Below are 57,671 nucleotides of genomic sequence, written 5' to 3' on the forward strand. Positions count from 1 at the left end.
GGTGGAGGAGGTCCATGGCTGAGCAGGCGGCCGGGGTCTGGGGCGCCTGGCTCGCCGAGCGGGCGCGGGTGCGCCACCGTCGCGGCCTGGAGCGCGCCGCCCGGGGGCTGCCGGAGGGCGCCCTGGACCTCGCCTCGAACGACTACCTGGGGCTCTCCCGTCACCCCGCGGTCGTGTCCGCGGCCGCCGAGGCGGCCCGGCTGCACGGCGCGGGCGCCGGCGCGAGCCGCGTCGTGACCGGGACCCACCCGGTCCACGAGCAGCTCGAGGCGCGCCTGTGCGCCTACACCGGTCGGCGCTCCGCGCTCGTGCTCTCCAGCGGGTATGCCGCGAACCTGGGCCTCCTCGGCGCGCTCGCCGCCCCGGGGACGCACCTGGTCATGGACGCCCACTGCCACGCCAGCCTTGTCGACGGGGCGCGGCTGGGCCGGGCCGAGGTCACGGTCGTCGACCACGGCAGCGTCCAGGCGGTCGCTGCCGCCCTGCAGTCACGCGTCGCCCCGCGCACCGCCGTGGTCGTGGAGTCCGTCTACTCGGTCCTCGGCGACGCGGCCCCGCTCGCGGAGCTGGCCACCCTCTGCGCCGGCCGGGGCGCGCTCCTCGTCGTCGACGAGGCCCACACGCTGGCCGCGACGCCAGGAGGCTGCGCGGTGGCGGCCGCCGGGCTCGCCGACGCCGGCCACGTCGTCGTGACCGCGACCCTGTCGAAGGCGCTCGGCTCCCAGGGCGGTGCCGTCCTGCTCGGCGGGGCCGGGGCCGACGCGCTGCGCGAGCACCTGGTCAACACCTCGCGCACCTTCCTCTTCGACACCGGGCTCGGACCGCCCGCGGCCGGGGCAGCCCTGGCCGCCCTGGGCCTGGCGGACGAGGACCGCATCGCGCGCCTGGTGGCCCGCTCCGCCCAGGTCCACGACACGCTCGCGGCCCACCCCTTCACCTCCGCACGGGTGGAGCGTGGCAGGGGCGCCGTCCACTCGGTGCGGATGGACTCCCCGGAGCGCGCGGCCGAGGCCGCGGGACGTCTGGGCGAGGCGGGGGTCGCTGTCGGCTGCTTCCGCCCGCCGAGCGTGCCGGACGGCGTCTCCCGGCTGCGGGTCACGGCGCACGCCGACCACGACGCCGACGTGCTCGACCACGCCCTGCACCAGATCGCCACGACCGTCGCGGAGGTGCACGCGTGAGCGGCTGCCCGGTCACCCGCGGCGCGCCCCTCGCGCACGAGCTGCGCACGCCAGGCGTCTACCCCGACGCGGTGCGGCGGCGCTACCGCGCCGTCGAGGACCCCGCCGAGGTCCGCGAGGTCCTCCGTCGCGCGGACGACTTCGCGCCCACCAACGCGCTCTCGTATGCCGTCCCGCTCACCCCGGACTCCCTCCGCGCGCTCGCCCGGGTCGGCTTCGCCCTGCCGCCGGTGCTCGCGAGCGCGACAGGTCCGGCGCACCTGGCGGTGCGACGCGTCGTGGCCGGGTGCTTCAGCCCCGCGCGCGTGAGGGCCCAGGAGCCGACCGTGCGCACCCTGACCCGGGCGGCCTGCGACCGCGTGCGTGGCCCCCTCGCGGCAGGCGCGACGGTCGACCTGGCGACCGAGGTCGCGGCGCACGTGCCGCCCACGATCATGGAACGGCTGACCGGGGTCGGGGCGCCGCCGCGGGACCGACTGACCGCTTGGGGGCGCCGCTCGCTCGAGCTCTTCTGGGGCTGGCCGGACGCGGAGCGGCAGCTGGTGCTCGCGCGCAGCGCCGCCGACTTCTACGTGTGGCTGAGGGAGGCCGTGTCCGATGCCGCTGCGGCCGAGGACGGCAACCTTGTCGCCGCTCTCGCCGAGGCTGGGGTGGAGCAGCGACAGATCCGCTCGCTCGCCTACTTCCTCACCATCGCCGGCCAGGAGACGACGACGATGCTCCTGCAGACCGTGCTCGCCACGGCGCTCCACCAGGGCGCGTGGGAGGCGGCCGGTCGCAGCGAGAGAGCCGCCGGCGAGGTGGTCCGCGACGTGCTCGCGACGGCGTCCTCGGTCCCGACCTGGCGGCGTGAGGTCGTCGCCGACACCGAGGTCGGCGGTCGGGCCTACGCCGCCGGCGAGGAGCTCGTCCTGCATCTCTCGGGGGTCGGGCTGGCGGGCGATCCTGGCCTGGCGTTCGGGCACGGGGTGCACCGCTGCCTCGGCGCGGGGCTCGCCGAGCGGGAGGCACAGCTGGTCCTGCACGAGACTGCCCGCGCGCTCCCCGACCTGCAGCCGGCGGAGGCCGAGCTCTCCTGGTCCCACCTGCTGTCCTTCCAGCACGTCGACCGGGTGCTGGCCCGGAGCCCGCGAGGTATGCCGTGACCCTCGTCCTCTGCGTGACGGGCACCGACACCGATGTCGGCAAGACCGTCGTCACCGCTGCCCTCGTCGCCGCCCTGCGGGCGCACGGACGCTCGGTCGCGGTCTACAAGCCGACCCAGACCGGGGTCAGTGCGGCCGGCGAGGGTGACGTCGACACGGTGGCGCGACTGCTCGGGCTGCGTGTCCTGCGGCACCGCCCCTCTGGCGTGGCCGGCCCCCCGGGGGAGGACGAGCTGCTGGTCGCCGAGGGCGTGCGACTGGGCCCGCCCATGGCGCCGGTGGACGCGGCGCTGCTCGAGGGTGGCCAGTCGGCGGCCAGCGCCCTGCCCACCCTGGCTCAGCACGTCGCGCGGGTCGGGCAGCTGAGCGCTCTCGTCGACGTGGTCGTCGTGGAGGGGGCGGGCGGGCTGCTCGTTGACCTGACGGTCGCCGGGGAGACGGTCGCCGACCTGGCCGTTGCGCTGGGCGCCCGGCTGGTGGTGGTGACGCGGCCGGCGCTCGGCACGCTCAACCACACGGCCCTCACGCTCGAGGCCGCGCTGCGGCGAGGACTCACCGACGGGGCGCTCGTGCTCGGCTCCTGGCCCCCCGATCCGGGTCCGCTGCACCATGCCAACCTCACCAGGCTCGCGGAGCTGGCCACCCGGAGCGGCTACGCCTGGGCCTACGGCCTCCAGGAGGGGCTGGGTGGGCGGGGCCCCGCCGCTCTCCAGGCGGCTGCCGTGCAGCTGGCCCACGTGGTCGCGGGCCAGCGTGCCTAGGCCGTCAGCGGCCGCCTGAGCGGCGCGAGCGACCACCGTCCGAGGAGGTGGAGAAGGCCACGACCGAGCCGCCGCGGGACGACGTGCGGCTGCCGCCCTGGCGCTGGCCGCCGGATCCGGAGCGTCGCTGGCCCTGACCGGTGCCCTGGCCCTGACCACGACCACCCTGGCCCTGACCCTGGCCCTGACCCTGGCGACGACCGCCCTGGCCCTGCCCACGGCCACCCTGGCCCTGGCCCTGGCCCTGGCCCTGGCCCTGGCCCTGGCCCTGGCCCTGGCCCTGGCGACGACCGCCCTGGCCCTGGCCGCGACCCCGCCCGGAGCCCTGGCCCTGCTGCTGCACCGGCTCGGCCGGCGCGAAGCCGCCCGGCACGAGGGTGCGCTCGCCGGGGGCGAGCTCGGTCAGCACGGGGTGCGAGCGGTGCGCCTTGGTCACGGTGGGCGAGACGCCGGCGGCCTTGGTCAGCGCCCGCACCTCGCGCACCTGGTCGTCGGTCATGAGCGTCACGACCGTGCCGCTGGCACCGGCGCGGGCCGTGCGGCCCGAGCGGTGCAGGTAGGCCTTGTGCTCGACCGGCGGGTCGGCGTGGACGACGAGCGCGACGTCGTCGACGTGGATGCCGCGTGCGGCGATGTCCGTCGCCACGAGCGTGGTCGCGGCGCCGTTCTGGAAGGCGTCGAGGTTGCGCACGCGCGCGTTCTGACCCAGGTTGCCGTGCAGCTCGACCGCGGTCACGCCGGCGGCATTCAGCTGCTTGGTGAGCTTCTTGGCGCCGTACTTCGTCCGCGTGAACACCACGGTCCGCCCGGGCGCCGAGCCCAGGTCTGCCAGCACCGGCAGCCGGTCGGCGGCGTCGATGTGCAGCACGTGGTGGGCCATCGCGGCGACCGGCGACTGCGCCGAGTCGGCGTGGTGGGTCACCGGGTTGCTGAGGTAGCGCTTGGCGACGACGTCCACGCCCGAGTCCAGCGTCGCCGAGAACAGCATGCGCTGACCGTCGCGGGGCGTGCGGTCGAGCAGGCGCTTGACGACCGGCAGGAAGCCGAGGTCGGACATGTGGTCGGCCTCGTCGAGCACGGTCACCTCGACGGCGCCGAGATCGGCATACCCCTGCCCGATCAGGTCCTCGAGGCGGCCCGGGGTGGCGACGAGGACGTCGATGCCCTCCTGGAGGGCGCGCACCTGCGGGTTCTGCCCGACCCCGCCGAAGATCGTCAGCGAGCGCAGGCCTGCCGCGGTGGCGAGCGGCGCGAGCGACTCCTCGATCTGGCGGGCGAGCTCGCGCGTGGGCGCCAGGATGAGCGCGCGGGGCTTGCGACCACGGCGGCGCGCGGCGCCGGCGTCGGCCATCAGGCGGGCCACGACGGGCAGGAGGAAGGCGTAGGTCTTGCCCGAGCCGGTGCGGCCGCGGCCGAGCACGTCGCGCCCGGCGAGCGAGTCGGGCAGCGTGGCCGCCTGGATCGGGGTGGGGGTGGTGATGCCGCGCCCGGAGAGGGCGTCGGTCAGCACTGAGGGCACGCCGAGGCCGGCGAAGCTGGAGGTCACGAGAGTCCTTCGGACGGTGGAGGTCCCGCCCGGTGCGCCGGCCCACGGGCCGAGCGACCTGTCGAGCCCGCGGCACAGGTATGCCGTGCACAGGCTGTCGTGATCAAGCGCCCCGAGGCGAGACGGGAGCGGGGCGCCGTCGTCCAGTCTACCGTGGATCGCCCCGTCGCCCGTCCGCGCGGGCTCGGCCGCGGTCACAGGTAGCCTCCTCGCATGATGGAGGCGCAGGGCCAGAGGCTGAGCAGGGACGGCAGCGTGCACGTCACGGACGAGCGGATCAACACGATCTCCCACCTCGTCGGCGCGTGCCTGGCGCTGCTCGGCTCGGCGGTCCTCATCACCCGCGCGAGCGTGACCGCCGACCCGTGGGCGATCGTCGGCCTGGCCGTCTACTCGCTCGCGCTGGTGACGCTCTTCGTGGCCAGCACGCTGCACCACGGCATCGACAGCAGCCCCAGGGTCAACGAGGTGCTCCGCACGCTCGACTACACCTCGGTGTTCGGCCTGATCGCCGGCACGGTCACGCCCCTGGTGCTCGTGCTCTTCCGCAGCCCGTTCGGGTGGGCCGTCTTCGGTGCGGTCTGGGGCATCGCGATCCTCGGCATGGTGCTGCGCTCGGTCTGGCGAGAGCTGCCGAAGTACGTCACCAACACCCTCTACATCGCGCTGGGCTGGATGCCGGTCGTGCTGGTCGCGGGCGGACCCGAGCTGCCGCCGGGCGCGCTCGCGCTCCTGGCCGCCGGAGGACTGGTCTACAGCCTCGGTTTCGTCGTCTACATCGTGGAGCGCCCCAACCCGCTCCCGGGGACCTTCGGCTTCCACGAGCTGTGGCACGTGCTCGTGCTCGTGGCCGCGGCGCTGCACCACCTGATGATGCAGCTGTATGTCGTCGGCGCCGGCTAGGGAGGGTGCCCCACCCCGGTGCCCGGACGCCGAACGGCCCGGCACCGGATGACCGGTGCCGGGCCGCCCACGTCGGTGAGCCTCAGCCCCGGCGGGCGAACGCCGCCTCGTGCAGGGCATCCTGCTCGACCGCGTGCACCTTGGTCGAGCCGGTGGACGGGGAGGCCGAGGCGGGCCGGCAGACGACGCGCAGCGGACGCTCCTCGCCCTGCTCGGCCAGCGCTTCTGGCATGTTCAGCGCCATGAACGGCCACGGGCCCTGGTTCTTGGGCTCGTTCTGCGCCCACACCAGCTCGGCGTTCGGGTACTCCTTGGTGATCGCGGCGAGCTGGGCGGCCGGCAGCGGGTAGAGCTGCTCGACGCGCACGATGGCCGTCCGCTCGTCGCCGCGCTTGGCGCGCTCCTCCTCGAGGTCCCAGACCAGCTTGCTCGAGGCGATGAGCACGCGGTCGACCGCCTGCTTGTCGAGGCTGGCCGTGTCCGGCATGACCGGCTCGAAGGTGCCGGTCGTGAAGTCCTCCGGCGCGCTGGCCGCCGCCTTCAGCCGGAGCATCGCCTTCGGGGTGAAGACGACCAGCGGCTTGCGGGGCCGGGCCGTCGCGTGCTTGCGCAGCAGGTGGAAGTACGACGCCGGGGTGGAGGGGTAGGCGACGACCATGTTCTCCTCGGCGCACAGCTGCAGGTAGCGCTCGATCCGGGCGGAGGAATGGTCGGGGCCCTGGCCCTCGTAGCCGTGCGGGAGCAGGAGCACGACGCTGGAGCGCTGGTCCCACTTCTGCTCGGAGGAGGAGATGAACTCGTCCACCACGGTCTGGGCGCCGTTGGCGAAGTCGCCGAACTGGGCCTCCCAGAGGACGAGGGCGTCCGTGCGCTCGACCGAGTAGCCGTACTCGAAGCCCATCGCGGCGTACTCCGACAGCAGCGAGTCGTAGACCTCGAAGCCGGCCTGGTCCTCGGACAGGTGGTGCAGCGGCGTCCAGGTCCGCCCGGTCTCGTGGTCGGTGAGGACCGCGTGACGCTGGACGAACGTGCCGCGGCGCGAGTCCTGCCCGGCGAGGCGCACCGGCGTGCCGTCGACCAGCAGCGAACCGAGGGCGAGAAGCTCGCCCATGCCCCAGTCGATCCCGCCCTTGCGCGTCATCTCCTGGCGGCTGGTCATGAGCTTGGCCAGCTTCGGGTGGACGGTGAAGCCCTCGGGGTGCGAGGCGTAGGCGTCGCCGATGCGGTGGACCAGCTCCTCGCTGATCGCCGTCGGACGCTGGCGGGTGGCCATGTCGCCCTCGTCCTGCGCGACCGGCCGCTCCAGGCCGCCGGTCCCGTCGCCCTCGCCCTTCAGCGCCGCCTTGGTCTCGACGAACACCTGCTCCAGCTGGTGCTGGTAGTCGCGCAGCGCCTCCTCGGCCTCGTCCGTGGTGATGTCACCGCGGCCGACCAGGGACTCGGTGTAGAGCTTGCGCACCGAGCGCTTGGCCTCGATGAGGTCGTACATCAGCGGCTGGGTCATCGACGGGTCGTCGCCCTCGTTGTGACCGCGGCGGCGGTAGCAGACCATGTCGATGACGACGTCCTTGTTGAACGCCTGGCGGTACTCGTACGCCAGCTCCGCCACCCGGACGACGGCCTCGGGGTCGTCGCCGTTGACGTGGAAGATCGGCGCCTGCACGGTGCGCGCGACGTCGGTGCAGTAGACGGCCGAGCGCGAGTCGTGCGGGGCCGTGGTGAAGCCGACCTGGTTGTTGATGACGACGTGGATCGTGCCACCCGTGCGGTAGCCGGACAGCTGCGACATCTGCAGGGTCTCCAGCACCACGCCCTGGCCGGCGAACGCCGCGTCACCGTGGAGCAGGACGGGCATGACGGGGTATGCCGCGGGGTCGCCGCCCTCGAGCACGAGGCGGTCCTGCTTGGCTCGCGTGATGCCCTCGAGGACCGGGTTGACGGCCTCCAGGTGGCTGGGGTTGGCCGCGAGGTAGACGCGGGTCGACCGGCCGGACTCGCCGACGAACTCGCCCTCGGTGCCGAGGTGGTACTTCACGTCGCCGGAGCCCTGGACCGAGCCGGGGGTCTGCTTGCCCTCGAACTCGCGGAAGATCTGCCCGTAGGACTTCCCGGCGAGGTTGGCGAGCACGTTGAGGCGGCCACGGTGCGGCATACCGATGGTGACCTCGGCCAGCCCGTCCTCGGCGGCGCGGTTGAGGACCTTGTCCAGCAGCGCGATGACGGACTCGCCACCCTCGAGGCTGAACCGCTTCTGGCCGACGAACTTGGTCTGCAGGAAGGTCTCGAAGGCCTCCGCCGCGTTGAGGCGACGCAGGATCCGCAGCTGCTCGGCCGGGGCCGGCTTCTCGAAGGGCACCTCGAGCTTGGACTGGAACCACTTCCGCTCGGCCGGCTCCTGGATGTGCATGTACTCCACGCCCACGGTGCGGCAGTAGCTGTCCCGCAGGATGCCGAGGACGTTGCGCAGGGTCAGCCGCGCCTTGCCGCCGAACCCGCCGGTCGCCACCGAGCGGTCGAGGTCCCACAGGGTGAGGCCGTGGTTCTCGATGACGAGGTCGGGGTGGGAGCGCTGGCGGTACTGCAGCGGGTCGATGTCGGCCATGAGGTGCCCGCGCACGCGGTAGGCGTGGATGAGCTCCTGGACGCGGCTCGCCTTGGAGATGTCGTCGTCGTGGGTGGCCGTGATGTCCGGCGCCCAGCGGATCGGCTCGTAGGGGATCCGCAGCGAAGTGAAGATGTCGTTGTAGAAGCCGTCCTTGCCGAGCAGCAGCTCGTGCAGGACCTTGAGGAACTCACCGGACTGGGCACCCTGGATGATGCGGTGGTCGTAGGTGGAGGTCAGGGTCAGGATCTTGCTGACGCCGTTGGCGGCGATGCGCTCCGGCGCTGCGCCCTGCCACTCGGCCGGGTAGTCGAGCGACCCGACGCCGATGATCGCGCCCTGCCCGACCATGAGGCGCGGCACGGAGTGCAGGGTGCCGATGCCGCCGGGGTTGGTCAGGCTGATCGTCGTGCCCTGGAAGTCCTCGATCGTCAGCGCGCCCTCGCGGGCCTTGCGCACGATCCCCTCGTAGGCGCTCCAGAACTCGTAGAATGTCATCTCCTCGGCGCTCTTGATGCTGGGCACGAGGAGCTGGCGGGAACCGTCGGGCTTGGGGACGTCGATCGCCAGGCCGAGGTTGATGTGCGCCGGCTGCACGAGGTTGGGCTTGCCGTCGACCAGGGCGAAGGAGTTGTTCATCGCCGGCATCGACTTCACGGCCTGGACCATGGCGTAGCCGATGAGGTGCGTGAAGGAGACCTTGCCGCCGCGGGCGCGGGCGAGGTGGTTGTTGATGACCGTGCGGTTGTCGATGAGCAGCTTGGCCGGCAGGTTGCGCGCGCTGGTGGCCGTGGGGACCTCCAGGCTGGACTCCATGTTGGTCACCACGCGGGCCACGGCGCCGCGCAGCGGCGTGGTCGTGACCTCGGTCTGCGGACCGATGCGCTTGACCGGGGGAGCGTCACGCGTCACGGGCGCGGAGGCTGAGCTCTTGGTCGGCTTCGGCGTGTCCGTCTTCGGCGATGCCGCCGCAGGCTGCTCAGCCTTGGGCGCGGCGGCCGTGGGCTGCTCGGCCCTGGGCTCGGGCTTCTGTGCCGGTGCAGCGGCCGGCTTCGCCACGGGGGCGGCGGGGGTGGTCGCCCGCGGCGGGGCGGGGGCGACCCCCTTGACCGGGCGTCCGGCGGTCTGGTCGGCCGGGGCAGCCACCCGCGTCGTGGGCTGGGCGGCGGCTGCGGCCGGTCGGCCGGCGGGGGCGGCGGCGGCGGTGGTCGCGCCGTTGGGACTGGGCGTCGAACCCTCGAAGTACGCGCGCCAGGCCGGGTCCACGGAGCCCGGGTCACTGTCGAATCGCTCCCGCATCTCTTCCACGAGCCACTCGTTGGCTCCGAAGTCGGCGAGGGTCTTGTCGTTGCTCGGGGGGTTGGCCACGGGCCTGGCGCCTCATCTCACGTCTGGGTGCTGGCAACAAGTCGGTGGGGTGCGGACACTGCACCCACCGGGGCCAGCCTACTCCGCTCCCACATCACCGCACGTGATGGGGGGTGGGCGGGGTCACCGCAGGTCAGGAGACGTCCCGGCGGGTGGTCACGACCCAGCCGAGCAGCGTCATCACGGCCGCGTAGCCCAGCAGCACGAGCGCGCCCACCCACCACGTCAGCGGGTCCGCCGAGCCCATGCTCTGCGCCGTCGCGTCGTCGACGCCGGCGAAGAGGTCCAGCACCGAGGTCGTCGCCTGGCTGGGGAAGTAGCGCGCCGCCTCCTTGAGCTGGTCGACGAAGGTCAGCCCGAAGCCGAGCAGCGGCTCGATGAGCAGGGTCACCCCGATCCCCACGAAGAGCGCGATCACCTGGTTGGGGATCAGGACCCCCAGGCCGAAGCCGATCAGCCCCCAGAGGACCAGGATGAGCAGCATCTTCGCCGGCGTGCCCAGCAGCTGGCCCGGCTCCGGGAAGACCGCAGCGTCACCGACGGCGAGCATGATCCCGCCGCCCAGCAGGCTGCCGGCGACGAAGGCGACGCCGTTGACGAGCACGACGAGCACCAGGCCGGTGACCTTCGCGGTGAGCAGCCGGCCGCGGCGCGGGGCCGACAGCAGCGTCGAGGTGATGGTCCGGTGGCGGAACTCCCCGCCCATCGCCAGGATGCCCAGCACGAGAGCCAGCAGGTAACCCATCTGGATGGCTCCCGTGTAGACCATCCTGGCCAGCGTCAGGTCGTCGAACAGCTCGGCGGGGCGGATCACCTCGCCGCCGGAGCCCGGGAACTCGCCGATCAGGACGAGCACCAGCCCCTGGACCGCGGCGAAGATCGCGCCCACGAGAAACATCGTGAGCGGCATGGACCACGACATCCGGGTCGTGAAGTACTTCAGCAGCTCGGCACGGACCAGACCGGTCATCGGTTCTCCTCCTGCGCGGGGACCGGCGCGTCCGCTCCGGTGGGGGGCGGGATGTCGGTATGCCGCGCCCCTGTCGGCGCGGGGGCGGCGCCCGCCGGGGTGGTGGAGGTCACCTCCAGGTTGCGGTTGCGGTGCTCGGGGCTCTCGGTGAGCTCGAGGAAGAGCCGCTCGAGGTCGGTGCGCAGCGGGCGCAGCTCGTGCACGGGCAGCCCCACGGCCAGGGCCACATCGCCCACCCGTGCGAGGTCGCCGGTGAGCACCCGCAGCGAGCCGGGCTGGTCCTCGGGGGCCGAGGCGATGCCCGCGCGGGCCAGGGCGGCGGCGAGCGTGGGCGCGTCGGTGGTCCGGACGAGGACGGCAGGGTCGCCGTGCAGCTCGTCCATGGTTCCCTCGCGCACGAGGTGGCCGTTGGCGATGATCACGACGTCCTCGACGGTCTGCTCCACCTCGCCCAGCAGGTGGGAGCTGACGAGGACCGTCTTGCCCTGCTCGCGCGCCAGGTGCCGCATGAAGCCGCGCATCCAGCGGATGCCCTCGGGATCGAGCCCGTTGGCCGGTTCGTCGAGCAGCAGGACCTGCGGGTCGCCGAGGAGGGCGGCCGCGAGGCCGAGCCGCTGCCGCATACCCATGGAGTAGTCGCCGGCGCGCTTGCGCGCCGCGGCCGGGATGCCGACCAGCTCGAGCAGCTCGTCGACGCGGGCGTCGGGGATCGCGTGGGTGGCGGCGAGGACGCGGAGGTGGTCGCGCCCGGACCGTCCCGGGTGGAAGCCGGTCGCCTCCAGCGCGGCGCCCACGACCTGGAGGGGGTGCTGGAGGTCGGCGTAGTGGTGGCCCCCGATGAGTGCCTCTCCCGCGGTCGGGCGGATCAGGCCGAGCAGCATCCGCAGCGTGGTCGTCTTGCCGGCGCCGTTGGGGCCGAGGAAGCCGGTCACGCGCCCGGGGCGCACCTCGAAGGTCAGGTCGTCGACGGCACGGAAGCTGCCGAAGGTCTTGGTCAGCCCCCGGACGCTCACGCCCGTGCCGTCGGCAGCAGCGGAGTTCATGACAGCCACTCAATCAGAGGGCTCCGACACCCCGCATCCGACCCTGGTGCGAGATCTCGTCTCCGCCCCACGACGGACCGGACAGGCGTTAGTGCCACCCACCGCACCCGACCGGACAGGCGTTCGTGCCGCCCACCGCTGCCGACCGGACAGGCGTTCGTGCCACCCACCGCACCCGACCGGACGGGCGTTCGTGCCACCCACCGCACCCGACCGGACGGGCGTTCGTGCCGCTCAGGCCAGGCTGATGACGACCGTCTTGGTCTGGGTGAAGCCGGCCAGCGCCTCGATGCCCTTCTCCCGGCCGTAGCCGGACTGCTTGAAGCCGCCGAAGGGCAGCTCCACGCCGCCACCCGCGCCGTAGGTGTTGACGAAGATCTGTCCGGCCTCGACCTGGGCGGCCACCCGGTGGGCCCTGGCGAGGTCGCGGGTCCAGATCGCCGAGATGAGGCCGTAGTCGGTGCCGTTGGCCAGCGCGACCGCCTCCTCCTCGTCCGAGAACGGCAGGGTCACGAGCACCGGTCCGAAGACCTCCTCCTGGGCGATGGCCGAGTCGGGGTCGACACCGTCGATGAGCGTCGGCAGCCAGTAGGCACCCTCGGCGAGCGCTCCGTCCTGCGGGGCCGAACCACCGACGACGACCTCCCCGGAGCCGGCGTTCTCGACATACCCGCGCACGCGGTCCTGCTGCTTGGCCGAGACGAGCGGACCCAGGTCGGGGTCGTCGGTGCCACGTCCCAGACGGGTCGTCCGGAAGCGCTCGGCGATCTTGCCCACGAGCTCCTGCCGCACGCTCTCGTGCACGACGAGGCGGGATCCGGCAGAGCAGGTCTGGCCGGCGTTCTGAAGTATGGCGCGGGTCCCGAAGTCCGCGGCCCGGTCGAGGTCGGCGTCGGCGAAGACGATCTGCGCTGACTTGCCGCCGAGCTCGAGCACGGTCGGGACGACGCGCTCCGCTGCGGCGTGGGCGACCGCCGAGCCCGTCTGCGTCGAGCCGACGAAGCCGAGGTGGGCCACGCCGGGGTGCGCGGTGAGTGCAGCGCCGGCCTCCGCACCCAGGCCCGGGACGACGTTGACGGCGCCCGCGGGGATCCCGGCCTCCACCGACAGCCGCGCGAGCGCGAGTGCGGTGCGCGGGGTCTCGTCGGCCGGCTTGAGCACGATGGCGTTGCCCGTCGCGAGCGAGGCCGCGATGGAGCGCGAGGCGAGCTGGAGCGGGTAGTTCCAGGCCACGACGCTGCCGACGACGCCGAACGGCTCGCGCCTGGTGTAGACGTGCAGGTCGGGGCCGATCGGGATCGCCTGGCCGTAGAAGGCCTCGATGACGCGCCCGTAGTAACGGAAGTAGCGCGCGGCGACCGTCACGTCGGTGCGCGCCTGCGACAGGGGCTTGCCGGTGTCCTGCGACTCGGTGAGCGCGAGCTGCTCGCGGTCGCGGTCGACGAGGTCGGCCAGCCGCTGGAGGGCGTCCGCGCGGTGCTCGGTCAGCGTGCGGGCCCACCCGGGTTGGGCCGCCGCGGCGGCCTCGACCGCGCGGTCGACCTCGGCCTCGCCGCTGCGGGCCACCGCCCCGATGACCGAGCCGTCCGCCGGGTCGACGTTGTCGTAGGTGACGGACACCGGGACGTCCTGGCCGTCGATGAAGGGGAGCGCGGTCTGCATACCCGCACGGTAGCGGCGCCGCCGGACAGGCCTTGACGTAGGGTCCGGCAGGCAGCCCTCGGACGCAGATCGGCCGCCGTCCCGCAGGGCGGGTCGGCGGCCGATGTCGTTGCGCCCCCGGCAGGATTCGAACCTGCGCTCCCGCCTCCGGAGGGCGGTGCTCTATCCCCTGAGCTACGGGGGCAACAGCGAGCAACTGTACCAGCCCCGAGGCCCGATCCTCGCACCCCTAGACTTGATCGGGTGACTCCCGAGCAGCTCGCGCAGGCCCTCCGCACCGTCCTGTCCGACGTCGTCGCCGCAGGCGACCTGGGCGTCCCCGTCCCGGACGCCGCGAGCGTGCGCGTGGAGCGACCGAAGAACCGCGAGCACGGGGACTGGTCCAGCAACATCGCGCTGCAGCTCGCCAAGGGCGCCGGTATGCCGCCGCGTGAGCTGGCAGAGGTCGTCGCCACCCGCCTCCGCCAGGTGGGCGGTGTCACCACGGTGGACGTCGCTGGTCCCGGTTTCCTCAACATCACCCTCGACGCCGCCAGCGCCGGTGAGCTGGCGCGCACGATCGTCGAGGCGGGGGAGGGCTACGGCACCAACGACTCGATGGTCGGCCGCACCATCAACCTGGAGTTCGTCTCCGCCAACCCCACCGGACCGCCCCACATCGGCCACACCCGGTGGGCGGCGCTCGGCGACGCCCTCGGCCGGCTGCTGCGCGCGAGCGGCGCGGACGTCACGACCGAGCACTACATCAACGACTTCGGCGGCCAGATGGGCAAGTTCGCCGGCTCGATCCTGGCGCGCGCCAAGGGTGGCCCGGACGCCGAGGTCCCTGAGGGTGGCTACCCGGGGGAGTACGTCACGGACGTGGCCCAGCAGCTGCTCGCCGAACGTCCTGACCTCCTCGACCTGCCCGAGGACGAGGCGATGTCGGTCGCCCGTGAGCGTGGCTACGCGCTGATGATGGAGCGCATCCGGACGATCCTGCACGAGTTCAACGTCGACTTCGACGTGTGGTTCTCCGAGTCCACCCTTCACGACGGCGGCAAGGTCGAGGAGGCCGTGGCACGCCTGCGGGAGCAGGGGCACGTCTTCGACCAGGACGGCGCCGTCTGGCTGCGCACCACCGACTTCGGGGACGACAAGGACCGGGTGATGATCCGGTCCAACGGTGAGCCGACCTACTTCGCCGCGGACGCCGCCTACTACCTGGACAAGAAGGACCGCGGGTTCACCGAGAAGGTCTACATGCTCGGCGCGGACCACCACGGCTACGTCGGGCGGCTCAAGGCGATCGCGGCCTGCGCCGGCGACGACCCCGAGAAGAACATCGAGATCCTCATCGGGCAGCTGATCAACATCAGCGGCGAGCGGATGGGCAAGCGCCGCGGCAACGCGATCTTCCTCTCCGACCTCATCGAGTGGATCGGCTCGGACCCCGTCCGCTACTCCCTGGCCCGCTTCCCGGCCGACACCCCGCTCGACCTCGACGGCGAGGAGCTGCGCAAGCGCTCCAACGACAACCCGGTCTTCTACGTGCAGTACGCCCACGCGCGGACCTGCAACGTGGCCCGCCTGGCCGACGAGGACGGTGTCCGCCGCGAGGACGGCTTCGACCCGGCGCTGCTCACGCACGAGACCGAGGCGACCCTGCTCGCGGCGCTCGGCGACTTCCCGCGCGTGGTCGCGCAGGCCGCGCAGCTGCGTGAGCCGCACCGCGTCGCGCGCTACCTGGAGGAGCTCGCGGGCTTCTTCCACAAGTGGTACGACGAGTGCCGCGTCCGCCCCGTCTCCGCGGACGAGGAGATCACCGACCTGCACCGGTCGCGCCTGTGGCTCAACGACGCCACGCGACAGGTGCTGGCCAACGGCCTGGGCCTGCTCGGGGTCTCCGCGCCCGAGCGCATGTGACCCGGCCTCCCGCACGCACCCGACCATGACGACGTCGTTCCTCAAGTAGTGGAGTTCCTGCTGTGACCACCCCTGTCCGTGTCGCCCTGCTCGGCGCCGGCACCGTCGGTGCCGCCGTCGCCCGTCGCCTCGTCGAGCGCGCCGACCTGTATGCCGCTCGCGTCGGCAGTCCGCTCGAGCTGGTCGGCGTGGCCGTGCGCGACACGAGCCGAGTGCGGGACGGCGTCGACCCCGCCCTGCTCGTGCAGGACGCGGAGGCCCTCGTCGACCAGGCCGACGTCGTCGTGGAGGTCATGGGCGGCCTGGACCGGGCTCGCGAGCTGATCGAGCGCGGCATACGCAACGGCGCCCAGGTGGTGACCGCCAACAAGCAGCTGCTCGCCCACCACGGGCCCGCGCTGGAGGCGCTTGCCGCCGAGGCCGGGGTGGGGCTGGACTACGAGGCGGCGGTGATGGCCGCGATCCCGGTCGTCGCGGTCGTGCGTGACTCGCTGGCCGGCGACGTGGTGACCTCCATCTCGGGCATCGTGAACGGGTCGACCAACTTCGTGCTCGACCTGGTCGCGCGCAAGGGGGTGCCGTTCGAGGAGGCCGTGCGCCTGGCCGGCGAGCTCGGCTTCCTGGAGGCGGACCCGACCGAGGACCTGGAGGGTCTGGACGCTGCGGCCAAGATCGTCCTGCTCGCGCGGGCTGCCTGGGGTGCTCCCCTGACCCTGGCCGACGTGCAGCGCCGGGGGATCACCGGCCTGACCGACGAGGACTTCCGCACCGCCTCGGCCAACGGCAAGGTCATCAAGCTGGTGGCCTCTGCGTGGACCTCGGGGGCGCAGGACGCGCCGCGGGTCGAGCTCGCGGTGCGTCCGGTCGCCCTGCCCCAGGACGACCCGCTGGCCCAGGCGCGCGAGGGCTCCAACGTGCTCATCGTCGAGGCCGAGTCGGCCGGCACGCTGCGTCTCCACGGCGCCGGTGCCGGCGGCGACGAGACCGCCTCGGCCGTGCTCGGCGACCTCGTGCGCGCCGCGCGGCGCGTCACCCGCGCCTGACGCCTCGCTGGCCCTGCCCCGAAGGGGGAGGTGCGCGAGGCGTCGCTGCGGGGCGGGCCGAGGGGCGTGTTATCGTGAGCGTGCCCCGGAGGCCGACTGACGGCTCCGTGGGCTACGGCGCGGAGCGACGTCGTTCGACGTTCACGCTGATCCACATCCAGGCTAGGCCGTCCCGGCTGGTCGTGTCCGTGCCCGTTCCCAGTTCATGCGCCGTTCGAGGCAGCACGAACCTCACCCAGCACCCCACGCCCGGCGTTGGCCGGGGCTATCGGGGAAGGAAGCAGAACGCGTGACCGACACCACCGCCGGGACCAAGACCGGGTCCCTCAGCACGCTTCGCCTGGCCGAGCTGCAGCAGCTCGCCCAGAGCATGGGAATCTCCGTCCAGGCCAAGATGCGCAAGGCCGACCTGGTCTCCGCCATCCGGGCGCAGCGCGGCGGCGCCGACGTGAGTGCGCGGGCGGGTGCCGGCCGCGCCGCCGCTCCGGCCCGCGACACGGCCGAGCAGCCCGCCGCCGCGCCCACCGCTCCTCCGGCCGCAGCACCGGTCTCCACCACCGCTGACGAGAGCCCGAGGTCCACCGACGGCCTCTCCGACGGGACCGCTCAGCTGGAGGCCGCGCTCGACCACGCGCAGGCCCAGCGCGAGGGTGGCCGTCGCAGCCGCCGTGCGGGCTCGGAGGCCGGCGCGCCGCGCCAGCGTCAGGGCGAGCAGTCCCAGGGCGACCGCTCGAACGACACCCAGCAGGGCCAGCGTGAGCAGGGCCAGCGTGAGCAGGGCGCCAGGCGCCAGGGCCAGGGCGCTGACCGCGACGGCCAGCCGGGTCAGGGCCAGCGTCAGCAGGGCGAGCGTCACCAGCAGCAGGGCGACCGCGCGCAGGACGACCGCACCCAGCAGCAGGGCAACCAGCAGCAGGGCAACCAGCAGCGTCACGACTTCGACGACGAGGACGGCGAGGGCGGCCGTCGCCGTCGCCGCAGCCGCCAGCGCGGCCGTGACCGCAAGCGTGGCCGCGGCTCGGTCGGGACCGACCAGCCGCAGAACGGCCGCGGCACCCCTCCCGAGGAGGAGGGTTACACCGAGGAGGACGTGCTCGTCCCCGTGGGTGGTGTGCTCGACCTGCTCGACTCCTACGCCTTCATCCGCACGACCGGCTACCTGCCCGGCCCGACGGACGTCTACGTCCCGCTGGGCGTGGTCAAGAAGTACGGCCTGCGCAAGGGTGACGCCGTCCAGGGCGTCATCAAGGCCCCGACCGAGGCCGGCGACAACCAGCACACCGTGTCCTCGACCGGCAACAAGCGCGACCGCGGCAAGTTCAGCGCCCTCGTCCGCCTCGACGCGGTCAACGGCAGGTCGCCCGAGGAGGCGCGCAAGCGTCCGGAGTTCGCCAAGCTGACCCCGCTCTACCCGCAGGAGCGCCTGCGTCTGGAGACGGACCAGAAGAACCTCACGACCCGGGTCATCGACCTCGTCGCCCCGATCGGCAAGGGTCAGCGCGGTCTGCTCGTCGCCCCGGCCAAGGCCGGCAAGACGCTGATCCTGCAGTCGATCGCCAACGCGATCAGCACCAACAACCCGGAGTGCCACCTCATGGTCGTCCTCGTGGACGAGCGTCCCGAGGAGGTCACGGACATGGAGCGCGCCGTCAAGGGCGAGGTCATCTCCTCGACCTTCGACCGCCCGGCCGACGACCACACCACGGTCGCCGAGCTGGCCATCGAGCGGGCCAAGCGTCTCGTCGAGCTCGGCGGTGACGTCGTGGTGCTCCTCGACTCGATCACCCGTCTGGGCCGCGCCTACAACCTGGCCGCGCCGGCCTCGGGCCGCATCCTGTCCGGTGGTGTGGACTCGGCCGCCCTCTACCCGCCCAAGCGCTTCTTCGGCGCCGCGCGCAACATCGAGAACGGTGGCTCGCTCACCATCCTCGCGACCGCGCTCGTCGAGACCGGTTCCAAGATGGACGAGGTCATCTTCGAGGAGTTCAAGGGCACGGGCAACATGGAGCTCAAGCTCGACCGCCAGCTCGCCAACCGCCGCATCTTCCCGGCCGTCGACGTCAACTCCTCGGGCACCCGCCGCGAGGAGATCCTCATGGGCGCCGAGGAGCTGAAGATCATGTGGAAGCTGCGCCGGGTGCTCTCCGCGCTCGACCAGCAGGCCGCGCTGGAGCTGCTCCTCGACCGGCTGCGCAAGACCAAGCACAACTACGAGTTCCTCAGCCAGGTCCAGCAGACGAGCTCCATCAAGCTCGACGACGAGGACTGACCGCCCGACCGTGGCGGGGCCGGGAATGTCCGGCCCCGCCACGTCGTTTGGGAGCATGCTGCCCCCCGTGGCAGAATGTTCCGCTGGCCCACCGGTTCACGGCGCGCGACCGCGCTGCCGACCCGGGGGAGAGACCATCCAAGGGAGAACCATGAAGAAGGACATCCACCCGGCGTACGTCGAGACCCAGGTGACCTGCACCTGCGGCCACACGTTCACCACCCGGAGCACCGCGACCTCGGGCAGCATCAGCGCCGACGTCTGCTCCAACTGCCACCCGTTCTACACCGGCAAGCAGAAGATCCTCGACACCGGTGGCCGCGTGGCCCGCTTCCAGGAGCGCTACGGCAAGAAGGCCGCCAAGTAAGTCTTCCGACGCCGACCCCGCGACACCGCGGGGTCGGCGTTCGCCGTTCCCGGCCCTTGTCGATCCAGCCCCACCAGGAGGTATGACGTGCCCGCCCCCTCGCCCTTCGCCTCCGCCCTCCCGCTGGTCGAGGAGCACGCCGACATCGAGCACCAGCTGGCCGACCCCGCCGTGCACGGCGACCCCACGGCCCTGCGCCGCCTGAACAAGAGGTACGCCGCGCTCGCCCCGACGGTCGCGGCATACCGGGCCTGGCGCAGCGCGACCGACGACCTGGAGGCCGCCCGGGAGCTGGCGGCGGACGACCCGTCCTTCGCCGAGGAGCTGCCGGCGCTCGAGCAGACGGCCTCCGAGGCCGCCGAGTCGCTGCGGCGCCAGCTGGTGCCCCGCGACCCCGACGACGACCGTGACGTCATCCTGGAGGTCAAGGCGGGGGAGGGCGGCGAGGAGTCGGCGCTGTTCGCCGGCGACCTCATGCGCATGTACCTCCGCTACGCCGAGCGTCGCGGCTGGCGGACCGAGCTGCTCGACGCGACGGTCTCCGACCTCGGCGGCTACAAGGACGCGCGGGTGGCCATCCAGGCGACCGGCACGCCCGGCCCCGGCGAGGCGCCCTGGGCCCGGCTGAAGTACGAAGGCGGCGTGCACCGCGTGCAGCGCGTGCCGGTCACCGAGAGCCAGGGCCGCATCCACACCTCTGCCGCCGGCGTGCTCGTCATGCCGGACATCGGGGACGACGAGAGCATGGCGGAGGTCGTCCTCGACCCGGCAGACCTCAAGATCGACGTCTTCCGCTCCTCCGGCCCGGGCGGGCAGTCGGTCAACACCACCGACTCTGCCGTGCGCATCACCCATCTGCCGACTGGCCTGGTCGTCTCCTGCCAGAACGAGAAGTCCCAGCTGCAGAACAAGGAGTCCGCCCTGCGCGTGCTCCGGGCCCGGCTGCACCAGATCGCGGTGGAGGAGGCCGAGGCGGCAGCCAGCGAGCAGCGCCGCAGCCAGGTCCGCACCGTGGACCGCAGCGAGCGCATCCGCACCTACAACTTCCCGGAGAACCGCATCGCCGACCACCGCACCGGTTTCAAGGCCTACAACCTCGACCAGGTGCTGGACGGCGACCTCGACCCCGTGGTGCAGTCCGCGGTCGACGCCGACGAGGCCGCGCGCCTCGCGGCCACGTCGGTATGACGTTCACGCTCGACCGGGTGCTGCGCTCGGCCGCCGCGCAGCTGGGCGATGCGGGGGTGCCCAGCCCGGCGGTCGACGCCGAGGTGCTCCTCGCGCACGTCCTGGGTGTCGACCTCCCGGACCTGCGCCGCTCCCGGCTGATGGGTGAGCTGCTGCCGGAGGGGGCGGACACGGCATACCAGGACCTGCTGGTGCGCCGCGCGACGCGCGTGCCGCTCCAGCACCTGACCGGCACCGCGTCCTTCGCCGGGCTCGACCTCCAGGTCGGGCCGGGCGTCTTCGTGCCCCGGCCGGAGACCGAGCTGCTCGTCGAGCTGGCCGTCGCCGCGCTGGAGGACCTCGACGCCCCGACGGTCGTGGACCTGTGCACCGGTTCGGGCGCCGTCGCCCTGGGCGTCGCGCGCCGGAGGCCCGACGCCCGGGTGGGTGCCGTGGAGCTCTCGCCCGACGCGCACCGGTATGCCGTGGCGAACGTCTCCCGCTCCGGCCTCGCCGTCGACCTGCGGCTGGGGCCGGCGCAGGAGGCGTTCGGGGACTGGCTGGGGCAGGTGGACGTGGTGACGAGCAACCCGCCGTACATCCCGCCGGGCATGGTGCCGGTGGACGTGGAGGTGCGCGAGCACGACCCGGAGCTGGCGCTCTACGGCGGTGGCGAGGACGGGCTCGACGTGCCACGCGAGGTCGCGGCCCGCGCCGCGGAGCTGCTGCGCCCGGGCGGCGTGCTGCTCATGGAGCATGCCGACGTGCAGGGCGTGACGCTGCCGGCGACGCTCATGGCGGCCGGTTGCTGGGCGAGCGCGGATGACCATCGCGACCTGGCGGGCCTGCCCCGGGTGACGCGGGCCGTCCGCACCCGCTGAGAGGGCCGCGCACGACGACGGCCCCCGTCCGTCAGGACGAGGGCCGCGTCGTTGAGAGGGTTAGTGCATCACAGCGCGTTCATCAGCCAGATCACCAGCACGATGATCAGCAGGATGCCAACGATCGTCCAGATCAGACCACTACCACGCATTGCGTCACTCTCCTTCTGTCGTCGAGGCGCAGGGAATGCGCCTCGTCCCACCGGCCACTCTTGACGAGCGGCCCGTGGCTCGCAACTCTAAATGCCACCTGTCACGCGGTGCAGCCAAACTCGCCGACGGTGCGAAGATGTGAGACTGGACCGCGGGGCCGCCTGCGGCACCCGCACGCGCTCGCCCCACCGAGAGGACCCCATGGCTGGCTCGCCGCTCCAGGACCGCCTGCTCGACTGCACCGACCCCGAGCAGCGCGAGGCTGCGCTGGAGGCGGCCGCGGCCGCGGTACGCGCCGGCAAGGTCGTGGTCCTGCCCACCGACACGGTCTACGGGGTAGGTGCCGACGCCTTCGACGTCGTGGCGGTCGCCATGGTCCTGGCAGCCAAGCACCGCGGCCGGGAGATGCCGCCGCCGGTGCTCGTGCCCAACCCGCGGACGGTGGACGGCCTCGCGCTGGACGTGCCGATGTACGCCCGCATCCTCATGCGCCAGTTCTGGCCGGGCCCGCTCACGCTCGTCCTGCGCGCGCAGCCCTCGCTGCAGTGGGACCTGGGGGAGACCAACGGCACCGTGGCCCTGCGGATGCCCGACGACGAGGTCGCGCTCGCCCTGCTCGCCGAGGTCGGCCCGATGGCGGTGACGAGCGCCAACGTGACCGGCCAGCCGGCCGCCCAGACCGGCCAGGAGGCGCTGGACCAGCTCGGCGGGGCGGTCGCCACCTACCTCGACGACGGTCCGCGCACCGGCGGTCTGCCGTCGACGATCCTCGACTGCACGGGGGAGGAGCCCGTCGTGCTGCGGCTCGGGGCGCTGTCGACGGAGGAGATCCGTGGCGTGCTCGGCACGACCCGACTCCTCGACGAGCCGCCCTCGTCGGCCGAGGAGGAGGAGCCCGTGACGGGTGCGGAGGAGTCCGCGACGGCCGAGGAGGGGTCCGCGACGGCCGAGCAGGCGGCCGAGAGCTACGCCCCGGCCGCGGAGCCCGCCCCCGGCGGCCTGCTCCCCAGCGGGGTGGTGGTCCCCTCCGGGGCCGTCCACCTGCTGCACCCCTAGAGTGTGCGCATGACTGCAGTGACGCCCGACACCTACTACGGCCCCGACTTCGGAGCGCTCCTCGAGCAGGACCCCGAGATCGCCGGCCTCCTCGTCTCCGAGCTCGACCGCCAGCGCAGCGGGCTGCAGCTCATCGCGAGCGAGAACCAGACCAGTCCCGCGGTGCTCGCGGCCCTGGGCTCGACCCTGTCGAACAAGTACGCCGAGGGTTACCCGCACGCCCGCTACTACGGCGGCTGCGCGGAGGTCGACAAGGTCGAGGACCTGGCGATCGCCCGCGCCAAGGCCCTGTTCGGCGCCGAGCACGCCAACGTCCAGCCGCACTCCGGCGCCAGCGCCAACCTCGCCGTCTACGGCGCGTTCGCCGCGCCGGGCGACACCGTGCTGGCGATGTCGCTGGACCACGGCGGCCACCTGACGCACGGCTTCAAGGTGAGCTTCTCCGGCAAGTGGTTCAACGCCGTCCACTACGGCGTCTCGCAGGAGACCGAGGACATCGACTACGACCAGGTCGAGAAGCTCGCCAAGGAGCACCGCCCGAAGATCATCCTGGCCGGCGGCTCCGCGATCCCGCGCCTCATCGACTTCGAGCGCTTCCGCGCCATCGCCGACGAGGTCGGTGCGATCTTCTGGGTCGACGCGGCCCACTTCATCGGCCTGGTCGCCGGCAAGGTCATCCCGAGCCCGGTGCCGCATGCCGACGTCGTCTCCTTCACCACCCACAAGGTGCTGCGCGGCCCGCGCGGCGGCGCGATCGTCTGCAAGGAGGAGCACGCCAAGAAGATCGACCGCGCGGTGTTCCCGATGATGCAGGGCGGTCCGCTCATGCACGGCGTCGCCGGCAAGGCCGTCAACTTCGCCGAGTGCGCCACCCCGGCCTACCAGGCCTACGCCCAGGGCGTCCTGGACAACGCGCGGGTCCTCGCCGACACCCTCGGTGAGCTGGGCATCCGCCCCATCACCGGCGGCACCGACACCCACCTGTCGCTGCACGACCTGCGCGGCGTGGGCGTCACCGGGGTGGACGCCGAGGCCCGTTGCGACGCGGCCGGCATCGTGCTCAACAAGAACGCCATCCCCTTCGACCCGGAGAAGCCCAACGTGGCCTCCGGCATCCGCGTCGGCAGCCCCTCGGTGACCACCCAGGGGATGGGCACCGAGGAGATGAGGACGGTCGCGCAGCTGATCCACAGGGCGGTCACCGAGGGCGACGCCGATCCCGAGCACGCGGTCACCCGCGAGGTCCGGGGTCAGGTCACCGAGCTCCTCACCAGCTTCCCCGCCTACCCCGAGCCCGCGGCGCGGTGACCCCCTGACCTGGCGCGCGCCATACTCCCGGGCGGGTATGCCGCGCGCCAGGTGATGTCTCATGCGCGAGTTCCTCATGGTGCTGCTCACGGCGGCGGTCGTGACGTACCTGGCCACGCCCCTCGTGCGCCGGCTGGCGCTGCAGCTGGGGGCCATCACCGCGGTGCGCGACCGGGACGTGCACACCGTCCCGATCCCGCGGCTCGGTGGCGTGGCGATGCTCATCGGCTTCGCGGCAGCCGTGGTCCTGGGGCGGATGCTGCCCTACCACGGTCAGCTCCTCGAGACCTCCCCGCAGCTGTACGGCGTGCTGATCGGCGCGGCGATCATCACGCTCATCGGTGCGCTCGACGACGTCCGTGAGCTGGACTGGCTGACCAAGCTGGCGGGGCAGGCGATCGCCGGCGGGGTGATGGCCTTCTTCGGGGTGCGGCTGCTCTCGCTCCCGATCGGCGGCGTGACCTACCTGCCGGAGCCGGTGATGGTGACGCTGACGATCCTGGTCGTGGTGATCTCGACCAACGCGGTGAACTTCATCGACGGTCTCGACGGGCTGGCCGCGGGCGTCGTGCTGATCTCGGCCTCGGCCTTCTTCGGCTGGTGCTACCTCGTCAGCTCCACCTTCGACCCGCCCAACGTCTTCTCCATGGCGACCTTCATCAGCGCCGCCATCGTCGGGGTGTGCGCGGGCTTCCTGCCACACAACTTCCATCCGGCGCGGCTGTTCATGGGCGACGCCGGCGCCCTGCTGCTGGGTCTGCTGCTCGCGGCCGCCACCATCTCGATGACCGGCTCCGTGGACCCCAGCTCCTCGGTGGCGAACACCTCGGCGCTCACCGCGATCCTGCTGCCGGTCGCCATCCCGGTGGCCATCCTCGCCCTGCCCTTCCTCGACATCGTGCTGGCCGTCTTCCGGCGCACCCGGGCCGGCCAGCTGCCGTGGAAGCCGGACCGGGGCCACCTGCACCACCAGATGCTCGACATCGGCCACAGCCACCGCCGCGCCGTCGTCCTGCTCTACCTGTGGTCCGGCCTGATCGCCGCGGGCACGGTGTCCTTCGCCTTCCTGCCGGCGTGGCTGTCGGCCGTGGGGATCGTGGCGGTGCTCGGCGTGGCGATCCTGCTCACCCGGCCCTCCCGGACACAGACCCCTGACCAGGCACTTCGGTGAACAGGCGATCTTGTGATAACTTTCACAAGACCCCGCCGCCACCCGACTGACGGAGCCTTCCCCTGATGACCGCATCCGCACCGACGCGAGCCGAGCGCACGCCGCTGCGGTCGATGCTGGTCGGGGGACTAGTCCCCACCCTCCCGCTCCTCGTCGTGGTGCCGCTGCTGGCCTGGGCGGCTGCCGGTGAGTGGGCGGGCGTGTCGGCCGCCCTCGGCGCGGTGATCTCCCTGGTCGTCTTCGTCCTCGGCGTCGTCGGGATCCGCGGCGTGCTCGCCGGTCCCACCGCGACGACCATGGCCGGGGCCTTCGCGGTCTTCGTGGTGCAGATGGGCGTGCTCGCCGCCGTGATCTGGTCCCTGGGCCAGACCACCTGGCTCGAGGTCGTGCCGCTCGTGATCGCTTTCGTGCTCGTCGGTCTGGTGTTCCAGGCCGGTCTGGTCGTGGGCTACCTGCGCTCGCGCAGCACCCTCGACGTCCAGCTGCCCGGGTCGGCCGCATGAGCTACCCCGAGCCCGAGGTCGAGGGCATGGCCCGGCAGACCGACGCCGCCAACGCGGTGCTCGGCTACCTGCTCGCCGGCCCGCTCGGCTTCGGTGCCCTGGGTCTGCTCGGTGACTACCTGCTCGGCACCTGGTTCTTGCTGCCGGTCGGCGTCGTGGCGGGGATGGTCCTGTCCATGTACGTCATCTGGCTCAGGTACGGTAAGACATGACGACGGTGTCCCGATCGGACCGTGCCAGGTCCCTGCGTGCCATCGAGCGCGCCCAGACATCCGTAAGCAACCCTGTGGAGGAGAACGCGTGAGTGCGACCATGGCGGCCGTAGGCCTCGTCCTGCCGATGGCCGAGGAGGGCGAGAGCCACTTCCCGCCCACCCCGGGCGACTTCTGGCAGCCGATGTTCGCCATCCCGGGCACCGACTACTACTTCACGCGCCCGATGGCGCTGCTCGCCATCGCGACCGTGACGCTGATGGTCTGGCTCTGGCTGACCACCCGCCAGGCAGCCGTCGTGCCGAGCAAGGGCCAGTGGCTCACCGAGCAGGTCTACAACTTCGCGCGCAACGGCATCGCCCGCGACATGATCGGCAGCCGCGACTTCATGCGCTTCGTGCCGTTCCTGTTCGCGATGTTCACGTTCATCCTGCTGAACAACCTCTTCGGCATCATCCCGCCGTTCCAGAACCCGACGATGGCGCGCATCGGTTTCCCCATCGGCCTGACGGCGATCGTCTACGTCGTCTACCACTGGGTCGGCATCAAGCACAAGGGCGGACTTGGCGCCTACCTCGGCTCGCTGCTGCCCAGCGGGCTGCCGGGCTGGATCAAGCCGTTCATCCTCTTCCTCGAGCTGATCACCTTCTTCATCACCCGGCCGCTCACGCTCGCGCTGCGACTCTTCGGCAACATGTTCGCCGGCCACATGCTCCTCGTCGTCTTCATCGTCGGCGGCTGGTACATGTTCAAGACCTTCGAGCCCGGCCTGATGGCGGTGGCGATCCCCGCCTGGGTCCTCGGCGGCGCGCTGACCGTGTTCGAGGGGCTGATCCAGTTCCTGCAGGCCTACGTCTTCACGCTGCTCGCGGCCTCCTACATCGGGGGCGCGCTCGCCGACGAGCACTGAGCACGGGCGTGTCGAGCACCGACCTCCTGACCGACAACTGAATAACGCAGTACAGCTCCGACGCCCGTCCGGTGGGCGTCGGGACCACACACAGAAAGAGATTCGACGTGACTGGTGACATCACCCTCCTCGGCTACGGCCTGTCCACCATCGGCCCGGCCATCGCCGTGGGTCTGATCTTCGCCGCCTACATCAACGGTGTCGCGCGTCAGCCCGAGGCCCAGGGCAAGCTGCAGCCGATCGCCATCCTCGGCTTCGCGCTGGCGGAGGCCCTGGCCATCTTCGGTCTGGTCCTCTTCTTCATCGCGTTCTTCGTCGGCTGACGACGAACCTGTCTGTCCCAGACCCGTCCGACAGCCCCACGGCAGCCGCTGCTGCTGAGGCTGGAAGACCCCTACACGTGAGGAGCCGCTCGTGGAGTTGACCACGATCGCGTCGGGCGTCCTGATGGCGTCCGAGGAGGCCGAGCCCATGGGCGCCGGGGAGCACGCCATCCCGATCCTGCCCTACATGCCGGAGCTCATCTTCGGCCTGATCATGTTCGGCATCTTCTACTGGTTCGTGGCCACCAAGGTGGTCCCGAACCTCGAGAAGGCCTACGCCGAGCGCACGGCCGCGATCGAGGGCGGCATGCAGGCTGCGGAGCAGGCCCAGGCCGAGGCCGCCGCCGCGAAGAAGCAGTACGAGGACCAGCTCGCCGACGCGCGCGCCGAGGCTGCCCGCATCCGCGAGCACGCCAAGGAGCAGGGCGCCCAGATCGTCGCCGAGATGCGCGGTCAGGCCCAGGCCGAGGCTGCCCGGATCAGCGAGACCGCGGGCAAGCAGATCGAGGCCGAGCGTCAGCAGGCGATGGTCCAGCTGCGCGGTGAGGTCGGTCAGATCTCGACCGACCTGGCGAGCAAGATCGTGGGCGAGTCGCTCCACGACGAGGCTCGTCAGCGCGGGATCGTCGACCGGTTCCTGGCCGACCTGGAGGCGGGCTCGATCCAGCCGGAGAAGCTCGGCACGGGCGAGGGCCGCTGATGGACAGCACGTTCCGTCGCGCCTACCAGGAGGCCGAGGCCGCCCTGGGCGAGGTGCTCGCGCACGAGGGCGGGAGCGTCGACGCCGCGCGGCTGGCCGACGAGGTCTGGTCCGTCGCGCACGTCGTTGACGCCAACCCGACCCTGCGCCGGAACCTGGCGGACCCCTCCCGGGAGGGTGCCGACAAGGCCGCGCTGGCCGAGCGCCTGCTCAACGGCAAGGTCGGCGTCGGCGCCGTGCACGTCGTCAAGGCCGTCGTGGCGCAGCGCTGGAAGGAGCAGGGCGACCTGGTCTCCGCGCTGGAGCGCCTCGGGGTCGAGGCCGTGCTGACCCACGCCCAGCGCAACAACCGCCTCGGTCAGGTCGAGGACGAGCTGTTCCGGTTCACCCGCATCGTCGAGTCCACGCCGGACCTCCAGGCCGCCCTGAGCGACCGTCGGGCCCGGCCGCAGGCCCGCGCGGCGCTCGTGGACCGGCTGCTGTCGGTCAAGACCGCACCCGAGACCGTGCGCCTGGCCACCCAGGCCGTCGCCGGCACCCGTGGGCGGCGCTTCGACCGGGCCCTGGCCGCCTACCTCGAGCAGGCCGCCGCCCGGCAGAACGCCGTCACGGCCACCGTGACCACCGCGGTGCCGCTGTCCGGCGAGCAGCTGGACCGTCTGGTCGGCGTCCTGAGCCGCCAGTACGGCCGCCAGGTGCACGCCAACGTCGTCATCGACGAGGACGTCGTCGGTGGCATCAAGGTCGAGATCGGCGAAGAGGTCCTGGACGGCACCGTGAGCACCCGCCTGTCCACGGCCCGCCGTCTGATGACCACCTGAGCACTGCCACCGCACACCCCCCCAGCACCACGAGCACGGGCCGGCGACCAGATCACCGGGCCGACGACGAGGAGAAGAGACATGACGGAGCTTTCGATCCGTCCGGAAGAGATCCGCGACGCACTGGACCAGTTCGTCCAGTCCTACGAGCCGAGCGCCGCCTCCCGCGAGGAGGTCGGGCGCGTCGTCGACGCCGGTGACGGCATCGCCCACGTCGAGGGCCTGCCCTCGGTCATGACCAACGAGCTGCTGCAGTTCCAGGACGGGACCCTCGGCCTGGCGCTGAACCTGGACGTCCACGAGGTCGGTGTCATCGTCCTCGGCGACTTCTCCGGCATCGAGGAGGGCCAGGAGGTCCGCCGCACGGGCGAGGTCCTCTCGGTCGCCGTCGGTGACGGCTACCTGGGTCGCGTCGTCGACCCGCTGGGCAACCCGATCGACGGTCTCGGCGAGATCGCCACCGAGGGTCGCCGCGCGCTCGAGCTGCAGGCTCCCGGCGTGATGATGCGCAAGTCGGTGCACGAGCCGCTGCAGACCGGCATCAAGGCCATCGACGCGATGATCCCGGTCGGCCGTGGCCAGCGCCAGCTGATCATCGGTGACCGCCAGACCGGCAAGACCACCGTCGCGGTCGACACGATCCTCAACCAGAAGGCCAACTGGGAGTCGGGCGACCCGAACAAGCAGGTCCGCTGCATCTACGTCGCCATCGGCCAGAAGGGCTCCACCATCGCCTCGGTGCGTGGCACCCTCGAGGAGGCCGGTGCGCTGGAGTACACCACGATCGTCGCGGCCCCGGCCTCCGACGCCGCCGGCTTCAAGTACCTCGCCCCCTACACCGGCTCGGCCATCGGCCAGCACTGGATGTACCAGGGCAAGCACGTCCTCATCGTCTTCGACGACCTGTCCAAGCAGGCCGAGGCCTACCGCGCCGTGTCGCTGCTGCTGCGCCGTCCGCCGGGCCGCGAGGCCTACCCGGGCGACGTCTTCTACCTGCACTCGCGGCTGCTCGAGCGTTGCGCCAAGCTCTCCGACGAGATGGGCGCCGGCTCGATGACCGGTCTGCCGATCATCGAGACCAAGGCGGGTGACGTCTCGGCCTACATCCCGACCAACGTCATCTCGATCACCGACGGTCAGATCTACCTGCAGTCCGACCTGTTCAACTCCAACGTCCGTCCGGCGATCGACGTGGGTGTCTCGGTCTCCCGCGTCGGTGGTTCCGCGCAGATCAAGGCCATGAAGTCGGTCTCCGGCCGCCTCAAGGTCGACCTCGCGCAGTTCCGCGAGATGGAGGCCTTCGCCATGTTCGCCTCCGACCTCGACGCGGCCTCCAAGGCCCAGCTCGAGCGCGGCGCCCGCATGGTCGAGCTGCTCAAGCAGCCCCAGTCGGCCCCCGTTCCGGTCGAGGAGCAGGTCGCGGTCATCTGGGCCGGCACCAACGGTCACATCGACTCCGTGCCGGTCTCCGACGTCCGCCGCTTCGAGGCGGAGTGGCTGGACTACCTGCGCCGCGAGCAGGCGGGCCTGCTCGCCGGCATCCGCGAGACCGGCAAGCTCGGCGACGACACCGAGGCGACCCTGGTCGAGGCGATGGCTGCCTTCAAGCAGGAGTTCTCCGTGGACGACAGCCACGAGGTCCACGCCGGCAGCAACGAGGACGACGACAACATCGAGGCCCTGGACGCCGACGAGATCGACCAGGAGCAGATCACGGTCCAGCGCCACTGAGCGCGTTCTCCTGCGGGTATGCCGTGCGCGCCCCGCGCGCGCACGGCATACCCGCAGGAGAGCACCGGACCTGACCTGACCTGAACCGTCCAGACCGAGCAGAAACGAAAGAGGCGAGATATGGGAGCGCAGCAGCGGGAGTACCGCAAGCGCAGCCGGTCCGTCCAGTCGACGAAGAAGATCACGCGCGCGATGGAGCTCATCGCGGCCTCCCGGGTCGTCAAGGCGCGTCAGCGCGTCGAGGAGACCACGCCGTACGCACGGGCGATCACCCGCGCCGTGTCGGCCGTCGCCAGCTACTCCGACGCGGACCACCCGCTGACCACCGAGCGTCCCGACGCGACCCGGGCCGGCGTGCTCGTCGTCACGTCCGACCGCGGTCTGGCCGGCGCCTACTCCGCGAGCGTGCTCAAGCGTGCGGAGCAGCTGCGGGAGACCCTGCAGGCCGAGGGCAAGGAGATGGTGCCCTTCCTGGCCGGGCGCAAGGCGGAGGGGTACTTCCGCTTCCGCGGCCGCGAGTACGCCAAGGCGTGGACCGGCTTCTCCGACCGGCCGGACTTCGAGTCCGCCAAGGAGATCGCCGAGACCCTCCTCGCCGAGTTCCTCAAGGGCTCGCAGGAGGGCGGCGTGGACGAGATCCACATCGTCTACACCCGCTTCGTGAGCATGGTCACGCAGGAGGTGCAGGTCGTCCGGATGCTGCCCCTCGAGGTCGTCGAGGCCGCCGAGGTGACCACCGAGGACATCTTCCCGCTCTACGAGTTCGAGCCGAGCCCGGCCGAGGCGCTCGACGCGCTCCTGCCGCGCTACATCGTCTCCCGGGTCTGGAACGCGCTGCTGCAGTCGGCCGCCTCCGAGCTGGCCGCCCGTCAGCGCGCGATGAAGTCGGCGACGGACAACGCCGAGGAGCTCATCAAGACCTACACCCGGCTGGCGAACCAGGCCCGCCAGGCCGAGATCACCCAAGAGATCAGCGAAATCGTGGGCGGCGCCAGCGCCCTCGCGGACGCCAAGTGAGAAGGAAGCATCATGACTGCTACCACTGACACTCCGGCCAGCGACGCCGGGCAGACCACCGGCGGCGTCGGCCGTCTGTCCCGCATCATCGGCCCGGTCGTGGACGTCGAGTTCCCGCCCGGCCAGATGCCCGCGCTCTACAACCTGCTCAAGACCGAGGTCGAGCTGGGCGGGGAGACCAAGGTCATCAACCTCGAGGTCGCGCAGGACATCGGCGACAACATGGTGCGCGCCATCTCCCTGCAGCCGACCGACGGCCTCGTCCGCGGCCAGGCGGTCCAGGACACGGGCGGCCCGATCATGGTGCCGGTCGGCGACGTGACCCTCGGCCACGTGTTCAACGCCACCGGTGACGTGCTCGACCTGGGCCCGGGCGAGACCCTCGAGGTCACCGAGCGCTGGGGCATCCACCGCCAGGCGCCCGCCTTCGACCAGCTGGAGTCCAAGACCCAGATGTTCGAGACCGGCATCAAGGTCATCGACCTGCTCACCCCCTACGTGCAGGGTGGCAAGATCGGTCTGTTCGGTGGTGCCGGCGTCGGCAAGACGGTGCTCATCCAGGAGATGATCGCCCGTGTCGCCCGCGACCACGGTGGTGTGTCGGTGTTCGCCGGTGTCGGCGAGCGCACCCGTGAGGGCAACGACCTCATCGTCGAGATGGAGGAGGCCGGCGTCCTCGGCCAGACCGCCCTCGTCTTCGGCCAGATGGACGAGCCGCCGGGCACGCGTCTGCGCGTCGCGCTCTCCGCCCTCACCATGGCGGAGTACTTCCGTGACGTCCAGAAGCAGGACGTGCTGCTCTTCATCGACAACATCTTCCGCTTCACCCAGGCCGGTTCCGAGGTCTCCACGCTGCTCGGCCGGATGCCGTCCGCCGTGGGCTACCAGCCGAACCTCGCCGACGAGATGGGCATCCTCCAGGAGCGCATCACCTCCACGCGCGGTCACTCGATCACCTCGATGCAGGCGATCTACGTGCCGGCCGACGACTACACCGACCCGGCCCCGGCGACGACCTTCGCCCACCTGGACGCGACCACCGAGCTCTCCCGCCCGATCGCGTCGATGGGTATCTACCCGGCCGTCGACCCGCTGTCCTCGACCAGCCGCATCCTGGACCCGCGCTACATCACGCGCGAGCACTACGACACGGCGGTCCGGATCAAGTCGATCCTCCAGCGCTACAAGGAGCTGCAGGACATCATCGCGATCCTCGGTATCGACGAGCTCTCCGAGGAGGACAAGATCCTCGTCGGCCGCGCGCGTCGCATCCAGCGCTTCCTGTCGCAGAACACCTACGTCGCCAAGCAGTTCACCGGCATCGAGGGTTCGACCGTCCCGCTGGCCGAGACCATCGAGGCCTTCACCAAGGTCGCCGACGGCGAGTACGACCACGTGCCGGAGCAGGCCTTCTTCATGTGCGGTGGCCTCGACGACGTCGAGCGTCAGGCCGCCGAGCTGGAGAAGAACAGCTGATCGCCTGATCCCAGGTATGCCGTGGGGCCGGTGAGTCGACAGACTCGCCGGCCCTTCGGCATACCCGGACCGCGGTCCGCGCTCCTCGCGCCTCAAGGTCAGGACCGTCCCGGGACCCCCGTGTCCTACGCACTGTCGGAGACAATGGGCAGGTGATCACCGCTGACACCGCCGCCGTCGCGGCCGCGCTGCGCGCCCTCCCCGACAACCCCCGCATCGTCGCCTCCGGCAACCACAGCATCCCCTGGGAGCTGGTGCGGCTGCTGGACGAGCACGTGGAGAGCTTCGTCCTCAACACGCTCAACGGACCGCCGGGGCTGCCGGAGCGGGAGGGCGTGGTCGTGGAGACCAGCTTCGTCGGCGCGGGGCAGCGTCGGCACCCCGGGCTGCGCTACGTGCCGTCGCGGCTCTCGCTGGTGCCCGTGCTCTTCCGGCGCTCGCTGCCGGTCGACGCGGTGCTGCTGCACTGCTCGCCGCCGCGCGACGGCGTGGTCTCCCTCGGCATCGAGGTCAACGTGCTGCCGGCCGCGATCGAGGCGTGCCGGGAGCGGGGCGGCCTCGTGGTGGCGCAGGTCAACGAGCGGATGCCCTTCACCTACGGCGACGCCCTCGTGCCGGTGGAGCACATCGACGTGGGGCTGGAGGTGTCGATCCCGCTGCCCACGCCACCGGCGGCGGCGCCGCTGGGCGAGGACGCCCGGGTCATCGGTGAGCGGGTGGCCGCGATGGTGCCGGACGGGGCGACCCTGCAGATGGGGATCGGCGCGGTCCCCGACGCGGTGCTCGCTGCCCTGACCGGGCACCGGGGGCTGCGGCTGTGGACCGAGATGTTCTCCGACGGGGTGCTGGCGCTGGACGCTGCCGGGGCGCTCGACGACGACCACCCGCTGACGACGTCCTTCCTCTTCGGGACCCAGCGCCTCTACGACTGGCTGGACGGCAACCGGCGGGTCCACCTGCTGCGCACCGAGCGCACCAACGACCCGGCGCTCATCGCCCGGCAGCGGTTCATGACCTCGATCAACACCGCGCTGGAGGTCGACCTCTTCGGCCAGGCCAACGCCTCGCGGATCGACGCGCGGATCCACAGCGGCTTCGGCGGGCAGACCGACTTCATCGTCGGTGCGCTGCACGCCCAGGGCGGGCAGTCGATCATGGCGCTGCGCTCCTGGCACCCCAAGGCGGACGTGTCGACGATCGTGCCGCTGGTGGACGAGCCCGTCACCTCCTTCCAGGCCTCGGCGATCGTCACCGAGCAGGGCACCGCCCCGCTGTTCGGCTGCTCCGAGAAAGAGCAGGCCGCCCACCTCATCGAGCGGGCCGCCCACCCGCGCGTGCGCGCCGAGCTGTGGGAGGAGGCCCACCACCTGGGTCTGGCGTGATCACCCGCCGCGCCGGGGCCCGCGGAAGGTAGGCTCGCGCGCGGTCGCGCACCCGGGCGACCGACGGCATACCAGAGGAAAGAGGACAGCGTGAGCCTGTGGAGCGTGCACGGCGACGGCTATCGGATCGAGCCGGGCCAGGTGGTGGCGCCGCACGAGCGCCTTGCGTGGGTCCCGACGATCGGGATCGGGATGCAGCACGTCGTGGCGATGTTCGGCGCGACCTTCCTGGTGCCGCTGATCACCGGCTTCCCGCCGAGCACGACGCTGCTCTTCAGCGGCCTGGGCACGATGATCTTCCTGCTCGTGACCGGCAACCGGGTGCCGTCCTACCTCGGCAGCTCCTTCGCCTTCCTCGCCCCGATCGCCGCGGCGCAGGGCCAGCACGGGCCTGCCGGCGCGCTGGGCGGCGTCGTCATGGCCGGCGTCGCGCTCTTCCTCGTCGGCGCGATCGTCCAGGCCGTCGGCCACGGCTGGGTCGGTCGGCTCATGCCGCCGATGGTGACCGGCGCGATCGTCGCGCTCATCGGCCTCAACCTCGCGCCCGCCGCCTGGAACAACGTCAAGCAGGCGCCGGTCACGGCGTTCGCCACGCTCGTCGCGATCGTGCTGGCGACCGTGCTCTTCCGCGGTCTGCTGGGGCGCCTGTCCATCCTGCTCGGGGTGCTCGTCGGGTATGCCGTGGCCGCCGCCCGCGGCGAGGTGGACTACGCGGCCATCGGCGAGGCCGCCTGGGTCGGCGCGCCCGAGCTCATGCTGCCGCAGTTCCACTGGTCGGTCGTGGGGCTGTTCCTGCCGGTCGTGCTCGTCCTGGTCGCGGAGAACATCGGCCACGTGAAGTCGGTCGCGCAGATGACGGGCAGCTCGGCGGACGCGCTCGACCACATGATCGGCCGCACGCTCATGTCCGACGGCCTGGCCACGACGCTCGCCGGCTCGGGCGGGGGATCGGGCACCACGACATACGCGGAGAACATCGGGGTGATGGCGGCGACCAAGGTCTACTCCACGGCCGCGTACTGGGTCGCCGGGCTCACGGCGGTCGGGCTGGCGTTCCTGCCGAAGTTCGGGGCCGCGATCCAGACCGTGCCGGTCGGCGTGCTCGGCGGGGCCGCCACCGTGCTCTACGGCATGATCGGCGTGCTCGGCTTCCGGATCTGGGTGGAGCACCGGGTCGACTTCGGCAACCCGATCAACCTGACGACCGGGGCCGTCGCGCTGGTGGTCGGCATCGCCAACTACACCTGGACGGTCGGCGCGCTGTCCTTCGAGGGCATCGCGCTGGGCACCGCCGCGGCCCTCGTGCTCTACCACGGCATGCACGCCGTCAACCGGCTCACCGGGGCGGTCGCGAGCGAGGGTCACCTCGAGATGGGCGGCCCGACCAACGCCCAGCCGGAGATCGCGGACCCGTCCTGGGACGACCCGCGCGACAGGTAGACTGGACCGAAGCCGTCGACACGTCGTTGAGAGGACCCCTTCGTGAGTGCACTTCAGGTCGAGCTCGTCGCCGCCGACCGCAAGGTCTGGCAGGGCGAGGCGTCCTCCGTCAGCGCCCGCAGCATCGACGGTGACCTGGGCATCCTGCCGGGCCACACCCCGCTCCTGGGCGTGCTCGTCACGGGTGACGTCCGCATCGTCACCGCGTCGGGCACGCAGACCGTCACCATCGACGGCGGCTTCCTGTCGGTGGACCATGACCGCGTCGTGATCGTCGCCGACAACGTCGACGCCGCCGGTCTCACGACCCCCGCCGAGACCCACTAGGCCCTCCTGTGCCGGACAGCCTCATCCTGGTGATCCTGGCGGCCTGCGCCGCGCTGGTGATCGTCGGGCTGGGGCTGTTCGCGTTCCGGACGTTCGGCGAGCAGGGGGCCATCGTGCCCCCGATGCGGGCCGCCTACCGCATGCCCGGCCAGGCCTGGCGCCGCGGCACGCTGCGCTTCACCGGAGACCGTCTGACCCTCAAGGGGCCGGGCGGTCTTTCCGCGGGGCCCTGGATCCGCGGCAACCTCGACCTCGGCGTCGCCTCTGGGGTGGGCGAGGACGACGGTCGGGCCATCGGCCGCCAGGGGCTCATCGCCGTGCCGGTGAGCTACGGCACGTCGGCCTTCGAGCTCGCGCTCGACGAGCAGCACTACACCGCGCTGCGCGCCTGGGTCGAGGCCGTGCCCCCGGGCTGGAACACCTACGTCGCCTGACCGCCCCGCGCCCCGCCCTGCTCGACCGGACAGGCGTTAGTGCCACCCGCCACCGGACAGGCGTTGCGACCGGACAGGCGTTAGTGCCACCCGCGACCGGACAGGCGCTAGTGCCACCCGCGACCGGACAGGCGTTGCGACCGGACAGGCGTTAGTGCCACCCGCGACCGGACAGGCGTTGCGACCGGACAGGCGTTAGTGCCTGTCCGGTCTGGCAGGAACGCCTGTCCGGTGTGGCAAGAGCGCCTGTCCGGTGTGGCAAGAGCGCCTGTCCGGTGTGGCAGGAGTGCCTGTCCGGTGTGGCAGGAGTGCCTGTCCGGTGTGGCAGGAACGGCTGTCCGGTGTGGCAGGAGCGCCTGTCCGGTGTGGCAGGAACGCCTGTCCGGTCCTCAGGGCTGTGGGGTCTCGCGCCCGCCGCCGGGCTGCCAGAGGACGTCGCCGCCGGCGGAGAGGTTCGCGACGCGGCCCAGGATGAAGAGCAGGTCGGAGAGCCGGTTGAGGTACTTGGCCGTGAGCGGGTTGATGCCACCCTGACCCTTCGTCTCCTTGCGGTCACCGCTCGCGGGGGCTTCGCCATACAGCTCCAGGGCCGCCCACGCAGCGCGCTCGGCGCGGCGAGCGACCGTGCGCGCGACGTGCAGGTGCGCGGCGCCGGGGGTGCCCCCGGGCAGGATGAACGACCGCAGTGGCTCCAGCTGCTCGTTGTAGTGGTCGCAGTCGGCCTCCAGCTCGTCGATCCACTCCTGCTTGACCCGCAGCGGCTCCCACTCGTAGGTCTCCTTGAGCGGCATGCAGAGGTCCGCTCCGACGTCGAAGAGGTCGTTCTGGATGCGGGTGAGGGTCTGCTGCACCTCAAGCGGCAGGCTGCCGCACGCGATCGCGACGCCGATGAACGAGTTGGTCTCGTCGGTGTCGGCGTAGGCCTCCAGGCGCGGGTCGGTCTTGGCCGTGCGGCCGTTGTCGCCGAGCGCGGTGGTGCCGGCGTCGCCGGTGCGGGTGTAGATGCGGGTGAGGTTGACCATGATGTCGATCGTGCCAGACGTGGGCCCTCTGACCGCCTCTGGTTGCGCAAGCGTCGGGCCGGGCACCGGGTCGGACGGCGCCTCGCACAGCGTGATGTCTGGGACGGTGCGCACGGTCGATCCCGGCACGACGGAGATCCCGCAGCTGACGACCCAGGAATGGGCCACCTACGGATCGGTGGCCGCGCTCGTCCGGGTCGTGTCCGAGCAGGCCCGACCGGCGATCACGGCCGGTGACGGTGTTGACGTGCCACAGGAGTGGGGTCGCGACGTGGAGGTGAGGGTCGTCAGAGTGCTCTGGGAGCACCCTGAGGCCGTGACCGACGTCGAGGTCGAGGACCAGCTCACCCTGTACACCTGGCCGGGCTGGATCGAGGAGGACGGCCAGAGGGTGGAATCTGTCGTCCGTGGCCAGGCGCGGATGGACGTGGGCCAGAACTACGTCGTCCTCCTGGCCGACACGGAGGTCGACAACAGCCCCTCACTCATGCTGCTCGAGACACGAGAACCATCTGACCTACCTGCCGAGCAGGTCAGCACTGTGCTGTCGGACGCGTGGTGCTCGCCCCCGAGGCCGCCCCCAGAGCGGGGGAGACCTTCTCGGACCGGGTCGCGCGCATCCAGGCCCAGCGCCCCTGACCCGCTCAGCTCACAGCGCCAGAGCCGCTCACACCAGCAGCGTGGCGGCCGCCCGTCGCGGGTCCGCAGCCGCCTCGAGCCGGCCGTCGGAGTGACGCGCTGCGGCGCCGACCCCGCCGAAGAACATCGACAGCGGCGGGTGCTCGTGGCGCGCCAGCCCCGCCCCGTCCAGGCTGGCCGCGATCTCCTCGTCCTGCTCGTGCTCGATCCGGTCCGTCCCGTCGTCGAGACGCCGAGGGTGCATCCGTGGCCGGTCGATCGCCGTCTGCAGCGCCTCCCCGTGACGGGCGACGTGGATCATCACCTGGGCCAGGGCGGTGGTGATCCGGTCGGCCCCCGGTGTGCCGATGGCGATGACCGAGCCGTCCGCCAGACGGGCCGTGGTGGGCGCCATGTTGGAGGCCAGACGGGTGCCGGGCGCGACCGCGTGCAGGCCGAGCCGGTTGAGCTCCAGCTCGCCCAGCGCGTTGTTGGCCACCAGACCGGTCCCCGCCACGGTCATGCCGGACCCGTACCCCGCGCTCGCGGTGAGCGCGCACGCCATACCGTCCTCGTCCACGACGCTCACGTGCGCGGTGGACGGGGACGTCGGCAGACCGGTCGCGCCGATCTCGTGGAGCGTCTCGAGCAGCTCGGCGCCGGCGGCCGCGAGGTCCTCGGCGGTGTCGATCCGGTCCAGCCGGATGTCGAGCACCTCCTTCATCACCGTCGCAGCGCGCGCGGGGGTGATGTCCCCCTCGACCGCGGCCAGCAGCCGCAGGAGGGCCGTGAGGACCGGCCCGCCGATCGACGGCGGCGGGTTGCAGGCCAGGTCCCAGTCGCCCAGCCGACTGCGCAGGGCCGGTCGCGCGACGGGCCGGTATGCCGCAAGGTCCGCCGCGCCGAGCAGTCCGCCCCGCGCGGTCATGTCGTCGGCGATCGCGCGGGCGAGGTCGCCCGTGCAGAGGGTGCTGGCCCCCTCGGCACCGATGTGCTCGAGGGTGTCGGCGAGGAGCGGGTCACGGATCAGCGCCCCCACGGGCAGCGGTGCCCCGTCGTCGGTGTAGCGGGCCCGGGTGGCCTCGTCCCAGCTGAAGATCGGCGCGGAGGCGAGGACCAGGTAGGACTGGGCGGTCCTCGACAGCGCGAAACCCCCGCGGGCGACATCGGCCGCCGGCCGGAGCAGCTCGTGCCAGAGGGCTGAGCCGAAGCGCTCGTGCGCCGCGGCCATCCCGGCGATCAATCCGGGCGTGGCCACGGAGGCCGGGCCGACGTAGGTCACCATCCCGCCGCCGTACGCGATCTCTCTGCGGATCAGCCCTCGCTCGCCGAACGCCTCACGGGGCTGCCCGCGCCCCGGCATCTCGACGTTGCCGTCGACCACGACGGGATCGCCGTGCACGGGCCAGATGTTGACGAACCCACCGCCGAGGGGAGCGACGATCCCGGGCTCGGTCACCGTGGTGGTCAGCATGGCGGTGATCGCAGCGTCCACCGCGTTGCCGCCCTGGGCGAGCGCGTGGGCCGCGGCCTCGGTGGCGTGGGCGTTGGGCGCGGCGATCGCGGCACGTCGGCTCATGGGGATGATTCTGCCGTGCCCCGTGCGGTCGGTGCGTCAGAAGAGCCGCGACCCCGCGTCGTCCAGACCTCGCAGCGCCTCGTAGTCCAGCGTCACGCAGCGGATGCCGCGGTCGGTCGCGAGCACGCGGGCCTGCGGCTTGATGACCTGCGCGGCGAAGACGCCCTGGACCGGCGCGAGGTGGGGGTCGCGGTTGAGCAGCTCGAGATAGCGGGTCAGCTGCTCCACCCCGTCGATGTCGCCGCGGCGCTTGATCTCCACGGCCACCGTCGCGCCGGTGCCGTCCTTGCAGAGGATGTCGACGGGGCCGATGGCCGTCATGTACTCACGCCGCAGCAGGCTCCAGCCGTCGCCCAGGGTCCCGATGTGCTCGGCGAGCAGCGCCTGCAGCTGGGACTCGACGCCGTCCTTGACCAGCCCGGGGTCCACGCCCAGCTCGTGGGAGCTGTCCGAGAGCACCTCGTGCAGCCGGATCCGCAGGGTGTCGTCGCGCTTGCCGTGCCGGACGACCCACACCGCCTCGGTCCCCTCCTCGCGCTCGGCCTCGTCGGGCTCGACCTCGGTCATCGCGCACGGGGGAGCCATCCAGTTGAGCGGCTTGTAGGAGCCGCCGTCGGAGTGCACGAGGACGGAGCCGTCCGCCTTGACCATGAGCAGGCGGGTGGCCAGGGGCAGGTGGGCCTCGAGGGCGCCCTGGTAGTCCACGGAGCAACGGGCGATGACGACACGCACGGGCGCCAGACTAACCCGGCGGGGGTGAGAGGATCGGCGCATGCGTGAGATCAACAAGGTCGGGGTCGTCGGACTGGGCACCATGGGTGCGGGCATCGTGGAGGTCTTCGCGAGGGGAGGGCTCGAGGTCGTCGGGGTCGAGACGACCGACGAGTATGCCGAGCGCGGCCGGGCGATCCTGCAGGGCTCCACCGACCGCGCCGTCGCCAAGGGCAAGCTCGACGAGGCCGGGCAGGCCGAGATCCTGGGACGGGTCACGATCACGACCGACTTCGCCGACCTGGCGGGCGCGGACCTCGTCGTCGAGGCCGTCCCGGAGATCATGAGCCTCAAGCACGAGGTGTTCGGCCGCCTGGACGAGATCGTCGACGAGGACGCGGTGCTGGCGACCAACACCTCCAGCCTCTCGGTCACCGAGATCGCCGCCCCGACCCGGCGCCCCGAGCGGGTGCTGGGCCTGCACTTCTTCAACCCGGCACCCGTCCTCAAGCTCGTCGAGGTCATCACCACGCTGCGCACCGACGTCGCCGTCCGCGACGCCGTCGTCGCGGTGTCCGAGCGGCTGGGCAAGAAGCCCGTCGTGGTCGGCGACCGGGCCGGCTTCGTGGCCAACTACCTGCTCTTCGGCTACTTCACGTCCGCGCTGCGGATGCTCGAGCACGGCCACGTCAGCCGCGAGGACCTCGACACCGCCATGCGCGTCGGCGCCGGGCTGCCGATGGGGCCGTGCACCCTCGTCGACCTGGTCGGTCTGGACGTCTGCCACCACATCGGCGAGGTCATCTACGCGCACAGCCGCTCGCCGATGCACGCGCCGAGCGCGATGCTCGGCCGGATGGTCACGGCCGGTCTGCTGGGCCGCAAGAGCGGTCGCGGCTTCTACACCTACGACCGCCCGGGCAGCGGCAAGGTCGTCGAGGACGCGCAGACCCCCGCGGCTGTCGAGGCGCCGGCCCTCTCGACCGTCGGTGTGGTCGGCTCCGGCGCGATCGCCGAGGAGCTCGCCTCCCGCCTGGAGGAGGGGGGCTACGTCGTCGTGCACGTCACCGACGCCGACGACTCCGAGGACCTGCAGCGCCTGCGCGAGGCCGGCCTGGTCATCGAGGCCCAGGAGCTGGACACCGAGGTCGAGGACCTCGAGGAGCTGGAGGACGGCGCCGAGCTGCCGGGCCGCGACATCGACGACCTCTTCGCCGAGCTGGGCGAGATCACCGGCCCCGACACGATCCTGACGACCGTCAACTCCGCGGCCGCCGTGGCGCTGGGCGCGATCTCGGGGCGGCCCGAGCGCTGCGTGGTCCTGCGCGTGCACGCCCCCACCGGCAACGGCCAGGTCGTGGAGATCGGGCGCACCTCCGTCACCGACGAGGGGATCGTCGCCACCCTGCGCGACCTCGTCTCCCGCCTGGGCGCCGAGCCGGTCGTCTGTCGCGACCGCGCCGGCCTCGTCGTCGACGCGCTGCTCGTGCCGCACCTCAACGACGCGGTCCGGATGGTCGACGAGGGCTACGCCTCCGTCGAGGACGTCGACACCGCGCTGCAGTACGGCCTGGGCTACCCCGCCGGCCCCTTCGCGATGATCGACGCCATCGGCGCGGACGAGGTCCTCGCGGTCTGCGAGGAGCTGGCCTCCGGCGGGTCCGGTATGCCGCGCGAGGCCGTGGAGGCCTCGCCCCTCCTCGTCGAGCACGTGCTGCTCGACCGGCCGTTCACCGGCGCCTGACCGCCGGCGGCCGATGCCCCGCTCCAACCGGCCCCGCCGCTCCGGACGCCCGTCCGGAGCGGGCGGGCTCCCGCCCTCGCTGCGCCGCCCGGCGGTGACCGAGGTCCGGTATGCCGGTCAGGTCTGGGTCGTGCGTGAGGTGCGGCCCAACGACACCGGTCGGTCCTACCGGTGCCCCGGCTGCCAGGGCGAGGTCGGCGCGGACGTGGCTCACACCGTCGTGTGGCCGGCCGAGACGATGCAGACGGTGGAGAACCGACGTCACTGGCACTCGGTGTGCTGGGCGGCGCGGGAGCGTCGGCGCCCGGGCGGCTCGTTCGCCTAGCGGGCTAGAGGGAGTTCTGCCGCGGGACGAGCACCTGGTGGTAGATGAGCAGCAGGCCGGCCGCGACCGGGATGGCGATGAGCGCGCCGAGGACGCCGAGCAGCGTGCCGCCGACGAGGACGGCGACGACCGTCACCGCTCCTGGGACGGCCACGGTCCGGCGCATGACGTTGGGCACGATCACGTAGTTCTCGAACTGCTGGTAGATGACGTAGTAGACGAGGACGACGAGGGCGGTCGTGGGGCTGACGGTCAGCGCGGCCAGCGCCACGAGCCCGGCGCCCAGCGTGGCACCGACCATCGGGATCAGCCCGAGCAGGCCCACGAGCATCGCCAGGATCGCGGAGTAGGGGATGCCGAGGATCTGCATCATCACCCAGGAGGCGACCGCGTTGATGCTCGCGACGGCGGTCTGCCCGAGGGCGTAGCCGCCGACCCGCCGCATGATCTCCTCGGCCAGCGCGCGCACGCGCGGCCGGCGGCTGCGGGGGACCAGGCGGTAGGCCGCCTCCTTGACCGTGGGCAGGGTGGCGAGCAGGTAGAGGGTGAGGATGATCGAGGTGAACAGTCCCACGAGGTTGCCCGCGACCCACCCGGCCGCGCCGAGCACCCCGCCGAAGACGGTGGACAGCGTGCCGCTGTCGGTCGCCAGGCGCTCGATCTCGGAGGTGAGTCGCTCCTCGATGCCGTAGCGCGCGTCCAGGTCGTTGAGCCACGGGGCGCTGAGCAGCTCCCGGACGTAGCCGGGGGCCTGCTCTCCGAGCGTGCTGGCCTGGGTCACCGTGGGCGGCACGACGAGGACGCCGACCACGGTGACGGCCCCGACGAGCCCGAGGAACACCAGGCCGACGGCGCTGCCCCGCCCCACGCCCCGTCGCGTCAGCCAGCGCACCACCGGGTCCAGGGCCAGGGTGACGAAGACCGAGACGAGCAGGAAGGTGAGGACCGAGGTGAGCCGGGTGAGGTTCTGCACGAGCAGCCAGGCGAGGAGGGCGCCGAGAGCGAAGGTGAAACCGAGGTAGAAGGGCGAACCCAGGGCCCACCCCCGCGCCGCGTCCGGACCGGGGGCGAGCTCGGGCAGGTGGTCCGGGCCCGGCGCGGTCGACCCGGAGGTGGGAGCCGGACCGGCGAGGGCGTCCGGGGCCGCCAGGTCGGCGCGCGGGTCGTTGCCCTCCAGCAGCGCGAGCTGGCGCTCGCGGTAGTCCTGCCAACGGCGCACGGCGCCCCGACCCGCTCGCGGCAGGTGCTGGGGGCGCAGCCGTGACAGCGGGGCCACCCGGCCGAGACGCCGTCCCAGCCCGCCGCGCCGGCCCCGGCCGGTCCGAGGCTGCCCCGTCACCCGGCGGGCTCCACCAGCTCCACGAGCACGCCGCCGGCGTCCTTGGGGTGGATGAAGTTGATCCGGGACCCGGCGGTGCCGCGCCGCGGCTCGTCGTAGAGGAGGCGCAGCCCGCGCTCGCGCAGCAGCGCTGAGACGGCCTCGACGTCGCTGACGCGGTAGGCCAGCTGCTGCAGACCGGGCCCGTTGCGGTCGATGAACCGCGCGATGGTCGACTCCGGACCGGTCGGCGCGAGCAGCTGGATCAGTGTCGGCGGCGGGCCGCCGCCCGGGTCGGCCGGACCGACCGCGATCATCGCCTCGCGCACGCCCTGCTCGGCGTTGACCTCCTCGTGCACGAGGCGGTTGCCCAGGACCCCCTGGTGGAAGGCCAGCGCGGCGTCGAGGTCGGGGACGGCGATCCCGACGTGGTCGACCGCCAGCAGGAACGGGCCCAGGTCCCCCAGGCCCGCGGCCTCCGGCCCGTCGGCGTGCTGCTGTCCCTGACCCGGCGTCGCGCTCATGGTCACAGCCTAGGACGCACCGCCGACACGGGCCGGGCACCGGGCCACGGCGCAGGGGTTAGCGTTCGTCCATGCCTGACCTGCTCCTGCGCCACGTCCGTGTGGTCCCGCTCGACGGTGCTGACAGCGACGCGCCCGCACGCCCCGTCGAGCCCACCGACGTCCTCCTGCTCGACGGGAGCGTCGCCGAGGTGGGGCGCGGGATCGCGGCGCGCGACGGCATACCCGAGGTCGACGGGGCAGGGCGGTGGGCGCTGCCCGGGCTCTGGGACCACCACGTCCACGTGGCGCAGTGGGGCCTGACCCGCTCGCGCATCGACACCTCGGCGGCCACCGGCGTCGAGCACGCGCTCCAGATCGTCCGGGACGCGATGGACCGCGAGCCGCTCCCGCGGTCCGGCGTCGTCGTCGGCTACGGGCACCGCACCGCAACATGGGCGGAGCAGCCGTCGGTGGCGGCGCTCGACGCGCTCACCACCGCGGTCCCGGTGGTCCTCATCAGCGGCGACGCCCACCACGGCTGGCTCAACTCCCCGGCCCTCCGGCTGCTCGACGCGCCCGCCACGACGGCGGTCGTGGAGGAGTGGGACTGGTTCGGCGTCTACGACCGGCTGGCCGAGCTGCCCGGGGCGCGGGAGGTCGCCGAGGACGGTGTGGCGGTCGCGCTGCGGGAGGCCCAGACCCGCGGCGTCGTCGGCGTGACCGACCTGGAGTTCGGTCGTCCCTGGGAGCAGTGGCGGCAGCGCAAGCTCGACGGTATGCCACTCGTGCGCGCCCGGGTGGGGGTCTACCCCGAGGGCCTCGACGACCTCGTCGCGACGGGGCTGCGCACCGGTGACCTGGTCACCGGCACCCGGGGGCTGGTCCGTCTCGGTCCGCTCAAGGTCATCTCCGACGGCTCGCTCAACACCCGCACGGCATGGTGCTGCGAGCCGTTCCACCACGCCGAGGGCATGGCGGACCCGCACGGGGCGCCCAACATCGATGCTGCGGGACTCGCCGACCTCGTCGGGCGGGCCCACGCAGCCGGTCTGGAGTGCGCGGTGCACGCGATCGGCGACGCCGCGGTGCGCCAGGCGCTGGAGGTCTTCGCCTCGACCGGCGCGGTGGGAGGGATCGAGCACGCGCAGCTGGTCGCCGAGTCCGACCTGGAGCTGTGGAGCCGGCTGCCCGTGCGCGCGAGCGTCCAGCCGGCGCACCTGCTCGACGACGTCGTCGCGATGGAGCGGCTGTGGCCGGACCGGACCGGCCGCACCTTCCCGCTGCGCTCGCTGCTGGACCGGGGCATCGAGGTGGCGCTCGGGTCCGACGCCCCGGTCTCCCCGCTCGACCCGTGGCTGGCCATGGCCGCCGCCGTCCACCGAGGGCCCGTCGACGGTGAGAGCTGGCACGCGGAGCAGGCCGTCACCGTGCGTGAGGCGCTCGCCTGCTCGGTCGACGGCCAGCGGCTCCGGCCCGGCGCGCGCGGCGACGTGATCCTCCTCGACGACGACCCGCTCGGGGCCGCGGACCGACCCACGGGCGAGCAGGCCGCGGCCCTGCTGCGGACGGTCATCTCGGCCACCGTGGTCGACGGCGAGCTCGTCCACGGCGCGTGAGGGAGCGTCGCCGGCGGAGACTAGAGTGACGGTGAGAACCGGCACCCACCACCGACGCTGGAGGCGCACCATGACCGATCCCACCACCACCGAGCCGACCGACGTGCAGGCCACGCCCGAGCAGGGCGCCACGACCAGCCGCGCGACGACCACCTCGGTGCTCGTCGCCGGAGCACGCACCCCGATGGGCCGCCTGCTGGGCTCCCTCTCCGGGTTCAGCGCGGCCGAGCTGGGCGGCTTCGCGATCAAGGGCGCCCTGGAGAAGGCCGGCATCACCGGTGACCAGGTCGACTACGTGATCATGGGCCAGGTCCTCACCGCCGGCGCCGGCCAGATCCCCGCGCGCCAGGCCGCGGTCAAGGGCGGCATCCCGATGGACGTCCCGGCGCTGACCATCAACAAGGTCTGCCTCTCCGGCATCGACGCCATCGCGCTGGCCGACCAGCTCATCAGGGCGGGGGAGGTCGAGGTCGTCGTGGCCGGCGGCCAGGAGTCGATGTCCAACGCTCCGCACCTGCTCGAGAAGTCCCGCGGCGGCTACAAGTACGGCGACGTCACCGTGCGCGACCACATGGCCTACGACGGCCTGTGGGACGCCTTCACCGACCAGGCCATGGGCAACCTCACCGAGGACGCCAACACCGCCGACCGCGCCTTCACCCGCGAGGAGCAGGACGCCTTCTCCGCCCGCAGCCACCAGCTGGCCGCCGCGGCCTGGGACAAGGGACTCTTCGACGACGAGGTCGTCGCCGTCGACATCCCGCAGCGCAAGGGCGACCCGGTGAGCTTCAAGGCCGACGAGGGCATCCGCAAGGACACCACGGTGGAGTCGCTGGGCGGGCTGCGCCCCGCGTTCTCCAAGGACGGCACCATCACCGCCGGCTCCGCCTCCCAGATCTCCGACGGTGCCGCCGCGGTGGTCGTCATGAGCAAGGCCAAGGCCGAGGAGCTGGGGCTGTCCTGGATCGCCGAGATCGGCGCCCACGGCATCGTCGCCGGCCCCGACTCCAGCCTGCAGAGCCAGCCGGCCCAGGCCATCCGCGCGGCCTGCAAGAAGGAGGGCATCGAGCCCACCGACCTCGACCTCGTCGAGATCAACGAGGCCTTCGCCGCCGTCGGCCTGGCCTCGACCAAGGAGCTCGGCCTGGACCCGGAGCGCGTCAACGTCAACGGTGGCGCGATCGCGATGGGCCACCCGATCGGCATGTCCGGCGCCCGCATCCTGCTGCACCTGGCGCTGGAGCTCCAGCGTCGGGGTGGCGGCACCGGTGCCGCGGCGCTCTGCGGGGGCGGCGGCCAGGGCGACGCCCTGATCGTGCGCGTGCCCGCGGCCGCCCAGGGCTGACCGCGGCCACCCGGCGCCGTTGCTCTCCCGACGCGACGTCGACGTCCCGTCCCTGGTCGCCGCGGCCAGGGACGGGAGTCCACGTGCCCTGGGGCGCCTGGTCAGCCTCGTCGAGAACGCCGACCCCGCGCTGCGGGAGGTGATGGCGACCCTGGCCCCGTATGCCGGTCGCGCGCGCGTGATCGGGCTGACCGGCAGCCCGGGGGTCGGCAAGTCGACGAGCACCTCGATGCTCGTGCGCGCCCTGCGTCGGCAGGGCCAGCGGGTGGGCGTGCTGGCCGTGGACCCGTCCAGCCCGTTCTCGGGCGGGGCGCTGCTCGGTGACCGCATCCGGCTCGTCGACCACGCCCTCGACGACGGGGTCTACATCCGCTCGATGGCCTCGCGGGGCCACCTCGGCGGCCTGGCCTGGGCGACGCCCCAGGCGCTGCGCGTGCTGGACGCGGCGGGCTTCGACGTCATCCTCGTCGAGACCGTCGGCGTCGGGCAGAGCGAGGTGGAGATCGCCGGGCTCGCCGACACGACCATCGTGCTGCTGGCCCCCGGGATGGGCGACGGCGTGCAGGCCGCCAAGGCCGGCATCCTCGAGGTCGGCGACGTCTTCGTGGTGAACAAGGCGGACCGGGACGGCGCGGACGCCACCGTCCGCGAGCTGCGCCACATGATCTCGCTGGGCGACCGCACGCAGCCGCACCTGTGGCGCCCCCCGGTGCTCAAGACGGTCGCCGACCGCGACCAGGGGGTCGAGGACGTGCTCGAGGCGCTGGAGAAGCACCGCACCTGGATGGAGGAGCAGGGCGAGCTCGAGCGGCGCCGGCTGCTCCGGGCGAGCCGCGAGGTGGAGGCGATCGCGCTGGCCCAGCTGCGCTCGCGGATGAGCGGGCTGCACGGCGACGGGGTGCTGGCCGAGGCGGCGCGTCAGGTCAGCGAGGGACGCACCGACCCCTACTCCGCGGCCGACCGCGTCGTGGCGCAGCTGACCGACGACCCGACCCACCCGACCACCGCCACCGAGGAGGTGTCCCGATGAGCGAGGCGACGGCATACACGGTCCGGACCCCGCAGATGGAGGACGTCGAGGGCTTCGCCCAGCTGCACGTGCGGGTCTGGCAGGAGACCTACCGCGGGATGATGGACGACGAGGCCCTCGACGCCATGACGGTCGAGTCGTTCCGGCCGATGTGGTACTCCGTCGCCAAGGCCTACGCCCAGGAGGCCGTGCCCGACGACGGGCGGGCGATCAAGCTCGCGCTGCTGGGGGAGGAGCCCGCGGGCTTCGCGATGGCGGGCCCGGCCCGCGAGGCGGAGGCCCCGAGCGAGCGGCAGCTGTGGTCGCTCAACGTGGCCCCGGAGCACCAGGGCAGCGGCATCGCGCAACGGCTCCTGGAGGAGGTCCTCGGCGAGGGACCGGCCTACCTGTGGGTGGCCCGGGGCAACGCGCGGGCGATCCGCTTCTACGAGCGCAACGGCTTCGCGCTCGACGGGACCTCGGACCTCCGTCCGGACGGCATGACCGAGCTGCGGATGGTGCGGGCGTAGCCCCGGAGGCCGCCGCCAGAGCCTCATATCGCGAGGGTAGAGTCGGCGACCGTGACCGAGCGACGCGGCTTCTACCCCGAGATCGAGCCCTACGACACCCTCATGCTCCCGGTGGGCGACGGGCACGAGATCTACGTCGAGCAGTGCGGCAACCCCGAGGGCAAGCCGGTCGTCTTCGTCCACGGCGGCCCCGGCAGCGGGGTCTCGCCCACCCAGCGGCGGGTCTTCGACCCCGAGCGCTACCGCATCGTGCTCTTCGACCAGCGGATGGCCGGCCGCTCCACCCCGCACGCGTCGACGACGACCGACCCCGCCGTGTGGTCCACCAACACCACCGCCCACCTGGTCGCGGACATGGAGAGGATCCGCGAGCACCTCGGCATCGAGCGCTGGCAGGTCTTCGGCGGGTCGTGGGGCTCCTGCCTCTCCCTCGCCTATGCCGAGGCTCATCCGGACCGGGTCACCGAGCTGGTGCTGCGCGGGATCTTCACGCTGCGCCGGCACGAGCTGGAGTGGATGTACGAGCGGGGCCACCTCGAGTTCGTCTACCCCGACCTGTGGGCCGAGTTCGTCGCGCCGGTCGCCCCCGAGCGCCGTCACGAGATGCAGGTCGCCTACCACGACCTCCTCTTCGACGAGGACCCCGCGGTCCACGTCCCGGCGGGTCAGGCGTGGAGCGGCTGGGAGTCGCGGGTCATCACCGTCCTCCCCGACGAGGAGGGCTTCCGCAAGGCCACCGAGCCGGCGCAGGCCGTCGCCTTCGCGCGGATCGAGAACCACTACTTCGTGCACGGTGGCTTCATGCGGGAGGGCCAGCTCCTGGCCCCCGAGGCGATCGCCAGGATCCGCCACATCCCCACCGTCATCGTGCAGGGGCGGCTGGACATGTGCACGCCGGCCCGGACCGCGTTCGACCTGGCCAGGGCGCTGCCCGAGGCCGAGTTCGTGCTCGTCCCGGACGCCGGTCACGCGTTCTCCGAGCCGGGGACGCTGGACGCCCTGGTGCGCGCGACGGACGCCTTCGCCGGCTGAGCGCGGGGGTCGTGCCGGCCTTTCCTGGGAAGGTCCTGATTTGGCCGCCCGGGTGGGCGCACCCTACCGTCGTGGTATGCAGTTCTCCCGCCTGACCGCTGTCGTCACCCTGTCCTCGGCCCTCCTCGTCACCGCCTGCACCGGCGCCCAGGACGGCTCTGACGGGGTCTCGACGACCTCCGCGTCGGGTGCGTCCGACACCGCGACGAGCACAGAGGGCACCGACGCCGGCGCCGCCACGAGCGCGCCCGCCGAGGACGACGCCGCCAGCACGACCACGGCGATGACGACCGACGAGAGCGCCGCCGTCCTGAGCGTGGAGGAGGCGGAGCAGGTCGCGACGACCCTGCTCGCCAACCGCCAGAAGGCCTACACCACCTCGCAGCAGTGGATCAAGAAGGCCCAGCAGAAGGCCTACATGAGCACCGCCAGGACCGCCGCGGCCGCTGAGGCCCGCCTCGCCCGCGCGCTGGACCAGAAGGTCGCCGCCGCCGAGGACCCGGGCGAGGCCAACGTGCTCGCCATCAGCCGCGAGGACGGCAAGCGTCCGATCTTCCTCTTCGTCCAGAGCGTCCCGAAGAGCGGCGTCCCGGTGCTCCACCTCATGGAGAGCCGCACGGGGGAGACGAAGGACTTCCGGATCATCTGGGAGGCCTCGATGCTGCCCGGCACCGAGATCCCGACCTTCGACCGTCGCTCGGTCGGCACGCCGGTGCTGCGCAGCGGCAAGGGTGACCTCGTGGAGGCACCCCGCGACGTGCTCAAGAAGCTGGCCGCCTTCATCAGCTACCCGCAGCCGGAGGACAAGCCGGACTACAAGACCAACGGCTACGCCGCGGCTGTCCGCAAGGCGGCGAGCAAGCAGGCCGACGCGGTCAGCGACCAGGCCTCCCTGCGCGAGAAGAACTGGCTGGTCAGCGAGGACACCAAGGTCCTGATGTTCGAGGACGGCTCCGCTCTGGTGCTGGGCGCCCTGCTGCGCGACACCACCTTCGACATCAAGGACAACGCGGTCCTCAACGCGCCGGACACCTTCCGGGTCTTCACCGACGACGGCGAGCTGACGGACCAGGCGGTGCTGCGCACCTCCGTGTTCGTCGCGATGCGCGTGCCCAGCAAGGAGACGGGCGGCGAGCCCGTCCTGCTGGCCGCGCGCGAGCAGCTCGTCGACGCCTGGGGCTCCTGACGGTCGTGCCGTCCCCGTGAGGGGCACGGCATACCCTGGGACACCGGACCGCACACCACCGCCTGCAAGGAGCACCATGTCCCAGCAGCCCTTCACCCCCGCCGCCCTGCGCGGCGCCGTCGACCTGTCCGTGCTGCGCCGCAGCGCGGGCGGCAGGGGAGCCGGTATGCCGAGCACGCCCGCCCCGGGCGGCGCGCCCCAGTCCGGACCCGCTGCCGGCGGTGCGGGCGGGTACGCGTCCGGGGGAGCCGTTCCCGGTCGGGCCGGAGCCCTGGTGCACGCGAGCGACGCGACCTTCGAGTCGGTCGTCAACGCGAGCATGGGCACCCCGATCGTCCTGGTCCTGTGGACCCCGCAGCTGCCGGAGTCGGTGCAGCACCTCAACGACCTCGTCGGCCTCGTCGCCGACAAGGACGGACGCTTCCAGGTCGTCGGCGTCGACCTCGGCGAGAACCCCGGCATCATGCAGGCCCTGACGCCGATCCTGCAGCAGTCCTTCGGGCAGGTCACCGCACTGCCCGTCGTGATGGGGCTCATGGGCGGGCAGCCGATGCCCTTCTACCTCGGAGTGCAGGACCTCGCGCAGGTGGGTCAGCTGCTGGACACCTTCCTGCAGGCCGCGGTGACCAACGGGGTCACCGGACGGGTCACGCTGGACGGGGTCGGCAGCGAGGGCGAGGACGGGGAGGGCGAGGAGGCGGCCGAGCTTCCGCCGTTGCACCAGCAGGCCTACGACGCCATCGACGCGGGTGACTGGGCCGGCGCGATCAGCGCCTACGAGCAGGCGCTCGCGCAGGACCCCTCCGACGAGATGGCCCGCCTCGGCCTGGGGCAGGTGCGGCTCCTGGAGCGCACGAGCTCGCTCGACCTCGCGGCCGTCCGCGCCGCCGCAGCGGCCGACCCCAAGGACGTCGACGCCCAGATCGCGGCGGCCGACGTGGACCTCGTCGGCGGTCATGTCGAGGACGGCTTCCTGCGGCTCGTGGACACCGTGCGCGTCACCAGCGGTGACGACCGCGACCGGGCCCGCACCCACCTCCTCGAGCTCTTCGACGTCATCGGCGCCCACGACCCCCGCGTCCAGAAGGCGCGCGGGTCGCTGATGAGCGCCCTCTTCTGACGACCTGCGGGTCGCCGGGTCAACGGTCCTGGCGACCGGTCGCGCCAGCCGCGGCCACCCGAGCGTCGCTCCAGGCACCCCCGCGCCAACCCGTCCCGGCGCCACGCCGACACGGACCGGCCCCAGAGTTCACGTGAACGCTGGGGCCGGTGCTCGTCGGCGTGTCGCCGTCACTCAGTCCTGAGCGCGGCGTCCACCACCTGCTGGGCCTCGGCCTGGACCTGCGCGAGGTGCTCGGGGCCGCGGAAGGACTCGGCGTAGATCTTGTAGACGTCCTCCGTGCCGGACGGCCGCGCCGCGAACCAGGCGGACTCGGTCGTGACCTTCAGGCCCCCGATCGCTGCGCCGTTGCCCGGCGCCTCGGTGAGGACGGCGGTGATCGGCTCGCCGGCCAGCTCGGTGGCCGAGACGTCGGAGGCCGAGAGCTTCTTCAGCGCCGCCTTCTGGGCCCGGTCGGCCGGTGCGTCGACCCGGGCGTAGGCCACCTCGCCACCCTCGGCGTAGCGCTCGACCAGCTCGGCATACCGCTGCGAGGGCGTCCGTCCGGTCGTGGCGATGATCTCGGAAGCCAGCAGCGCCAGGATGATCCCGTCCTTGTCCGTCGACCAGACCGACCCGTCCCGGCACAGGAACGAGGCTCCTGCGGACTCCTCGCCGCCGAAGGCGATCGAGCCGTCGAGCAGGCCGGGCACGAACCACTTGAACCCGACCGGGACCTCGATCAGCTCGCGTCCCAGCCCCTCGGCCACCCGGTCGATGAGCGAGGACGACACGAGGGTCTTGCCGATCGCCGTGTCCTCGGGCCAGTCGGGGCGCGCCCCGCCGTAGAGGTAGTCGATCGCCACGGCGAGGTAGTGGTTGGGGTTCATCAGCCCGCCGTCCGGGGTGACGATCCCGTGACGGTCAGCGTCCGCGTCGTTGCCCGTCGCGACGTCGTAGGCGCCCGCCCCGGCACCCTGCACGGTCTCGATGAGCGAGGCCATGGCGTCGGGGGAGGAGCAGTCCATCCGGATCTTGCCGTCCCAGTCCAGCGTCATGAAGCGCCAGGTCGGGTCGACGTCGGGGTTGACGACGGTGAGGTTGAGGTCGTGCTCGTCGGCGATCGCCTGCCAGTAGTCCACGGCGGCCCCGCCGAGCGGGTCGGCACCGATGCGCACACCGGCGCGACGGATGGCCTCGACGTCGATGACGCGGGGCAGCGCCCGGACGTACTCACCCATGAAGTCGTAGCGTCCGGCGGCGGCGAGCGCCTCGTCGAACGCCACCCGCCGCACGTCGGCCAGACCGCCGCGCATGAGCTCGTTGGCCCGGTCGGCGATCCACCCGGTCGCGTCGGTGTCGGCCGGCCCGCCGTGCGGCGGGTTGTACTTGAAGCCGCCGTCGCGGGGCGGGTTGTGCGAGGGGGTGACGACGATGCCGTCCGCCTCGCCGACCCTGTCCTTGCCGTCGGTCTCCCGGTTGTGCGCGAGGATCGCCCTGGAGACCGCCGGCGTGGGCGTGTAGCCGTCGCCGGAGTCGACCCGCACGTCCACGCCGTTGGCCACCAGCACCTCCAGGGCGCTGCGCCAGGCCGGCTCGGAGAGCGCATGCGTGTCGCGCCCCAGGAACAGCGGCCCGTCGGTGCCCTGCTCGCGGCGGTAGTCGCAGATCGCCTGCGTGGTCGCCAGGATGTGGTGCTCGTTGAACGCAGTGTCGAGCGAGCTGCCGCGGTGGCCGGACGTGCCGAAGGCCACCTGCTGGTCGACGTCGTCGGGGTCGGGCACGCGCTCGTGGTATGCCGTGAGCAGCGCCTCGACGTCGACCAGGTCCGCGTCCTGGGCCGGCTGCCCGGCCCGGGGGTGGCGACCCGGTGTCGCCTCGACGGCGGCCTCGGCGTCGCTGACCGGGGCCTCGCTGACCTCGGTGTCGCCGACCTCGGCCACCTCGGTGGCCACGACCGCTTCGGCCACAGGCTCCGGCTCGGGGTCGGGCACCAGCCACACCGCGCCCATCGGCGGGACGGTCACCAGCGCGGAGAACGGCTGGTGCTGGTGGGCGTAGTCGTGCGCCTGGACGTGGCCCATGTTGCCCACACCCGAACCGCCGTAGACCTGCGCGTCGGTGTTGAGCACCTCGCGCCAGCGGCCGCCGTAGGGCAGACCGACGTGCACGCGCTCCTGGGTGATGCCGCTGAAGTTGACGACCACCGCGACGACCGGGCGCAGCCCGTCGGCGCCCTCGTTGCCCCACCGCAGGTAGGAGTAGAGGTTCTGGGCGGCGGCGTTGGCGTCGAGCCAGGCGAAACCGTCCTTGTGGTGGTCGATCTGCCAGAGGGCGGGGTGCTCGGCATACAGGCGGTTGAGGTCCCGCACGAGACGCTGGACACCGGCGTGCCCGGGCTGCTCGGTGAGCTCCCACTGCAACGTGCCGCCGTCGGCCCACTCACGGGCCTGCGCGAACTCGCTGCCCATGAAGAGCAGCTGCTTGCCCGGGTGGCTCCACTGGTAGGCCAGGAAGGCCCGGAGCGTCGCGAACTTCTGCCAGGCGTCGCCGGCCATCTTGCGCACGAGCGAGCCCTTGCCGTGCACGACCTCGTCGTGGCTGATCGGCAGGATGTACTTCTCCGAGAACGCGTAGACCAGCGAGAACGTGATCGCGTGGTGGTGGGCCGAGCGCAGGAGCGGGTCGTGCGCGAGGTAGCCGAGGGTGTCGTGCATCCACCCCATGTTCCACTTGTAGCCGAACCCGAGCCCGCCGTCGTGGACGTCCTTGGTCACGCCCGGCCACGACGTCGACTCCTCGGCGATCATCACGATGCCGGGGTTGCGGCGGTAGGCCGTCGCGTTGGTCTCCTGCAGGAGCGAGACGGCCTCGAGGTTCTCGCGACCGCCGTGCTTGTTGGGGATCCACTGGCCGGGGCCGCGGGAGTAGTCGAGGTAGAGCATCGAGGCGACGCCGTCGACGCGCAGACCGTCGGCGTGGAACTCCTCCAGCCAGTAGCTGGCGTTGGCCACGAGGAAGTTGCGGACCTCCGGCCGGCCGTAGTCGAAGATGTAGGAGCCCCACTCCGGGTGCCAGCCCTTGCGGGGGTCCGGGTGCTCGTAGATCGGCGTCCCGTCGAACCGGGCGAGCGCCCAGGGGTCGGTCGCGAAGTGCCCGGGGACCCAGTCGAGGATGACGCCGATGCCGGCGCGGTGCATGCGGTCGATGAGGTAGCGCAGGCCGTCCTCGTGCCCGAACCGGCTGTCGGCGGCGTAGTAGCCGGTGACGTGGTAGCCCCAGGACGGTCCGTAGGGGTGCTGCATGACCGGCATGAACTCCACGTGGGTGAAGCCCATCTGCTGGACGTAGCTGACGAGCTCCTCGGCCAGCTGCTCGTAGCCCAGGCCCTCGCGCCACGAGCCGAGGTGCACCTCGTAGATGCTCATCGGGCCGTGGTGGACGTCGGTGGCGGCCCGGCGCTCCATCCACTCCTGGTCCTGCCACCGGTGCGAGGACACGGTGACGACGGAGTTGTTGAACGGCGGGACCTCGGTGGCCCGGGCCATCGGGTCGGCCTTGGCCCGGCGGATGCTGTCCGGGCCGGTGATGTCGTACTTGTAGTGCGCGCCGGCGCCGACGCCGGGCACGAAGATCTCCCAGACGCCCGACGGCTCGTGCACGCGCAGCGCGTGGGACGCGCCGTCCCACCCGTTGAACTCGCCGACGACGTGGACCGCGAGCGCGTTGGGCGCCCACACCGCGAAGCGGGTGCCCGGCACCTCGCCCATCTCGTCGCGCACGGTCATCACGTGCGACCCGAGGATCGTCCAGAGCTCCTCGTGGCGACCCTCGGCGATCAGCTCGAGGTCGTGCTCGGCGATCGTCGGCGCGTGCCGGTAGGCCTCGTCGACGAGCTGGTCCTGCCCGCGCTCGCGCACCCTCAGCCGGTAGGTCGGCACGGACTCCAGCGGCACCACGGTGACCCAGATGCCCCCGGTCTCCGGCGACATCGGGAACTCGCTGCCGTCCGGCAGGACCACCGTCACCGCGTCGGCCGCCGGCCGCACCGTCCGGACCGTCACGTGACCCTGGTGGGCGTGCGCGCCGAGGACGGTGTGCGGGTTGCTGTGCAGGCCGTAGACGACGTCCGTCGCCTCCTCGAGGTCGAGGGGCAGGGTATGCGGTGCGGCCGGGGCCGCGGGCGCGTCCAGGAGGGCCCGCTCGACGGGGCCGGACGTCCACGGCCCGCTGACCACCTCGCCGGTGACCACGGCGGGGGAGGACAGCGCGTCGTCCCAGGCGCGGTCGCGCTCGACCTCGGGGTCGACCGCCTCCCAGCCCTCGGCGCGCGGTGCCAGCCCGCTCGCCGCCACGTGGGCCGAGCCGGAGAGGACGGCGGGAGGGTTCGCGTCGACGGAGGGCTGCGGCTCCTCGCCGCCGCCGGTCGGCAGGCCGGCCGCTGCGGCGCTCGCGGTGTCCGGCCGGAGCGCGCGAGTCATCTCCGCGGGCGGCGGCACTGGGGCGTGGGGCGCGCTGCCGCTGGCCGGGCGGCGGGAGGCGTGGACGGGGGTGAACGTCGAGGGGACGACCTCCTCATCCTTCTCCACCACGTCGTCGTCGGGCTCGCCGAGTGCCGCCAGCATCTCGTGCGGGGCCTGCACCGGGGCGTGCGGGTAGACGCCGCCCGCGGACGGGTAGCCGTGCGCGGCCGTCGCGTAGTCGGTGAGGTGATCGTGCTGCTCGGGCGCGGGCTCGGTGTCGGGCTCGGGCTGGGTGTCGTGCTCGGACTGGGTGTCGGGCTCGGGCACCGGGGTCGCGGCATACTCCTCGGGCGCAGCCTCGGCGACCACGCGACCCTCCTCGTCGGCGAGAGAGGCGGCGCCGTCCCCGACGTCCTGCACCCCCACGCCGAAGTCGGCGGCGACGGGGGTGTGGTGCTGCTCGTCCCCTTGCTCGTCCCCCTGCCCGTCATGAGACTGCGGCTCGTCCGCGCGGTGGCGGCCCGGCGCGGTCGGCGAGGGCACGAAGGGGCCGTCGGCGGACAGGTGGCGGCCGGAGCGACCGCCGGTGATCAGCCGCTGGACGGCGCCGACCGGGATCGGCATCCAGTCCGGGCGGTTGCGCGCCTCGTAGACGACCTCGTAGAGAGCCTTGTCGAGCTCGAGAGCATCGAGGACCTGACGGCGCTCGACCGCGTCCAGGTCGTCACCGCTCGCGGCGGCGTACCCCTCCAGGAAGGCGGCGCGGGCGGCGGTCGACCAGTCGTCGCGCTCGCCCCCGCCCTCGTGGGAGACCGTGGCGGCGGCGTAGTCGAAGGAGCGGAGCATCCCCGCGACGTCGCGCAGGGCGAGGTCGGGGGCCGTGCGCTCCTCGAGCGGGCGCAGCGGCTCGCCCTCGAAGTCCAGCAGCACCCACCCGCGGCCCGGCACGTCGAGCACCTGACCGAGGTGGAAGTCTCCGTGCACCCGCTGGAGGGGCGGCAGGTCCAGGTCGTCGAGCTCGGCATAGACGCGCTCCACGTCCTCGCGGTAGGTCTCCAGCTCGGGGACCTCGGCGTAGGCGTCCTCGGCGCGGCGACGCATCTGGTCGACGAGCGAGGACCGGGCGTCGACGTCGGCGGCTCCCGACCCGAAGGCCTCGCGCAGCACGCCGTGGACCGTCGCGGTCGCGGCCCCGAGGGCGCGGGCGCGCTCGGCGAAGTCCTCACCGGACCTCGCCGCCTCGAGGGCGGTGCGCCAGGCGTCGAGGGTGTCGGGCAGGAACTCCTGGGCGAACGCCAGGTGCCCCCGGGCCTCGGTGTCGTCGTCGAGGGGCCAGCGTCCCTCGACATACCCGATCGGGCCCGGGACGAGACGGTTGCCGGTGCGGCCGACGGCGCTGCCGACGGTCACCTCCGGGTTGTCACCCGGCTGCAGCACCCGGAAGACCTTGATGATGACCGGGCGGGTCTCGCCGAAGGCCTCCACGATGATCGAGGTGTTCGACTGCTCGCCGCTGAGCACCCGCGAGGAGCGCAGGGCGGGAGCGGTGCCGCCGGCGACGATGCGCCGGGCCCTGGCCGAGGGGACCTCGTGCTCGGCATACATCTCCTGCAGGAGCGTCTGGGCGAAGACGGGGTCGTGCGTCGCGTCGTAGACGTAGCGGGTGCCGAGCTCGTCGTGCTCGGCCACCGCCACCAGCGCGTCGGCGAGGAAGTCGACCGGCTCGGCACGGTAGGACAGCGGCACCTGGTAGACGACCGGCTCGGTCCCGGACTCGTCGACGAGGATGTG

Annotated in this window: 47 protein-coding genes and 1 tRNA gene (2 of these 48 running past the window's edge); 36 read left to right on the forward strand and 12 right to left on the reverse strand. The window is 72.4% G+C overall.

Annotated elements, in window-relative coordinates:
* The 4 genes in view from IEV65_RS03015 to bioD are tightly spaced (at most 14 nt apart) and all read left to right on the forward strand, a layout consistent with a single transcriptional unit that may run on beyond the window.
* Positions 1-22: the final stretch of an adenosylmethionine--8-amino-7-oxononanoate transaminase gene (locus IEV65_RS03015; RefSeq protein WP_188428115.1), read on the forward strand. 1,313 nt of this gene lie to the left of the window's left edge; the window shows 22 of its 1,335 coding nt (coding positions 1,314-1,335); its start codon lies off the left edge, out of view; the stop codon is at positions 20-22.
* Entirely contained in the window at positions 15-1,181 is a 1,167-nt protein-coding gene (locus tag IEV65_RS03020; RefSeq protein ID WP_188428116.1) for an aminotransferase class I/II-fold pyridoxal phosphate-dependent enzyme, read from the forward strand. Before IEV65_RS03015 ends, IEV65_RS03020 begins: the two co-directional genes overlap by 8 nt.
* Positions 1,178-2,326, forward strand: a complete 1,149-nt coding sequence (locus tag IEV65_RS03025) for a cytochrome P450 (protein ID WP_229734824.1) — start codon at positions 1,178-1,180, stop codon at positions 2,324-2,326. Before IEV65_RS03020 ends, IEV65_RS03025 begins: the two co-directional genes overlap by 4 nt.
* A gap of 14 nt (positions 2,327-2,340) precedes the next feature.
* Complete coding sequence (bioD, locus tag IEV65_RS03030) at positions 2,341-3,087, forward strand: dethiobiotin synthase (RefSeq protein ID WP_229734830.1); 747 nt, start codon at positions 2,341-2,343, stop codon at positions 3,085-3,087.
* Between the two features lie 4 nt (positions 3,088-3,091).
* On the opposite strand, the gene IEV65_RS03035 is transcribed toward bioD, so the two are convergent.
* On the reverse strand, positions 3,092-4,633 hold the full coding sequence (locus IEV65_RS03035) for a DEAD/DEAH box helicase (protein WP_188429408.1): 1,542 nt from the start codon (positions 4,631-4,633) through the stop codon (positions 3,092-3,094).
* A gap of 213 nt (positions 4,634-4,846) precedes the next feature.
* Between IEV65_RS03035 and trhA the strand changes: the two genes are divergently transcribed.
* Positions 4,847-5,536 carry a PAQR family membrane homeostasis protein TrhA gene (gene trhA, locus IEV65_RS03040; protein ID WP_188428118.1) on the forward strand — a complete coding sequence of 230 codons (690 nt, stop codon included), beginning with the start codon at positions 4,847-4,849 and terminating at the stop codon, positions 5,534-5,536.
* Between the two features lie 82 nt (positions 5,537-5,618).
* Here trhA and IEV65_RS03045 read toward each other — a convergent pair whose 3' ends face one another.
* The 5 genes from IEV65_RS03045 to IEV65_RS03065 all read right to left on the reverse strand — a co-directional run bounded on the left by IEV65_RS03045 (position 5,619) and on the right by IEV65_RS03065 (position 13,365).
* Complete coding sequence (locus IEV65_RS03045) at positions 5,619-9,506, reverse strand: multifunctional oxoglutarate decarboxylase/oxoglutarate dehydrogenase thiamine pyrophosphate-binding subunit/dihydrolipoyllysine-residue succinyltransferase subunit (protein WP_188428119.1); 3,888 nt, start codon at positions 9,504-9,506, stop codon at positions 5,619-5,621.
* Positions 9,507-9,639: 133 nt separating this feature from the next.
* Entirely contained in the window at positions 9,640-10,476 is an 837-nt protein-coding gene (locus IEV65_RS03050) for an ABC transporter permease (RefSeq protein ID WP_188428120.1), read from the reverse strand.
* Positions 10,473-11,519: an ABC transporter ATP-binding protein gene (locus IEV65_RS03055; RefSeq protein ID WP_188428121.1), complete on the reverse strand. Its 1,047-nt coding sequence runs from the start codon at positions 11,517-11,519 to the stop codon at positions 10,473-10,475. The genes IEV65_RS03050 and IEV65_RS03055 overlap by 4 nt, the downstream gene beginning before the upstream one ends.
* A 234-nt stretch (positions 11,520-11,753) precedes the next feature.
* Positions 11,754-13,181, reverse strand: a complete 1,428-nt coding sequence (locus tag IEV65_RS03060) for an aldehyde dehydrogenase family protein (RefSeq protein ID WP_188428122.1) — start codon at positions 13,179-13,181, stop codon at positions 11,754-11,756.
* 112 nt (positions 13,182-13,293) lie between these two features.
* A tRNA-Arg gene (locus IEV65_RS03065) sits at positions 13,294-13,365 on the reverse strand.
* Positions 13,366-13,424: 59 nt separating this feature from the next.
* On the opposite strand from IEV65_RS03065, the gene IEV65_RS03070 reads away from it, so the two are divergent.
* The 22 genes from IEV65_RS03070 (at position 13,425) to IEV65_RS03175 (ending at position 35,777) form a co-directional block, all read left to right on the forward strand.
* Positions 13,425-15,086 (forward strand): arginine--tRNA ligase, encoded by a 1,662-nt coding sequence (locus tag IEV65_RS03070; RefSeq protein ID WP_188428123.1) that lies wholly within the window; start codon positions 13,425-13,427, stop codon positions 15,084-15,086.
* A 62-nt stretch (positions 15,087-15,148) separates the two neighbouring features.
* Positions 15,149-16,129, forward strand: a complete 981-nt coding sequence (locus IEV65_RS03075) for a homoserine dehydrogenase (RefSeq protein WP_188428124.1) — start codon at positions 15,149-15,151, stop codon at positions 16,127-16,129.
* A 289-nt stretch (positions 16,130-16,418) separates the two neighbouring features.
* Complete coding sequence (gene rho, locus IEV65_RS03080; protein ID WP_268235324.1) at positions 16,419-18,398, forward strand: transcription termination factor Rho; 1,980 nt, start codon at positions 16,419-16,421, stop codon at positions 18,396-18,398.
* 151 nt (positions 18,399-18,549) lie between these two features.
* Positions 18,550-18,765, forward strand: a complete 216-nt coding sequence (gene rpmE, locus IEV65_RS03085) for a 50S ribosomal protein L31 (RefSeq protein ID WP_188428126.1) — start codon at positions 18,550-18,552, stop codon at positions 18,763-18,765.
* 87 nt (positions 18,766-18,852) lie between these two features.
* On the forward strand, positions 18,853-19,953 hold the full coding sequence (prfA, locus tag IEV65_RS03090; RefSeq protein WP_188428127.1) for a peptide chain release factor 1: 1,101 nt from the start codon (positions 18,853-18,855) through the stop codon (positions 19,951-19,953).
* The gene (gene prmC, locus IEV65_RS03095; protein WP_188428128.1) at positions 19,950-20,813 is read left to right on the forward strand and encodes a peptide chain release factor N(5)-glutamine methyltransferase; all 864 of its coding nucleotides are present in this window, start codon (positions 19,950-19,952) and stop codon (positions 20,811-20,813) included. Before prfA ends, prmC begins: the two co-directional genes overlap by 4 nt.
* A 354-nt stretch (positions 20,814-21,167) precedes the next feature.
* Positions 21,168-22,022 carry an L-threonylcarbamoyladenylate synthase gene (locus IEV65_RS03100; RefSeq protein ID WP_188428129.1) on the forward strand — a complete coding sequence of 285 codons (855 nt, stop codon included), beginning with the start codon at positions 21,168-21,170 and terminating at the stop codon, positions 22,020-22,022.
* 9 nt (positions 22,023-22,031) lie between these two features.
* On the forward strand, positions 22,032-23,330 hold the full coding sequence (gene glyA / locus IEV65_RS03105; RefSeq protein WP_188428130.1) for a serine hydroxymethyltransferase: 1,299 nt from the start codon (positions 22,032-22,034) through the stop codon (positions 23,328-23,330).
* Positions 23,331-23,391: 61 nt separating this feature from the next.
* Positions 23,392-24,501 carry a glycosyltransferase family 4 protein gene (locus IEV65_RS03110; protein ID WP_188428131.1) on the forward strand — a complete coding sequence of 370 codons (1,110 nt, stop codon included), beginning with the start codon at positions 23,392-23,394 and terminating at the stop codon, positions 24,499-24,501.
* Positions 24,502-24,566: 65 nt separating this feature from the next.
* The gene (locus IEV65_RS03115; RefSeq protein WP_188428132.1) at positions 24,567-25,004 is read left to right on the forward strand and encodes a hypothetical protein; all 438 of its coding nucleotides are present in this window, start codon (positions 24,567-24,569) and stop codon (positions 25,002-25,004) included.
* On the forward strand, positions 25,001-25,216 hold the full coding sequence (locus IEV65_RS03120; RefSeq protein ID WP_229734832.1) for a hypothetical protein: 216 nt from the start codon (positions 25,001-25,003) through the stop codon (positions 25,214-25,216). Before IEV65_RS03115 ends, IEV65_RS03120 begins: the two co-directional genes overlap by 4 nt.
* 88 nt (positions 25,217-25,304) lie before the next feature.
* A complete protein-coding gene (atpB, locus tag IEV65_RS03125) occupies positions 25,305-26,126 on the forward strand; it encodes a F0F1 ATP synthase subunit A (protein WP_229734834.1) in 822 nt (273 codons plus the stop codon).
* Positions 26,127-26,233: 107 nt separating this feature from the next.
* Positions 26,234-26,449: an ATP synthase F0 subunit C gene (locus tag IEV65_RS03130; protein ID WP_075957433.1), complete on the forward strand. Its 216-nt coding sequence runs from the start codon at positions 26,234-26,236 to the stop codon at positions 26,447-26,449.
* A 124-nt stretch (positions 26,450-26,573) separates the two neighbouring features.
* Positions 26,574-27,149, forward strand: a complete 576-nt coding sequence (locus IEV65_RS03135) for a F0F1 ATP synthase subunit B (RefSeq protein ID WP_188429411.1) — start codon at positions 26,574-26,576, stop codon at positions 27,147-27,149.
* Entirely contained in the window at positions 27,149-27,970 is an 822-nt protein-coding gene (locus IEV65_RS03140; protein ID WP_188428133.1) for a F0F1 ATP synthase subunit delta, read from the forward strand. The genes IEV65_RS03135 and IEV65_RS03140 overlap by 1 nt, the downstream gene beginning before the upstream one ends.
* 81 nt (positions 27,971-28,051) lie before the next feature.
* Positions 28,052-29,701 (forward strand): F0F1 ATP synthase subunit alpha, encoded by a 1,650-nt coding sequence (gene atpA / locus IEV65_RS03145; RefSeq protein WP_188428134.1) that lies wholly within the window; start codon positions 28,052-28,054, stop codon positions 29,699-29,701.
* 120 nt (positions 29,702-29,821) lie between these two features.
* The gene (locus tag IEV65_RS03150; protein WP_188428135.1) at positions 29,822-30,718 is read left to right on the forward strand and encodes a F0F1 ATP synthase subunit gamma; all 897 of its coding nucleotides are present in this window, start codon (positions 29,822-29,824) and stop codon (positions 30,716-30,718) included.
* 12 nt (positions 30,719-30,730) lie between these two features.
* Complete coding sequence (atpD, locus tag IEV65_RS03155; protein ID WP_188428136.1) at positions 30,731-32,194, forward strand: F0F1 ATP synthase subunit beta; 1,464 nt, start codon at positions 30,731-30,733, stop codon at positions 32,192-32,194.
* 152 nt (positions 32,195-32,346) lie between these two features.
* A complete protein-coding gene (locus tag IEV65_RS03160; RefSeq protein WP_188428137.1) occupies positions 32,347-33,576 on the forward strand; it encodes an acetyl-CoA hydrolase/transferase family protein in 1,230 nt (409 codons plus the stop codon).
* A gap of 96 nt (positions 33,577-33,672) precedes the next feature.
* Positions 33,673-35,016: a uracil-xanthine permease family protein gene (locus IEV65_RS03165; RefSeq protein WP_188429413.1), complete on the forward strand. Its 1,344-nt coding sequence runs from the start codon at positions 33,673-33,675 to the stop codon at positions 35,014-35,016.
* 42 nt (positions 35,017-35,058) lie between these two features.
* Positions 35,059-35,343, forward strand: coding sequence for a F0F1 ATP synthase subunit epsilon (locus tag IEV65_RS03170; RefSeq protein ID WP_188428138.1), 285 nt, complete (start codon positions 35,059-35,061; stop codon positions 35,341-35,343).
* Between the two features lie 29 nt (positions 35,344-35,372).
* Entirely contained in the window at positions 35,373-35,777 is a 405-nt protein-coding gene (locus tag IEV65_RS03175; RefSeq protein ID WP_188428139.1) for a DUF2550 family protein, read from the forward strand.
* A gap of 389 nt (positions 35,778-36,166) precedes the next feature.
* On the opposite strand, the gene IEV65_RS03180 is transcribed toward IEV65_RS03175, so the two are convergent.
* From IEV65_RS03180 to nucS, 3 genes are all read right to left on the reverse strand, one after another.
* Positions 36,167-36,799, reverse strand: a complete 633-nt coding sequence (locus tag IEV65_RS03180; RefSeq protein ID WP_188428140.1) for a cob(I)yrinic acid a,c-diamide adenosyltransferase — start codon at positions 36,797-36,799, stop codon at positions 36,167-36,169.
* Positions 36,800-37,466: 667 nt separating this feature from the next.
* Positions 37,467-38,996, reverse strand: a complete 1,530-nt coding sequence (locus IEV65_RS03185) for a gamma-glutamyltransferase (RefSeq protein ID WP_188428141.1) — start codon at positions 38,994-38,996, stop codon at positions 37,467-37,469.
* A 36-nt stretch (positions 38,997-39,032) separates the two neighbouring features.
* The gene (nucS, locus tag IEV65_RS03190; RefSeq protein WP_188428142.1) at positions 39,033-39,728 is read right to left on the reverse strand and encodes an endonuclease NucS; all 696 of its coding nucleotides are present in this window, start codon (positions 39,726-39,728) and stop codon (positions 39,033-39,035) included.
* A 40-nt stretch (positions 39,729-39,768) separates the two neighbouring features.
* On the opposite strand from nucS, the gene IEV65_RS03195 reads away from it, so the two are divergent.
* Complete coding sequence (locus tag IEV65_RS03195; RefSeq protein ID WP_188428143.1) at positions 39,769-41,451, forward strand: 3-hydroxyacyl-CoA dehydrogenase family protein; 1,683 nt, start codon at positions 39,769-39,771, stop codon at positions 41,449-41,451.
* 13 nt (positions 41,452-41,464) lie between these two features.
* On the forward strand, positions 41,465-41,776 hold the full coding sequence (locus IEV65_RS03200; RefSeq protein WP_188428144.1) for an Rv1322 family protein: 312 nt from the start codon (positions 41,465-41,467) through the stop codon (positions 41,774-41,776).
* Between the two features lie 4 nt (positions 41,777-41,780).
* Here the strand turns inward: IEV65_RS03200 and IEV65_RS03205 are convergent, their stop codons facing one another.
* A complete protein-coding gene (locus tag IEV65_RS03205; RefSeq protein WP_188428145.1) occupies positions 41,781-43,115 on the reverse strand; it encodes an AI-2E family transporter in 1,335 nt (444 codons plus the stop codon).
* Positions 43,112-43,618 carry a methylmalonyl-CoA epimerase gene (gene mce, locus IEV65_RS03210; RefSeq protein WP_188428146.1) on the reverse strand — a complete coding sequence of 169 codons (507 nt, stop codon included), beginning with the start codon at positions 43,616-43,618 and terminating at the stop codon, positions 43,112-43,114. Before mce ends, IEV65_RS03205 begins: the two co-directional genes overlap by 4 nt.
* Before the next feature lie 71 nt (positions 43,619-43,689).
* On the opposite strand from mce, the gene IEV65_RS03215 reads away from it, so the two are divergent.
* The 7 genes from IEV65_RS03215 (at position 43,690) to IEV65_RS03245 (ending at position 51,438) form a co-directional block, all read left to right on the forward strand.
* A complete protein-coding gene (locus IEV65_RS03215) occupies positions 43,690-45,216 on the forward strand; it encodes an amidohydrolase (protein WP_188428147.1) in 1,527 nt (508 codons plus the stop codon).
* Between the two features lie 70 nt (positions 45,217-45,286).
* Positions 45,287-46,561, forward strand: a complete 1,275-nt coding sequence (locus IEV65_RS03220; protein ID WP_188428148.1) for an acetyl-CoA C-acetyltransferase — start codon at positions 45,287-45,289, stop codon at positions 46,559-46,561.
* 19 nt (positions 46,562-46,580) lie between these two features.
* Positions 46,581-47,591, forward strand: coding sequence for a methylmalonyl Co-A mutase-associated GTPase MeaB (meaB, locus tag IEV65_RS03225; protein ID WP_188428149.1), 1,011 nt, complete (start codon positions 46,581-46,583; stop codon positions 47,589-47,591).
* The gene (locus IEV65_RS03230; RefSeq protein ID WP_188428150.1) at positions 47,588-48,100 is read left to right on the forward strand and encodes a GNAT family N-acetyltransferase; all 513 of its coding nucleotides are present in this window, start codon (positions 47,588-47,590) and stop codon (positions 48,098-48,100) included. The genes meaB and IEV65_RS03230 overlap by 4 nt, the downstream gene beginning before the upstream one ends.
* 51 nt (positions 48,101-48,151) lie before the next feature.
* Complete coding sequence (gene pip, locus IEV65_RS03235) at positions 48,152-49,132, forward strand: prolyl aminopeptidase (RefSeq protein ID WP_188428151.1); 981 nt, start codon at positions 48,152-48,154, stop codon at positions 49,130-49,132.
* A gap of 76 nt (positions 49,133-49,208) precedes the next feature.
* The gene (locus IEV65_RS03240) at positions 49,209-50,318 is read left to right on the forward strand and encodes a hypothetical protein (protein ID WP_188428152.1); all 1,110 of its coding nucleotides are present in this window, start codon (positions 49,209-49,211) and stop codon (positions 50,316-50,318) included.
* 76 nt (positions 50,319-50,394) lie between these two features.
* Positions 50,395-51,438, forward strand: a complete 1,044-nt coding sequence (locus tag IEV65_RS03245; RefSeq protein ID WP_188428153.1) for a tetratricopeptide repeat protein — start codon at positions 50,395-50,397, stop codon at positions 51,436-51,438.
* A gap of 170 nt (positions 51,439-51,608) precedes the next feature.
* On the opposite strand, the gene glgB is transcribed toward IEV65_RS03245, so the two are convergent.
* Positions 51,609-57,671: the 3' portion of a 1,4-alpha-glucan branching protein GlgB gene (gene glgB, locus IEV65_RS15890; RefSeq protein WP_188428154.1), read on the reverse strand. The gene runs 156 nt beyond the window's last position; only the last 6,063 of its 6,219 coding nucleotides appear in the window; its start codon lies beyond the right edge, outside the window; it ends in the stop codon at positions 51,609-51,611.

Origin of the sequence: Ornithinimicrobium tianjinense (assembly GCF_014636495.1) — a bacterium.
In the GTDB taxonomy this organism is placed as follows: Bacteria; Actinomycetota; Actinomycetes; order Actinomycetales; family Dermatophilaceae; genus Ornithinicoccus; species Ornithinicoccus tianjinensis.

What these genes read in the sequence shown, in the direction of transcription:
- IEV65_RS03100 (WP_188428129.1), top strand. Translation starts at nt 21,168, where the DNA reads ATGGCTGGCTCGCCGCTCCAGGACCGCCTGCTCGACTGCACCGACCCC.
- IEV65_RS03240 (WP_188428152.1), top strand. Translation starts at nt 49,209, where the DNA reads ATGCAGTTCTCCCGCCTGACCGCTGTCGTCACCCTGTCCTCGGCCCTC.
- IEV65_RS03060 (WP_188428122.1), bottom strand. Translation starts at nt 13,181, where the DNA reads ATGCAGACCGCGCTCCCCTTCATCGACGGCCAGGACGTCCCGGTGTCC.
- IEV65_RS03140 (WP_188428133.1), top strand. Translation starts at nt 27,149, where the DNA reads ATGGACAGCACGTTCCGTCGCGCCTACCAGGAGGCCGAGGCCGCCCTG.
- IEV65_RS03135 (WP_188429411.1), top strand. Translation starts at nt 26,574, where the DNA reads ATGGCGTCCGAGGAGGCCGAGCCCATGGGCGCCGGGGAGCACGCCATC.
- IEV65_RS03150 (WP_188428135.1), top strand. Translation starts at nt 29,822, where the DNA reads ATGGGAGCGCAGCAGCGGGAGTACCGCAAGCGCAGCCGGTCCGTCCAG.
- atpD (WP_188428136.1), top strand. Translation starts at nt 30,731, where the DNA reads ATGACTGCTACCACTGACACTCCGGCCAGCGACGCCGGGCAGACCACC.
- trhA (WP_188428118.1), top strand. Translation starts at nt 4,847, where the DNA reads ATGATGGAGGCGCAGGGCCAGAGGCTGAGCAGGGACGGCAGCGTGCAC.
- IEV65_RS03050 (WP_188428120.1), bottom strand. Translation starts at nt 10,476, where the DNA reads ATGACCGGTCTGGTCCGTGCCGAGCTGCTGAAGTACTTCACGACCCGG.
- mce (WP_188428146.1), bottom strand. Translation starts at nt 43,618, where the DNA reads ATGAGCGCGACGCCGGGTCAGGGACAGCAGCACGCCGACGGGCCGGAG.
- IEV65_RS03245 (WP_188428153.1), top strand. Translation starts at nt 50,395, where the DNA reads ATGTCCCAGCAGCCCTTCACCCCCGCCGCCCTGCGCGGCGCCGTCGAC.
- glyA (WP_188428130.1), top strand. Translation starts at nt 22,032, where the DNA reads ATGACTGCAGTGACGCCCGACACCTACTACGGCCCCGACTTCGGAGCG.
- prmC (WP_188428128.1), top strand. Translation starts at nt 19,950, where the DNA reads ATGACGTTCACGCTCGACCGGGTGCTGCGCTCGGCCGCCGCGCAGCTG.
- IEV65_RS03195 (WP_188428143.1), top strand. Translation starts at nt 39,769, where the DNA reads ATGCGTGAGATCAACAAGGTCGGGGTCGTCGGACTGGGCACCATGGGT.
- IEV65_RS03230 (WP_188428150.1), top strand. Translation starts at nt 47,588, where the DNA reads ATGAGCGAGGCGACGGCATACACGGTCCGGACCCCGCAGATGGAGGAC.
- IEV65_RS03020 (WP_188428116.1), top strand. Translation starts at nt 15, where the DNA reads ATGGCTGAGCAGGCGGCCGGGGTCTGGGGCGCCTGGCTCGCCGAGCGG.
- IEV65_RS03120 (WP_229734832.1), top strand. Translation starts at nt 25,001, where the DNA reads ATGAGCTACCCCGAGCCCGAGGTCGAGGGCATGGCCCGGCAGACCGAC.
- IEV65_RS03055 (WP_188428121.1), bottom strand. Translation starts at nt 11,519, where the DNA reads ATGAACTCCGCTGCTGCCGACGGCACGGGCGTGAGCGTCCGGGGGCTG.
- atpA (WP_188428134.1), top strand. Translation starts at nt 28,052, where the DNA reads ATGACGGAGCTTTCGATCCGTCCGGAAGAGATCCGCGACGCACTGGAC.
- IEV65_RS03115 (WP_188428132.1), top strand. Translation starts at nt 24,567, where the DNA reads ATGACCGCATCCGCACCGACGCGAGCCGAGCGCACGCCGCTGCGGTCG.
- rpmE (WP_188428126.1), top strand. Translation starts at nt 18,550, where the DNA reads ATGAAGAAGGACATCCACCCGGCGTACGTCGAGACCCAGGTGACCTGC.
- IEV65_RS03220 (WP_188428148.1), top strand. Translation starts at nt 45,287, where the DNA reads ATGACCGATCCCACCACCACCGAGCCGACCGACGTGCAGGCCACGCCC.
- IEV65_RS03180 (WP_188428140.1), bottom strand. Translation starts at nt 36,799, where the DNA reads ATGGTCAACCTCACCCGCATCTACACCCGCACCGGCGACGCCGGCACC.
- IEV65_RS03185 (WP_188428141.1), bottom strand. Translation starts at nt 38,996, where the DNA reads ATGAGCCGACGTGCCGCGATCGCCGCGCCCAACGCCCACGCCACCGAG.
- IEV65_RS03215 (WP_188428147.1), top strand. Translation starts at nt 43,690, where the DNA reads ATGCCTGACCTGCTCCTGCGCCACGTCCGTGTGGTCCCGCTCGACGGT.
- IEV65_RS03110 (WP_188428131.1), top strand. Translation starts at nt 23,392, where the DNA reads ATGCGCGAGTTCCTCATGGTGCTGCTCACGGCGGCGGTCGTGACGTAC.
- IEV65_RS03200 (WP_188428144.1), top strand. Translation starts at nt 41,465, where the DNA reads ATGCCCCGCTCCAACCGGCCCCGCCGCTCCGGACGCCCGTCCGGAGCG.